The sequence below is a fragment of the Psychrobacter sp. TB20-MNA-CIBAN-0197 genome (assembly GCF_040309765.1).
Taxonomy (GTDB): Bacteria; Pseudomonadota; Gammaproteobacteria; order Pseudomonadales; family Moraxellaceae; genus Psychrobacter; species Psychrobacter submarinus.
In genome coordinates this window covers 1-56,761 of record NZ_JBEOPC010000020.1, presented here as the reverse complement: position 1 = coordinate 56,761, position 56,761 = coordinate 1, and the positions used below count along the sequence as shown (strand labels likewise).

Sequence of the window (56,761 nt, the reverse complement as noted above, 5' to 3'; positions counted from 1 at the left end):
GCGCTTAGAATGACTAAACTTATTATTTTTAACATCGAAACGCCTAAAAAATAGTCGCTGTCAGTGCCATGGTCGAAGGTTCAACACGCCCTATATTTAGCATAAAGATAATTAGAAACACTCATTAGGATAATTATAAATGCAAACCTTTAATCATCTAATAACCACTCGCCCGCATGATGTACGGCAAGTATTAATTAGTGATCTGCATTTATCGCTAGACGAGCCTGCCCTTGTGCAGGCTTTTTTGGCGCTGCTTGATGACTGCCTCGCTCTGCCGAATCTCAAACGCTTGTTTATTTTAGGCGACTGGTTTGAGGTTTGGCTTGGCGATGATGTTTATCTATCATTGGCAGATGACGACAGGCAAGCGCACTGGCTCACGCCATTAATTAATAAACTTAAGCAGCTACGTATAAAGGGCTGTGAGATATTAGTCATGCACGGAAATCGTGATTTTTTATTAGATCGCGGTTTTCTCAATTTATTTGGCGGTGAGCTGATTGATGAGCCCTATAGCCTAGACGTTGGTAAACAAAGCTATCGCTTAGAGCATGGCGACGCGCTGTGCAGCGATGATAAAAAGTATCAATGGTTTCGAAAGGTGATACGTCACCGGCTGAGCAAATGGTATCTACTCAATAAATCCCTATCGAGGCGCCTAGCCATCGCTGATAATATGCGCGCGAAGAGTAAGCTCAATAACCGCACCAAAGACGCCTATATCATGGATGTCAATGAGCAGACGGTCGCGCAAGCGGTCGCTGATAACGATGCGCTGCTACATGGTCATACCCATAGACCCAACGTTCATACAACGATCAATGGTAAAACGCGTTACGTGCTCGGTGATTGGCGGCATATCGATACCGAAACGCGCCTGCCAAAGGTGAGCGCAGTGATTGGAGCGGTTGTGTCAGAGACGCACTCAGCAGAGGCTGAATTTAGCTTAGTTAAGTTTGTCTACTCAGTATAAACCCAGCTGGTATAAGCGTATAAAGAGCGCTTTGTGCAGCAAAACCTAACTCTAATAACTGACATCTATAATAATGGATACTCATCACAAATATCGTCACAGTAAACATAGCCCTAGTAAATACTATGCCTCAACCTAATCTCGTCATTCTTATTCACGGTCTGCATCAAGCGGCCTTTATTATGCGGCCACTGGCCAAACGCTTGCAGGCACGAGGGTTTGATACTCATCAATTTGGCTATCGCAGCATGCGCGACGATATCAAAACCAACAGTGCCCGCTTAAACACTTGGCTTGAGAGTCATCATCGCCCTGATCAGCCAATTGATCTGGTTGGTCATAGCTTAGGCGGGCTGATAATCCGCGATTTTGTCGCTCATTATCCGCAGTGGCAGATTGGACGCTGTGTGACTTTAGGTACGCCCCATTTGGGCAGCGTCAGTGGTGATTATAGTTGGCGATTAGCGCCTTTTATTGTCGGTAAATCATACAAGCAAGCTTTAGACGGCACAGTTGCGTCTTTGCCTGACGATATTGAGCTTGGTGTAATCGCTGGTAATAAAGCACAGGGATTAGGTCAGCCGATTTTGAGCTACCACAATCGTAAACGGCGTAAGGCTGATAGCGACATAGAAGACAAAAGCTTAGCTCATGACGGCACCGTATATGTCACTGAGACTCAGCTCGCCGGCGCTACTGACCATATCATCTTGCCCGTCACTCATACTGGCATGCTAATGAGTACAGAAGTCGCGCGGCAAGTGATTTGGTTTTTGGATCATGGGCGGTTTAAGCATATAGCGATTAACCTTTAACGCCCATACCTTGTTTAAGCTCAGCTTTATGCTCCTCAATCACAGGTATCAAAGTCTGCATCACCCACTCATGACGCCAACCTTGTAAGCCCTCTGGCAGATCAGCTAAGTCTTTCTCATAAGCAATGACTTCATATAGCTGATGCAGCCACTTTTTGCGCATTAATACATTCGCTGGTATACCGATTTTCTCTGCTTGTATCTGGGTTGCATGTTGAACGGCTTTTGACAACGCTTTGTTCTTGGAGCGATAAGGCGCAGGCAGTCTCGGCGGACGCTCGGCAGGCGCTAACTGCTGAGCCTGCTTAATCTCCTTGAGCAGCTCTTCACCATAGAGTCTGAGCATACTACGGTGCATAGTGGTCTTGTGCGCAAGCTCGCGCATAGATTTGGGCTTTTCAGTGATAATCTCGCGTACCGCTTGTTTTTTTATCACAAAGGTGCGCGGCTGATTGGTCGCACGCGCTAGCTGTTCACGCCAACTGGCCACCGCTTGCAGTATTGCCATTTGCTGCGTATCGTAGCGATAGTCCGCCATGGTTAAGTACATATCCTCATCAGCAACCTGCTGCGAGTCATACAGCTCTTGAGCATAGAGCTGACAATCCGCCCAGACATACTCGTACAGGCCTTGCTTTTTTAGCTCGTACTCTAAGCTCAAATATAGCGCTGGCAAAAAACGCACATCATCTATCGCGTACTGTTCTTGCTCATCAGATAGCGGCCGACGCAGCCAGTCGGACTGACTTTGCTCCTTATCAATATGCATATCTAGCTGATCATCGAGCGCTTGCTGGTAGCCCATCTGCAACTGACCGGTTAAATACGATAGCGCAATTTGCGTATCAAAGATGTTGGTCAACGGCGGGCAATCAGATAGTAAGTAAAAAATGCCTAAATCCTCGCCACAAGCGTGCCAAATGGCGACATCAACTGCGCTTAGCGCTTGCCAGACGTCCTGTAACTGTAACTGCGGGGCATCTAATAAATAGATATGCTCGCCTACGTTTATCTGCACCAAAGCCAAGCGCGGATAATAAGTATCGCGCTTGATAAACTCCGTATCCAGTGCCACCCGACCACAGCTTTTCAAAGCCTCAATGACGGGTGTCAATTGGGACTGCTCTTTGATCCAAGTTACCGGTAGCTCATCAGCGCTATCAAGTAAAGCATCAATATCAGGCTTTGTAGGCAAGGCGTTTGATGCAGAAATGGCTGGATTATCAAGCGGCTCTATAGTGTTATTATCAGTAGCTATATCATCTTGCGAAGTGGTTAGCGTTGTCAAAGAGGAGTTAGACACGGGCAGATACCTGCTTAAATTGAAAAGTTAATGAGCCGATTATAACAATATCGGCGTATTAATTGGGCGAGTGTCATTTATTTCAAAAATAAAAAACTAGGCATAACGCCTAGTCTACTGAGTCGTCAACGAATAAAAAAACGCTGCCTTTATAAAAAAGAGCGGTTTTGTAGCGCTTGGCCTAAAGTCATACTATCGAGATACTCAAGCTCACCGCCCATCGGCACCCCTTGTGCTAAGCGAGTGACCTTTTTAACATGGCGACTGGCCGCTTCACTAATAAAGTGCGCCGTCGTCTGCCCCTCTACCGTCGTGCCAGTCGCCAGTATCAGCTCATCTACCGGCTCGTCTTTGACCCGCCAGACCAGCTGATCGATATTGAGATCATCGGCGCTAATGCCATCGATAGGCGACAAGTGACCACCCAATACAAAGTACAATCCGCGATAGCCCGCCGTTTGCTCTATAGCCATCACATCGGCGGCAGTCTCGACCACACACAGCTGGGTATTATCACGTCTTGGGTCTTGGCACAGCGGGCAGATACTCTCATCACTGAAGCTATGACAGCGCTGACACTCCACAATCTCACGCATCGCTTCATCTAGAGCTTGTGCTAGCGCCATGCCTTGCGGGCGCTTTTTGCTCAGCAGATGCAGTGCCATACGCTGAGCACTTTTTTGACCGACACCAGGCAATACACGCAGCTGCTTGACTAGCTGATCGAATTTGGCAGTAAGCAAATTATTATCCTTTTGCAATTATAAAAACGGACGCTATAACTTAATCTCTAGTTATAAAAATGGGGTCGTATCGTTACGATAACAACCCCATCTATTGACTACTACAGTCAGTATTTATACGCTTTTTATGTTATTTAGCAATGAGTTATCGCTTAGAACATACCTTGCATACCTGGTGGTAGACCCATACCTGAGGTCGCGCCAGCCATTGTCTCTTCGTACAGATCATCAGCCTGACGAACAGCATCATTGATAGCGGCGGCGATTAGATCTTCGATCATATCAGGCTCATCTTCTAAAAGACTAGGGTCGATAGATAAACGCTTAACCACATGGCGACCGGTCATCGTCACTTTGACAAGGCCACTGCCCGCTTCTGCCTGCACTTCTTTATTGGCCAGCTCTTTTTTGGCGGTCTCAACATTGGCTTCGACTTTCTTTTGCATGGATTGTGCTTGTTGCATCAAGGCTTGAATATTCATAATACTCTCTTTGTCTTTGTAATCCGGGTGAATTTAGATAAAAATAAAACGTTAAGCTAATTATAGCGTTATCTTTATAAACTGTCTAAGCCGCGAGCCAAATCTTTGATAATATCTTCAGCATCCTCCAGCCCTACAGACAGTCGAATTAGGCTATCATTAACACCTGCCTCAGCGCGAGCCTCAGCAGTTAAGCGAAAGTGCGTCGTCGTCGCAGGGTGGGTGATTGTCGTCTTAGCATCACCTAGATTGTTGGTGATAGATATCATTTGTGTCGCATCTATCACTTGCCAAGCAGCGGCTTTGCCATCTTGCGTACCATTAGCAGAATCGGTCGCTTTGACTTCAAAACCCATAATCGCGCCATAAGCGTCTGCCATATGATGCTGGCGTGTTGCAAGCTTGTGCGCTGGGTGGTCTTTTAGCCCAGAGAAATGCACAGTGCTAACGTTTGGATGATTCAGCAAAAACTCAGCGACCTGATTGGCATTATGACAGTGAGCTTGCATACGCAGTTTGAGCGTCTCAAGACCTTTGGTAAATACCCAAGCGTTAAAAGGACTCATACTGATACCACCTGAGCGCACTACTGTGAACGCCTCCTGCATCAGCTTGTCGCTGCCGACTAAAGCGCCGCCTAATACGCGGCCCTGTCCATCTAGATATTTAGTCGCTGAGTGAATCACCACATCCGCGCCTAAGTCTAGCGGGCGCTGAATAGCAGGAGAGGCAAAACAGTTATCGACGACGAGCAATATGTCGTTCGCTTTACACAGCTCGCTTAAAAAGCCAATATCGCAAATTTGCGCTAGCGGGTTGCTCGGGCTTTCGCAGTAGATGAGCTTTGTATTTGGCTGCACGGCCGCGGCCCAAGCATCGTTGTCAAAGCAGTCAACGTAACTGACCTCGACGCCGAATTTAGCCATATAATTATTGAACAGTCCAATAGACGAGCCAAACAGCTGATTGGCTGCCAGCAAGTGATCGCCTGCTTTTAGGTAAGCCAAACACATAGTCAAAATAGCGCCCATGCCAGAGGCGGTGGCGACTGCGCGCTCGCCATTCTCAAGCGCAGCTAGGCGGCGCTCAAAGGTACGCACGCTTGGATTGGTATGGCGCGAATAGACATTACCCGTCTTAGTACCATTAAAATGTGCGGCGGCATCACTCGCCGACTCATAGACATAGGAGCTGGTGGTAAAGATAGCCTCAGAATGCTCACCTTCATCGGTGCGATGCTGTCCGGCACGTACGGCGACGGTTTGCATACCATAATCGAGGCTTAAATCTAAGGCATCTGAGCGCCAGTTACTATCTAAACCACTGTCGTTGTTACTATCTAAACCACTGTCGTTGCTATTTTGTTGTGCTGGCGATTGGCTCATAAGTATTCCGTAGTGAGGGTTGAGGCTGCAAGGAGAATCGATACTACTATTGGTAAACGTTTTAAACTGCACAATATCATATCATGACTGCGCTTTTCAGACACCTACTACGCTTTTTTTCGTCACTAGGCTCTAACTTTTGGTTATTCACCAGCCGCTGCTACGGATTAAAAAATTTAACGTATTTTTTATAGGCAGATACCTTTGTACCTGCTAAGCTTGGCAAAAATATTTGTGCGGATTGTTCCAACAATATATTTGCTAAGCAAAATATGATTATCTGTAGCGTCATACTAATACAGTGTTGATGTTGATATTAATACTGATGTTGCTGTTGTTACTGTTACTGTTACTGTTACTACGTATTACTATTAGTTAAAGCCGCGGTGTAGACCGCTCAGCCAATCTTTTGAGTGTATTGAGGCCATCTTATGATGTCGATGTTGGATGTTTATTCTAGTAAATTGACGATGAGCCTTACTCTTGGGTTGTCATTGAGTTTGGTTGGCTGTCAAAGCTTACCGCAGCAGCCGCACTTAGCACAGAGCAAAGAGCTCTCTGAGCGGGTTAATGCTATGTATACTAATAAGACAAAGGCTCAAGATGAGCCAATCACTCCAGATTCACGTTTGGACTCAGGTATGGAAGATAGCAACGTCAATACCGAAACTGATGATACCGCCAATGCCAATAATGATACTGACTTAGTCGCGACCATTAGTGAGCAAAATAAAATCCATCCTGATTTATCAGGGTATCATCCAATTGTCACAGGCGCCAATGCGTTTGCCTCTCGTAGCATATTGACCGATATGGCGACGCGCAACATCGACGCGCAATATTATATCTGGCATGATGATCAGGCCGGTCAACTGCTGCTAAAAGACTTATGGGAAGCGGCTGAGCGCGGCGTTATCGTGCGCTTATTGATAGACGACTTTAATAGCAGCGCCGCGCTTGATCAGCAGTTATTACGTTTTTCAAGCCACCCTAATACAGCGGTCAGAATTGTTAACCCTTTGATGCACCGTAAGTTTCAAGCGCTCAACTTCGTCACTGGTCTGCCTCGTATCAACCGGCGCATGCATAATAAAAGCATGACTTTTGATAAGCAAATCACTATCATCGGTGGCCGCAATATTGGTAACGAATATTTAAGTAATGATCAAAACAGTCAATTTGCTGATTTAGATGTGCTGCTTATTGGTAAAGTAGTCGCAGATATTGATAATAGCTTTGGCAGTTACTGGTCCGCGCCTATCTCTTACGATATCGAGACGTTAGTAACTTTAGATGAAGATGGGCCGACGGACTTTATCGAGGGACTCGATCAGCTCGGTACCAATGAGAAAAGTGATAACCAAAGCAGCTTATCGGTATATAAGTCAGCAATTGCGGACTCTTCTATCGATACTGATTTATTAAATAAGCGCATTCCTTTTCGCTGGACGGATATGCAGTTTTTGAGTGACGATGTCGGTAAGCTGACCACGTCTGTCCCCGCCGATACCAATCTAGTGCAGCAGCTACGTACCTTGCTTGGGCGCCCTGATAAAGAGCTGACCATCATCTCTTCTTACTTTGTTCCCACCAAAGATGGTGTCGATACGTTAGTAGAGCTGGCCGACTCTGGCATTGATATTAAGATACTGACCAACTCTTTTGATGCCACCGATGTAACCGCTGTACATTCTGGCTATAGCCAGTGGCGACCTAAGCTACTCAAATCCGGTATCAAGATATATGAGCTAAAATCTACTGCTAGTGAAGAGGATCGCGAAAACAAGCTGTGGAAAGCGCGCAGTCAGTCCTCAACTAGCTTGCATGCTAAGACCTTTGCTATTGATGATCATCAAGTCTTCATTGGTTCCTATAACGTCGATCCACGCTCAGCGAATATTAACACAGAGATGGGCGTTATCATCAATGACGATGAGCTGGCGCGGCAGCTGCATGAAGCGCTCAGTGACGACTTATTAAGCCAAGCTTATGAAGTCAAATTAACCGATGATAATCACTTGCAGTGGCACACTATGGAAAATGGTGAGAAAAAGGTCTATGAAGCTGAGCCGCGAGTGGACTTATCCGATCATATTTGGCTAACTATTATGTCGTGGTTACCTATCGATTGGCTGCTATAAATAAGCTTTAATCTAAAATAATGTACAACACCCTTTTATCTACCCTCTGTTTTATTTTCGCTCAATTTTAACTTTTTATTTATCGTCAACGGCCATTGTGATGGCCGTTGTAATGCTTTGCTTGTATATGGGAAAATAATCGACCATGCCTTCTCGCCCTCAATATGCGCTCATGTCTGGTAAAGATAAAAACATGGTGATTTTTGTCTGCTTGACGAGTGCTATCACTTTTTTTGACTTTTTGATCTACTTGTATATGGCAGATTATATCTCTTCTGCTTTTTTCCCAGCCAATATCGATTCTGGCATGACTCGCCTACAAGGGCTTGGATTATTTGCTGTCGGTTATTTGGCTCGTCCGCTTGGCGGCATTTTGTTTGGTCGCTATGGCGATATGAAGGGACGTAAGCCCTTATTGCTTATAAGTATGCTTGCAACCGCGCTTTGTATGGTAGGTATAGCAATACTACCGACTTATGCTCAGTGGGGCGTAATAGCCCCGAGCTTATTTATTATTTTGCGCCTAATACAGGGAATGGCGTTTGGCGTTTATGTGCCTTTGGCTTGGATTTATATTGCTGAGCAAGTCCCGCGCCAGTATCTGTCAGTGGCCTGTAGCTATGTGACAGCAAGCTTTTTTGTGGGCGTGTTATTTTCTAACGCTTTTTTTGTCTGGCTAAACGGCTCGATGACGCCTGTTCAGATGTTGGATTATGGCTGGCGTGTACCCTTTGCTGTCGCTGCTCTGCTAAGCTTCTTACCTCTACTGGCATGGCGCTTCATTAACGAATCACCGTTTTTTATTGAGATGCAAACCCGAAAACCTTTACGAGGCGTTAGGCAGCCGCTCACTTTATTATTTAAGTACTGCAAGCATTCTATCTTTTTGGGCCTCTTACTCAGCCTTATGATTGCTAGCATCACGACGGTAGTGGCTTTACTACTGCCAAGCCTGATCGAGTTAAGCTTTAGTTTAGATAATGATCTGTTTGTTTTTTCGCATAGTTTGGGCATTGTCTTTATGATTTTTGGCTGTGTCTTTTATGGCATTGTGTCCAACCACGAAAACTTTGGTAAAATTTTGGTTTTCGGATCAATTTTATTAATCGGCCAGATATTTGCCTTTTATTATCACCTGCAAACTGGCGGCGATTACATCTTGATTATGTACGCTCTACTTGGGTTTTTTGCTGGCATTGTAGGCATGATACCGGCTATTTTCGTACAGTTATTTCCGACTAATGTACGCCTGACAGGTCTCGCTTTGTCTTATAATGTGATGTATGCGATCGTGGGCGGCCTGCTGCCTTTTGCACTCGGTTATGCCACCTTTTATATCAGCATCTCGCCTGCTCTGTATATCGCTTTTATCGGTGCGATGAGTATTATGGTTGGTTTATATTTTTATCATCTACCAGAATCGAAACAACTGAACCGAGTGATTTAATAGCGCTATATACTTTGGCTGTGAATGATAAAGATGATGTCAACGCTACCATCGATTCGATTTGAAATAAATATAGTACTATTACGCAGGCCTCAATGTTTGATTAAAATAACCGTATCAAAATGAGTGCTGCGCCGGATAATATTCCCGACAACCTACTATATACCTAGTTAAAATCATACACATCGCTGCAATGCTTTAAAAATGCTTTAAAAAAGAGTTCTATAGTTATGATAGATATGACCAATAAACGCTTATCCGTTGCACCAATGATTGACTGGACAACGACCGATTATCGTTATTTTGCGCGCCTGTTTAATCCGCACGTTTATCTGTATACCGAGATGATCAGCACAGGAGCGCTCATATACGGGAACCGCGCGCGGCACTTGCGTTTTGATGAGCGCGAACATCCTATTGTTCTGCAACTTGGCGGCGCTGATAATGCGGATATGACCCAATGCGCCGAATTTGCTCAGCAGCATGGTTATGATGAAGTCAATATCAATGTGGGCTGCCCCTCTGATCGCGTGCAGCATAACAAGATAGGCGCTTGCCTGATGGCAGAGCCCGCTACGGTCGCAGATTTAGTCAAGCATATGCAAGCAGCGGTCGATATCCCAGTGACAGTCAAGCATCGCATCGGTATCGACGACTTTGATAGTTATGAGTTTATGAAAGAGTTCGTTGAAACTGTAGCAGCGGCAGGCTGTACTCGCTTTATCGTTCATGCGCGTACCGCTTGGCTACAAGGTCTGAGCCCCAAACAAAACCGCGAGATACCGCCACTGCGCTATGAGGATGTCTACCGGCTTAAGCAAGAGTTTACTGAGCTTGATATTGAGATTAATGGCGGTATCGAAAGCGTCGATGATATCGCAGAGCACTTAAAGTACATCGATGGGGTGATGATCGGCCGCGCTTTTTATCAAAACCCTTATTTGCTCGCAGAAGCGAATAGCTTATGGGGCGAGCCTGCACCAAAACGCTCTGATATCTTGGCTGAGATGTACCCTTACTTGCGTCAGCAGATCGAGCTTGGCGAAGCACTACCGACGATGGCGCGGCATTATTTGGGTCTTTTTCAAGGCTTAAGTGGCGCGCGCAGATGGCGACAGGCTTTGAGTGGTAAACCTAGCTTGACGATTGAGGATATTGAACGAGCTGCCACGGAAGTGCTCGCGCTAAATCCTGGAATTTAAGTAACGCTAAGTGCGCATAAGACCTTATCAGCTGATAAAAACTAACCTTAGCATTCGTTAAGCTAGAACCTAAATCAGTCATAAAAGCGCATCAAGTTAAGCAGCTAGCGCTAGATACTGCCACATCGCCAAGCCGTTATTAAAGATATGCAGCGCTATCGGCAAAAAAAGAGAACCTGATTTGTAGCGCGCATAACAAAATATTAAGGCGAGCACGACGATAGTGCTGATCTCATATAGCCCATACTGCAAGTGCATCACCGCGAACACTAAGCTGGTAATCAAACTTGCCATCAGTGCGCCGTGCGCTTCTGACTGTGCTAGACCTTCAGCTTTTGATAGCTCTGTTTTATCGAACTTTATGGCAAACTGCTCCTTGAGCGCAGACCAAATAACACCTCGAAACACGAGCTCTTCATAGATAGGCGCGATCACCACCATCGCAATGATTAACAGCCATACCGAGCTGACCGAATCATACAAAGGATCAACGAACAACGAAGGGGATTTATCCAACCAGTATGTCAGCGCTTGACTACCAATCATAAACAGTAATAGTAGACCAAAACTGCCGATAGCGACTTTTAGTGAGAACGACTTGAGCGCTAGATAATCACTAACTTGCGCGCCTTTTAAGCGAATAATAAGCGCTATTAAAATGCTCAAAAATACACCGCTAAAGACAATCGAGCTACTAACGATGGTGCCATTGCCGCTAGCAAAATAAAACAGGTCAGCTGCTGTTTGGGATTTAGTAGAAGGTAGTAATAGCTTGCCGGCGATATAGATACCTAATAGCTGACTACCAAAAAAAGCAAACACCATTGCCACCAGCAGTGCTAACGCTTCCCATAAAGAAAATAGCGGCGTTTTTGCTGTTTGCGGTATAGCGTCTAGTGAGTTTGCAGATTTCGACATAGATAAGAACTCAAAAAATAATAAGCGACGCCATTTTATAAAACAGCTTAAGTATTAAGATATACTGCTATTGAGACAGCTGCTGCTCAATGATATCAAGCACCAATGCTGATACGGACTCTGGGTGCTCAAGCGGGAACATATGACCGCCAGCATGCGTCTGAAAGTCTATCCCTAAACGCGCTTTGACTTGTTGGGGGAATTTACGTTTCAAAAATATACTCTCCTCACCAATGATGAGCTGAGCAGGCGGCTTAGGTCCTTCATTAGGAGTCAGCCAATACATGGATGGATTGGTTCGAAACACTGCCACCTCATTCTTTTTGGAGATCGCTAACGTTACTTTGCCATCAGCGCGCTCGTGTAAGCCGTGCTCGATATACCCCTGAAAGCTACGCTCATCAAAATTCTTAAAGAAGGTTTTATGACGCATTTGCTCATAAGCGTCATCACGGCTGTCCCAAACATCGCGGCGATGTTTTGAGATACCGGAAGGTGACATTTTGTCCATCAAGCGGTGGTTCATCATCGGCACTTTATCTAGCGTCTTTGCCACATGCATCAAAAAACTACTCCGCCCATATATCAGTGGCGGATCCATCAGCACGGCTTGATTAAAGTGTTTAGGCGCCCGGTACAGCGCTTGCAACGTACACAGCGCGCCCAAAGAGTGGCCAACTGCCACGACTTGTGTGACGCCATGACGCTTGCACGACTCTGCCACACTATCGATGACCTGTTGGGTCAGACTGCGCCAATTATTGTCTACCGGATAGCCGCTTGTCTCTCCTAGCATAGGGATATATTCAATCGTGAAAAACTCAGCAAGTCCGTCAAAAAAAGGCGCATAAACGGCGCTTGGCATGCCATTAGCATGCGCGAAATGCAGCACTGGCTTTTGGGTTAGCTTTGATACGGGCAAGGAGGCAAATCTCTGCGCCTTGTGGTCATTCTCATTCATGTAAGCTCTCTATTATTTTGATTATTAAAATATATTTATAGGATGGTGGATTACAAAGACTAAAACCAAACTTAGTTATAGCAAAAGGCTGAGCTATTTACTAGCTCAGCCCGGATACTGATAGAGTCAAAACTAAGTTAATATACAAACCCTTAGCGCATCTCAGCATTGCCTTCTTGCTGCCCTAATACATCAAGGTTAATACTTGAGCCGAGCCCTGCGCCTAATTTCACTGCAAAGCGATCCATAAATAACTGAAACGGGTCTACAGGACTGTAATTGACTACGTTATCAAGCTCAAGCTGCTTCTCTAAGCTTGTGATACTACCCTTTTTGTCTGCTAGCCCCAAAGCAATAGACTGCTCGCCGGTCCAAAACAGCCCTGAAAATAGTTTATTGGCTTCAGGGTCTTTGAGGCGATCGCCGCGACCTTCTTTTACTGCATTGATAAAGTGCTTATGAGTATTGGCTAACACCGATTCGACGTGCTGCTCTTCATAATCTGTCAGCGGCCGCGATAAGCTTAAGATATCTTTGTATTCGCCAGCAGTAATAGTGCGATCTTCCACCCCTACTTTGTCCATTAGTCCTTCGATATTGTAGCTTGGCATAATGACGCCGATAGAGCCGACTAGACTTGAAGGATTCACATAGATCTCATCAGCTGCAGAAGCAATATAATAAGCGCCAGAAGCACCAATATCACCGATGACGGCATAGAGCTTCTTATCAGGATACTCAGCGCGCAAATCTATCATCGTCTGCCAGATCTCATCTGATTGTACCGGCGAGCCGCCAGGAGAGTTAATATCTAAAGCCACGGCCTTCGAGTTGGGGTTTTCAAATGCGCGGGTCAAAGCTTCGTTCACATCATAAGCATTGGCAATATCGGCATTACTAATAACGCCTTGCAGCTCTACTACCGCCAAATGCGGTGAGCTGGTATCCATGCCTTCTAGCCCAGTAGGCGCTTTGGTGCTACAACCGCGGCTAAAAGTGAAGAATAATAATAAAATATAACCAAAGGTAAGCAGCTTAAAGAAGATACTCCAACGCCTTGAGCGGCGCTGCTCTTCAACACTAGCTAATAAGGTTTTTTCGATAAGACGCCATTCTTGTCCGCTGGGCTGATTGGCCGGTACTTGCTGCAGCGGTGCCGGCTGATTTGCCGAATTTTCAGGACGTTTATTAGGGTCTGGTGGCCAGTTGGGCATATAACTTCCTAGGTGAGATTGATCAAGAGCAAAATACAACTATAGTCAGTTCAAAATAAAGTCGATACGCTCAATATCAACGTGCAACTGGTATTAATTTTCCTTGCGTGCTGTGTCGTTGCAGCCAGAGGCTGCGCAAAATTATCCTAGATGCACTGCATCAATTTTAAAGTGATTTAACTATATCGTCTATAAAAGCGCGTCGAATTATAACTAATTAAGGGTTTGCTAAGTATGGTGACATTGTCACTGAGGTTCAATAGTAGAATGTGACCTTATTGCAGCATTTTGCAGCGATACTGTTATAGTCTGCCTAATGGTTTCGCTATTCACTGCCTATTGACTAGGGCGTGTTGAACATTCGACCATGGCACTGACAGAGACTATTTTTTAGGCGATTTGCAGATAAAAATGGTAAGTTTAGTCGTTCTAAGCGTCTATTTTTATCAATAAAGCGGCAAAAAAGAGTCCTGTCCCTGCAGGCTGATGCTAAAATCGCCCTAGTCGTTGCGACTGTTTAAATAAAATCAGCTAGCCAATGCAATCAGCATTACCTGCAATTTTAACGACGACTAGAACTATTTTAGCTATCAGCAGTGCGCATTTGTGAATGTTCAACACGTCCTAACTATTCACTAGCTCTTGACTATAGTCATTCATGAGCCTCAGTTACTAGCCTCAGTTACTAGCCTCAATTACTAGCGCCACCTCCAAGGGCTGCTCATCATAAGTCAGTACTTGCTTAGTCTGCTGCGCTATTAATATCGGTGCCGTTACCGCAGAGCGACTATGACTAAGCCAAGTTGTTGCACTAAAATCTGCTTGGCTCATATTAAAGGCTAAAGGCTCAGCGGCGCATAATAGTGACCACAGTTGCCAACTGCGCTTATGGGTGGCGACATCGAGAATGAGTCGTGATAAAGCGGTGTCTTCAGTTTCAGTACTATTTAAAACCGTACTATTTAAAACAGCATCATTAAATTCAGTATTGTTCGAAACAGTATTTCTTGAAATAGCATTATTGGAAATCCTATTATTCCCAGCAGTCCCAGACAAATCAGACAAACCAGACAAATCAGATAAGGCTTTATCATTGGCAAGCATCTGCACGCTCGCTTTAATAGGCTGCTGAGGGTTGCTAGCATTATAATGCACAACGGTAATCGGCGATTGACTGACGATAGCTAGACTACAATCCCAAATGCTAGCGTCATCAATCTCATTCCAACCAGTGAGCGCTAGTAGTCTTAATTGACCGTTTGGCGCTTGCCACTGCTTACCTTGCTGACAGTCTTGCGCGCTGATAACCCGGTTATCGTCAGTTGTTGTTGCTACGCTTTGTCGCGCTTGCAGTCGCTCATGGCGACCTGCCTGCCAATACTGCGCTGTCGGTAGCTGCTGGCTTAATAGTGTTACGCTCAAAGGTAACAAAGATGATTCTTGCGAAGCTAACTGACGACTACTTGCTGCCGATGTAGAAGACATTTGAGTCGTCATAGGGGCCGCGCTGCTTTGGACCATGCTGCTTTGGACAACAATACCGTCTAGACTTTTAATCGCTAGCGTACGTAGTTGCTGCTCTAGCTGCTCCGCTAATCTTTCAGCGCTCAGCGTACTTGGCCTAGTGCGCTTGCCTTGCGCTCTATGATCGGCCAAAAACAGCCAACTTATCTTATCTTGATCTAATGATTTTTTATTAGCATCGTTTTGCTCGGCTTGGTTTTTATCAGCGGGATAAAGCAATACCGCCGCTGTTATGTAACGATCGCCTGTCGGTAGTATATAAAGCGTTGGCGTCTGCAAGAAAGACTGCTGATTACTATAGATTGTCATCGATAAAAGCGTCAGCGGTACTAAGGACACCCAGCGACTTATAAGCCCTCGCGGTAATAGCCAAGGCAAAAGCATGAGTGCTGCCATTAGTAACATAGCGAAGTTAACGGGGGTGTATAACCAAGCGCTACCTAGCACAGGCAGCGTCGTCAGCCACTCGATTAATTGATGTAAGTGATAGACAATGGCACTGACTACTGCCCAAATGCCATCAGCACTGCTTGGTAAGATTAAATAGCACAAACCTGCTAAAAGATTCAGCGGTACAATAATCCATCCGAATAAGCCAATGGCAAATAGGTTAATGACAAGACCCCATAACGATGCCTTGCCAAACAGTAATAAAGTAATGGGGAGTAGCGCTATAAATAACCAAAACTGTAATCTAAAGAGACGCTTAAATAATAGCCAACCTTTACTGTGCATATCAGTTAATCTATTGGAGCTATAGCCGATCTTAACTGACTGAGCTGCCATAACGGAGGACGAGGAGCTAGTCGCGGCCGAAGTCTGATTTGTCAGCTTATCCTCATAGCTCAGCAGTAGCGCAACAGCAATAAACGACAGCCAATAGCCGGCTTGCCATAACACATACGGATCTAGCCAAGCCATTAGGATAGCTAGAGCTAACAATACCTGCAGAGTACTGACCGGCACTAATGTCAGACGTACTAAGCCTATCGCTAATAACATCCAAGCGGTGCGCGCCGCTGGCACATCAAAGCCGGTAAATAAGGCATAAATAAAAGCGGAAGCTATCATCACCCACCAGCGTACTTGCCAGCGCGGCAGCAGGCGATAAAGTGCCGGATAAAAGCGCTCGACCAGCATCACTACCATAGCAGCTAATATAATCGCCAAAAACAGCACATGGGTCCCTGAGATCGCTAATAGATGCGAGATGCCAGCAAGCTGATACAGATCTTTGGTTTCGCGATTGATTAAGCTGCGATCGCCGGTCAGCAAACTCAACGTCACTGCATCTGCTTGTTGTTTCACAGCACTTTTAGTAGACCAGTCTTGATAAAAGTGCTGACGTAGCTGCAAACGCCAGTTATCAATAGTGTTACGCAGCCGCGACCAACTAGAGGCCGAATCACTAACAGTACTAGCGGCACTCGTCGACTGATTCGAATAGCTAGTAGCAGCTGAGCTGAGCGCGATAATCGTCGCAGTCCCATCGATGTGACGGGCACGTAGCCAGCGATAGCTATCAAAGCCAGTTGGGTTATTGAGCGCTTGCTCGGAGCTGACTAATGGCGCGAGCGTTAAGCTCATCAATATGCGCTCGCCCGGCTGTAAGCGATTTAACCTAGCGACACTAGCAGTATCATTGGCTTTATTGGGATATAAACTTAGCAGTACCCGCTGATTCGATGATGCGCCACCTGACTGCAGGATATCATCCGCCTTACTCTCAACGCTTTTTTTAGCCAACTGTTCAGCACTAAGATCGTCGGTTAACGGCACTATCTCGCTTAAAGTCGCGACCTGCCGATAGCCGCTATTCATCGTCGCGTCGTACACGCTATCACTGATGCCTTCAATGGTCACCCAGGCTTGCACGCGCTCGGACGCTGTTATCTTGGTACGCTCTAACTGCTGGTGAGCAGTAAGCGCTTGTAGCAAGCTACCAACGATTAAGGCTAGTGCCAAGATTGCTACAATTAGATAGCGCAGCGGTTGAAGCAAGCTAAATATACGAGCAGTTGATGAGGCTGATTTTGAAGATAGTTTTGGGGAACTGTTAACAGAAGTATCTGATGAAGGTAAGCTTAGACGCTGATTTAATAAGATGAGTAGAATCGTAATGATGATAAGTAGACTAGGTAAAAGCAGATAGTGACTAGTATCTAAGAAAGCGAAGCTCTGCGGCAAGGGTATAGTCGCAGCTTTGGTCAATACAGCTGCCATCACACTTATTATTAGCGCGCCAACTCCCCAATACATTGACATCCTCGCTCGCTAATGTGAATTTATGCTAGGATTAAGCATAGAGCCAATGCAATAGCGGTTCGCTATCTAAGCTTGGCGCTGACCATAGCATTTGTGCCTTTATTACGATTACCTTATACTATTTTATAACCAAATCGCTATAATAAAAAATTTGTAATAAAGTATCGCTGTAAAAACACTTATCAACAGCTTATTCATAAGCTTTCAGTCGCTATCCCCTCATCATAGCACTATTAATAATGATATACTTTTGACTTAAAACGTAATTGCCTACCGATTGGCTTATTTTTTAGCAGCGGGCTGTAATTAACGACTAAAGGCAGGCATGTGTCAAAAAAACGTCTGAAGAACCTACTTCCTACTCCTGAACAAATCTTACAAAGCCGCAGCTTAAAGTTCTTTGCGCCGCATTTAGGCGACCCTAGATTATGGCAGTTCAATCGCCACAGCTTAAATAAAGCGGTGTATATCGGCGTGCTTAGCGCTTTTTTTCCGCTACCGGGCCAGATGCTACTGGCCTTAATCGGTGCGCTTATTTTTCGCGCAAATGTGCCTATGGCGCTGGGTCTGACTTGGATTACTAACCCGCTGACGACGCTGCCCATCTTTTACACAGGCTATTATATTGGCGCAAAGATTATTGATGTGCCGATGATTAGCTTACGGCTGATTGGTAGGATGATTGCTGATTTTAGTCTATGGGTATTGTCGGACGGTGCCAATCCTTTTATCACTTATAAAGGTGCAGTATCGATTACTGCGTTTTGTCTTGGTCTGACTATCTTAGCTATTGTTAGTAGTATTATCTGCGGCTTAGCCTTCAAAGGCATTTGGCGTTATAAGACTGTCAGCAGTTGGCAGAAGCGTCAACGCCTGCGAACCGACAAGACGCCTAAACCTTGATGTACTAATGCTTTAAATCATGCTAATTGTTTTGATGCTCGTCCAATGCCTCGAGGATATTATCTTTAAAATTATTATCCATTACCTGCGTGGTGACGGCCTTGTCATTTTTGGTTAAGGTATATTGCTTAGCTGTCGGCGTTTGCTGTACTTCTAAATAATAATCCACCCCCGCTAAAGTAATCGCATCAAAAATGGCAGCCAATTGCTCTTTTTGTGCCTCTCTATCGACTTGCTCAAATGCTTGAACATCGATATAAGGCAGTAAAGGCTCATCTCCCTCTTCTGCACTACCAAAAGCAGCAATTGGGTCATCTCCCTTATCCATAATGTCACTCCTCAAAAGTAAATAATAGCAAAACGATACTATCGATTGATGTTAAAAACAACAGCGACTATTTATTGCTATCGTAGCTTTTCTGGCGGCTAAGTTGCTTCGATATGACCTAATAACTTAGTAAACGAGCAACTTAGCAACTTAATGACTTAGTAAATTAATAACTTAATAAACGAGCACCTTAATAGTCTTCCCAATGACCATTACGCAATAACAGCTGACGATCGGCAAGCGCGGCTAAGCTGCGATCATGAGTCACCATAAGCAGCGCGGTTTTCATTGTGCTTTGCAGCTCTGATAACAACCCAAACACGCTTTGCGCATTATCATAATCTAAGTTACCCGTCGGCTCATCGGCCAAAATCAGCGATGGCTTAGTTACCAGTGCACGAGCAATCGCTACCCGCTGACGCTCGCCGCCAGATAGCTCGCCAGGCCGATGCTCTAAACGATGACCTAAGCCTACGTTTTCTAAGATTTCAATCGCTTGCTGACGCGCCTCAGTAGTCGATATTTTTGGGCGCATCAGTAGCGGCATAGCGACATTTTCGATAGCGGTAAACTCAGCTAACAGATGATGGAACTGATAAATAAAGCCCAGATACTGATTACGCATCGCACCGCGCTCTGTCTCATTCATATCGTTAAGACGCTGACCATGTAGCCACACCTCACCGCTAGTGGGCGTATCCAAGCCGCCTAATAAGTGCAACAAAGTGCTTTTACCCGAACCACTAGTACCGACGATAGCCACACGCTCGCCGGCGCTGATATTGAGATCCAGACCCGTGAGTACTTGGGTGTGTACCGCTCCATCATCATAGATTTTGTTAATATTGCTTGCCTTCAAAATAACTGACATAGCGCTTCCTTTATTCTTTAATAGCTTACCGCTTCTATATCGACACTGATGTCTAGGCTAATATAGCGTCCGGTTTGTATCATTATTTGTATTTAAATCAAACTATAATCTAGACAATCGACAATCCTGTTACAGTTGCATACTGCCGCGATTACTCATAGCGCAATGTTTGGGCTGGCTGAATCTTAGCTGCTCGGCGCGCCGGATAAATAGTCGCTAAGAAGCTCAGGATAAACGAAGCACCAGTAATCAATACCACATCGACTATACGTAGCTGTGAAGGCAGATAATTGACAAAATAAGCATCGAATAAATGCAGACCAAAAGCTTGATTGATAAAGCCCAAGATATCGCTAACCGTCAGTGCAAATATCACCCCTAGTATGGTCCCAGCGACTGTACCAATAACGCCAATTACTACGCCTTGCACCATAAATACTTGCGTAATCAGCCGCGGCGACGCGCCAAAGGTTTTTAAGATAGCGATATCGGCTTTTTTGTCTGTTACTAGCATCACTAAGCTTGAAACGATGTTAAAAGCCGCTACTAAAATAATCAAAAACAGCAATAAGCCGACCATCGCTTTTTCCATTTGGATCGCGCCAAACAAGTTGCCATGGGTTTGGGTCCAGTCACTAGGATACAGCTGAGGCGGCGCTATGCTAGCCGCCTTTTGCGCGGCTGTGGGCGCTTGGAAGATATCATCAAGCTTCAAGCGAATACCTTGCGCGCCATCCGGTAGTCGTAATAGCTTTGCTGCATCATTCATCGGTATAAAGGCAGCTAAAGTATTGACGTCTGGGCTAATATTAAAGATACCCGTCAAAGTAAAGCGTTTAAACCTAGGTATAACGCCGGCTGGTGATGGCGAAGCCTCTGGTAGCACCAAAGTGACTTTATCACCGATACTCAGACCGAGCGATTGCACCATCTCCTCACCCAAAACGATATTGAAATCACCGCTTTGTAGGGTATCAATATCCCCCTCCATCATATGATTATTAATAATGGAGACGTTTTTCTCATACTCAGGCTCGATACCCGTGACCATAATACCCGCGACTTGACCGTTCGCTGTTAGCATACCTTGTAGCTGGATAAAGGGGGCCACTGCTGCCACTTCTGGATCTTCAGCCTTGATACGATCAGCTAATGGCTGCCAATCACTAATCACCTCAGATGAGGTAACGGTAGCTTGCGGCACCATACCGAGTATGCGGGTTTTTAGCTCTCGATCGAAGCCATTCATCACTGATAGTACCGTGATCAGGACAGCTACTCCCAAGGTCAAACCTATCATGGAGATCAAAGATATAAAGGAGATAAAGCGGTTACTGCGCTCAGCTCGGGTATAACGCAAGCCAATAAATAATGCTAAAGGACGAAACATAGTCAAACTCTTTATCTTATTTATATGCGCTTCTCTATCGTGACCGCAGCCTTACACAAATCTCTATCGTGACCGCAGTCTTACACAAATCTCTATCGTGACCGCAGTCTTACACAAATAAGGCGAATAGGACGAATAAAGCTTTGTAACCAAATAAACAGGCATATAAATAGGGTTCTAGACAGATCTGCTGGGTATTTACTCCATCAACACCCTGATAGAGTAATAAGACTGCCAAAAAAAGGGGATAGTTTGACACAATTTTATGAATATGTGCCAATGATTAGCATAAACTAATGGGGTTTTTTGGCAAAACCGCTTGGTTTATGATTATTTTTTGGCAGGGGCTTGCTATTGTTTGCCATCATACCTATATATTGTATGCTAAAGACAAATGTCATTAACCCATCATTGTGATATAACGGATAGCGTGACGACATTGCAGCCAGCATCGCTTAACTATAATATAAATATTATTGATATCAACATATCGTGCTCTATGCGCTTGGATGCATGACATAATACTTAGCGCTCACCATCCAACCTTATCACTGTTTTAAGTTTGAGTATTTTCATGACCATTAATTATCAGTATCAAAACGTACAAGCCCCTACCAAAATCACCTTATTCGACGAACAGACTGCTGGTCATGCTGATCATTGGCGTATATTGACTGATGATATGAGTCAGGATGTGCCCGAATGGTTACAGCAAATGATTGAGCATGCAGCTATCCCAAAAGGCCTTAATAGCAATGTGAGCGCCTCAGACAGCTGTCTCTTATTGTCTGAAGATCAGCCCTGCCATATCAATCAAGTTTTAGCTATGAAAGAGGGTCGACCAGAACGCTTCATTAACGCCTACCCGTGCGTCGATAGCCCCTATGGATTGAACTGCAAAATCGAGCGTATTATTGCCAATGACAACTCGCACGATGCCGTACTGCGTTTACGTAGCGGTGATGGCAGTATCATTTATGCGTTTGATCAACTCTATACTGCCAACCGTCACCAATACCAGCAAGGCACCTCATACTTTATAAACTTTAGTGCTTGGGCGCATGAGATCTCAATTAGCGAACAAAACGAGGTGATTAAAGTCGAAGACGAGGAAGCCATTCGCTACCATCGCGCTTTTAACGATATCGTCGCCGCTAACGACGGCAAAGTACCTGACGATCTGCAGCAGCAAATCGCAGAGTGGCAGCCTGAGACAAAAGAGCAGATGGCACCCGTAGAGATTAATCTAGGTCATATGTGCGCCTATTTATTCGGCGACACTTTAGGTCAAGAAGATGAAGCTTGGTGTCAAGGGCAAGTGCTAGGCAAGCAGCAAACTGTCTTTCATGGTAAGCCTATTATCTTGTTTGATGTTGTGATCCTGCGTGAACAAGACGCCGATCCTTTTGTGGTTCGTATTGGTGCTTGTGAGACCGATGAGACAAAAGCAATTGCAGTACACGACTATGTGCAAGCAAATATCTGGCTACAAGCAGCGATCTATAAAGAAAATCAGCACGAACAAGCAAAATCAGCCAGCTAAAAACGCCGTTAATAATGCTTCATAAAAAAACCCCAAACATGACGTTTGGGGTTTTTTTAACTTATACTTTCAAAGATTAATATTGTCAGGGGCTTCGACTTTAAAGAGCTATAGTTGCAACGTATTACTCATAACGCTTAACACCCTTTAGCGCGTAGCACACGCTAAAAACCACGCTAAAAACTAAGCCAACGTCGTCATTGACTTGATATCTTTAAACAGTGCTTTTTGCTCATCGCTTGGACGAGCGGTTTGTAGCGCCATCAATTGCGACATATCGCCTTCGACGCGAATTTTACCACTCATAAAGGCACCCATAATCTCATTCATATCGAAGTCCGTGATGATTGACTGCAAAGTATTACGGTCTAGCAGCAAAGTTGTCGTTGCCTCAGCATTCAAACCTTTATGCAATAAGCCATTAGCGAAATGACTTTCTATCACCTCATCGCCGTCTGTGACTTTTAGGTTAATTACCATGTTCTCTAGGGCAGGAGGAAGGTTGAGCTCACCGGCTTCATTGCCCATTTTTTCTACTTCTTCAAACCAGTTATCCGTTAAAAAAACCGCCATATTCTTATCCTTAGTGAATACTTATTATTGATACTTATTATATTTATCTTATCATCGGTGCTAATAGACATAGAGGTCATCTTACTGATTTGACCCCAAGCTACGCATCGAATCTATAAACATAGACATTGATATAAACAGCGTCTACACAAGTATATTGAGTGGTAGTTATTGTCATAAAACTATTTATACGCCTTTATTATAAGGGTGAGTTTGACTAGAAGTAAAACCCAATCTCATGGTTAATGACCAAATAGTTACAAAATTGATAGCTTAGCTTTTATTTAGCAGGTCTTACTTGTGGCATCAGTCAAAAACCAGATACCTTCAACACTTAACGCTATTTTACCCATGCAAATATAACAGCGCCAGTATGCGCTTAATAGACTTAAACAGTACTGAGGTCGCGCCGCTATTTTGTGCTTCAAGAGCCCATTAAGATAAGTTGTCCGATAAATTATTTACCAAAGAGTTTGTATTTTGGGGCAACAGCTTGATGATATTTGATTAAGATTGCGTTACAATACCCTTAAACAGAGTCGGGAGTTTTAACTAAACGTTACCTGAGCGTGTTTTTTGTCAGCAGTCGCTAGCATATATCTACTTTTCATTAGCTTATAAGAGGGATGAAGATCCACTTATATTTCAGTCTATACTCGGTCAATCGTTATCTAGTCGATATTTACGAGCCCAGTTACTGTAGCTTAATACTTAGATACTCACTACGATAACTACTAAGTTAATCATTGAACTAACCACTGATTTTAGTAGTTAATATTAGCGACTAAACTGAATAATCAGACTTAGTAACCCAAATTAGTCATTTAATTGAATAATTACGGTCTGAGTATGACAAGATTTATTAACTTTAACGATATATTAATCATCCTTACTTTGCTCAATAGTATTATTGGCCTTTATGGCTATTTTTCCGCTCAGTCAACGCTGAGATAGCAAGAGTTTGGCTCACTAGTTAATACCTCGTTACAGTGATAGATACGCCTGACAGTAGCATGCGCCGCAATCCCTATCCAAAAGATAGCATCGCCTCTTAACCTTGCTATCTTTTGGATACCGCAAAGCTTTAGTTAATTCTGTTGATAATTTAGGCTGTAAAGGAATCATCCAATGAGTTTACAAAACACAGCAGTCGCCCCTATAGACCGCGAGTATGAGATCACTATCGTAAGATTCTTTACGATTATGGCTGTCATCTGGGGCATCGTCGGCATGAGTCTCGGTGTTTTCATTGCCTCACAATTGGCGTGGCCAGCACTTAACTTTGACATTCCATGGCTGACATTTAGTCGTCTAAGACCACTGCATACTAACGCGGTTATCTTTGCGTTCGGTGGCTGTGCCCTGTTCGCAACCTCTTATTACATCGTACAGCGTACCTGTAAGACTCGATTGTTCGCCCCGTATTTAGCTTGGTTTACCTTTTGGGGTTGGCAAGCGGTTATCGTTGCTGCCGTTATTACCCTTCCTCTAGGTTTGACGTCAAGTAAAGAGTACGCTGAGCTTGAGTGGCCGATCGATATCTTGATTGCTTTAGTATGGGTATCCTATGCTATCGTATTCTTTGGCACGCTTATCAAACGCAAAACCTCACATATCTATGTCGCTAACTGGTTCTTTGCTGCCTTTATCATTACGATTGCCTTGTTGCATATCGTCAATAGCATGGCCATTCCTGTTAGTGCGTTTAAATCATACTCGCTGTTTGGCGGTGCGACCGATGCGATGGTGCAGTGGTGGTATGGACATAACGCGGTTGGTTTTTATCTGACGGCAGCATTCCTTGGGATGATGTATTACTTCGTTCCGGTACAGATTGGTCGTCCGATCTACTCTTATCGTCTGTCTATCGTGCATTTTTGGGCGTTGATTGCTTCATATATGTGGGCCGGTGGTCACCATTTGCATTACTCAGCGCTACCCGATTGGACACAGTCGCTAGCTATGGTGTTCTCTATCATCCTATTCGCACCTTCTTGGGGCGGTATGATTAACGGTGTTCTTACCTTGTCTGGCAGTTGGGATAAGCTACGTACTGACCCGATTATTCGCTTTATGATTGTCGCTTTATCGTTCTACGCGATGTCGACGTTTGAGGGGCCAATGATGTCTATTAAGACAGTCAACGCGCTCTCACATAACACGGACTGGACGGTAGGTCACGTTCACTCAGGGGCACTGGGCTGGGTTGGTTTGATTACTATTGGTTCGATATATGTCATGCTACCGCGTATCTATAATAAACCCAAAATGTATTCTGTCAGTCTGATCACCACGCACTTTTGGCTGGCAACTGCTGGAACAATTTTCTACATCGTATCTATGTGGATCTCAGGTATTGGCCAAGGCATGATGTGGCTTGCGACTAACCCTGATGGTACTTTGGTATACAGCTTTGTCGATACGGTTGAGTTCTCACACTTCCCTTATATCGGCCGTGCATTTGGTGGTCTATTATATGTATCGGGTATGTTTGTGATGGCCTATAACGTCTATCGTACTATTAAGATGCCTGAAGGAAAGCCTGTCGATATCGCTGACCCAACGGATCATGAACCTAGTGTTGACCAAACTTCGACAGCTAAAGTATAAGGAGCGATCATGGCTGGTACACCGCATGAAATTATTGAAAAAAATACAGGCTTGTTGGTCATCTTTATCGTTATCGCTATTAGCTTTGCAACGCTAGTCGAAATTGTGCCGCTAATATACGATAACAAGAATCCAGAGGATGGCGGGGTCAATACGCCGCTTCCTGCAATGGAGCCTTGGACAGCGCTTGAGTTTGAAGGCCGCGACATTTACATCCGTGAAGGCTGTCACGTTTGCCACACGCAAATGGTTCGCCCTCTACGGGCTGAAGTTGAGCGTTATGGCCCCTACTCTCGTGCGGCAGAATCGACGTGGGATCACCCTTTTCTTTGGGGTTCGAAACGTACTGGTCCTGATCTAGCACGGGTTGGTGGTCGCTATTCAGAAGACTGGCAAAAGCAGCATTTGATTGATCCTCGGTCGCTAGTACCTGAGTCTGTTATGCCAGGTTTCCCGTGGCTTGCCACTAACGAAGTGGACGGAGTCAAGGTACAAGCCAAAATGCGCTTATTCCGTGATCGCTTTGGGGTTCCTTACACTGAAGAAGATATCGAAGGCGCTCCTGATCTCGTACTTGGTGCTACAGAACTTGATGCTCTAGTCGCTTATTTACAGCAACTAGGTACAGCGATGGAAGGACAGCGCTAATGGGTATTGGTGAATTACAAACATTTGCAACTGTTGCTGCCTTCATCGCCTTTATAGGTGTTGCTTGGTGGGCTTATTCGCCAAAAAACAAAAAACGCTTCGAAGAAGATGCACAACTTGCGCTCGATGACGATATCCGTGATGATTCGTCTGACGAGCAGCGCAATAAGGATAAATGATGACATTCTTTTGGAGTTCTTGGATTACCATACTCAGTATCGCTTGTTGGGCCGGTATTCTTGGCGTCTTATTATTTGTGCTCAAATATAAGCCTGATGTCGAAGAAGACGGTACTACTGGACACAGTTACGATGGTATTCGAGAATATGATAAACCGCTACCAAAATGGTGGTTAGTGATATTTTTTGGTTCAATTATTTGGGGCGTGGCTTACTGGATATTCTTTCCAGCTATCCAACCAACAAACTGGAACGGTATAGCTACCGTTGAAGTTGATGGCGAAACGGTGCCATGGACCTCAGAAAACGAGCTGTATAGTGAGCTTGAAGCTAACGATAAGATCTTCACTGATAACTTTGAGCAAAGCATCTTAGCAAAAGCTGGTGCGAGTGATGCGACAGCCGTCTTGGACGAGCTTAACAGCTTACAGACGACACTGCGTCGTAGTGAAGAGCCACCTGCAGATCTGCAAACTCAGATTGATGATAGAATCGCTGCGCTTGCGCCTGCGGTTGAGAAGCTATCGCAAGATCCGAATGCGTTAAAAGTCGGTAGTCGCTTATTCTTACAAAACTGCGCGGTCTGTCATGGTTCTAATGCCAAAGGCGCGACAGGTTACCCTAACCTAACTGATAATGATTGGTTGTATGGCGGCGCGCCTGAAAACATCTTGACGACCCTACATAAAGGCCGCGTGGGTGGTATGACAGCATGGCGTGATCAACTTGGTGAAGAGGGTATTCGTTCGGTAGCTGAGTATGTACTATCACTCTCCCCTCGCAAAGGCGGTGCCAGCAACGGTGAGCTGGATCAAACTTTAGTCGCTCAGGGCGAAAGTATATTTAAAGAGCCGACCAACTGTGTGCTTTGTCACGGTCCAGAGGGTAAAGGTATGATCTCTACTGGCGCGCCAAACTTAACCGATGATATTTGGTTATATGGCGGTGATCGTGAGACCGTACGTGAGACGCTTCGTTATGGCCGTGCCGGTGTGATGCCTGAGTGGGAAACTAAGTTAGGAAACGAGCGTATTATGCTTCTAGCCGCGTATGTTTACTCGCTTTCGGATAGATCTACTCCTAACACGAGCAATAATTAAGCCAATCATAACGCAAGTTTAGAAATAATAGCATTTTACTAAAGGAGGACTGTTAATGCAGTTCTCCTTTTTTAGTTAGCAGTCCACTCGTTTTTATGACTCAAGCGCTTTGAATATCTTTAGGTTATAGTGCTACCGATATTGCTATTTGCGCTTATACCCCCATTTATATTAGGGGAAATGTTAAAATAGTCGTTTCTAAAGCTTAGTGTTTATTTTAGGTTATAACAACATGATTATGACAACATTTTCTATAGCGTCTAATCAGACTGCGAATTGATTCTTTTTTTAAAAAGAGGCAAGTTTATGTCAGCTCCACAACCCAATAAGATCCCTGTACAACAAATAGACCTCGATGCGACTAAACATCGAGTGCATCCTCGCTTTGTTACTGGTTTTTATCAAAATATCCGCGTCATTAGTATGTATTTCTTTTTGGCGTTGTTTTTGTTATTACCATGGCTACGTTATGACGGCAGGCAAGCTATTTGGTTTGATGTACCCTCGCAGCACTACTACATCTTTGGGATGACATTTTTGACGCAAGATTTTTATTTTATTGCTATATTTGCCATCATTGCTGCCTTTACGCTATTTATGGTGACGGTCTATGCCGGCCGAGTGTGGTGCGGTTATGCTTGCCCACAAACGATTTGGACACATCTATATCAGCATGTCGAAAAATGGGTGATCGGTGATCGTAACAAGCGTATCAAGTTCGATAAGTCGCCAATGGGCCCAAAAAAGATCATTAAGCGCTCGCTGATTTACTTTATCTGGTTTGTCTTTTCTTTGATTACCGCGACTACTTTTGTCAGTTATGTCTCAGGTACTGAGTTTATTTATCAAAGCTGGCAGACAATAGGGTTTATCCCCTTCCCTGATTGGCCAACATGGATATGGGTATCGGTATTTATTTTTACCTTTGCCACTTATGCCAATGCCGGTTATATGCGTGAGCAGATGTGTGTACATATTTGTCCTTATGGCCGCTTCCAAAGCGTCATGTTTGATAAAGACACGCTTATTGTCTCTTACGATTATGAGCGTGGTGAGCCACGCGGCGCGCGTAAAAAAGGCACCAATCCTGATGATTTAGGCGATTGTATCGAGTGTCAGATGTGTGTGCAGGTCTGCCCTACCGGTATCGACATCCGTGATGGTCTGCAAGTTGCTTGTATTCAGTGCGCCGCCTGTATTGATGCTTGTAATGAGATTATGGACAAAGTTGGCTATCCACGCGGGCTGATTCGTTATACAACCGAGCGTCAATTGGCCGAGAAAGAGCCGAGCCGTGTACTGCGTCCGCGCCTATTTGCTTATCTGGCATTGCTGACGATACTGTGCGGCGGTCTAATCTTTGCGCTAACCGATCGGGTGCCACTAGAGATCGATATACGCCGCGACCGCAACCAGCTGTCGTCCTTAAATCAGCAAGGTATGATTGAAAACAGCTACGTGGTCAAACTCATCAATAAAACGCAGGATGAGCATACTTACAAGATTACTTTAGAGCCTGAAGACGGTTTGAGTTTGCAGCTACGCTTCAATGATGTTCCTTTAGCGCCTGGTGAAAGCTTTGATATGCCCGTTAGCATTTATGGGGACCCAGAAATTGTCGAACCAGGACAAACGCCTGTGACGCTGCATGTTGAGAGCGAAGATGGTCAATATAAAGTCAGTAAAGACAATGTCTTTACCACACAAGGTCAGTTGTAGCCAATAAGGGTCAGCGCTTCCAGTAAGATGATTCACATAGCGCTGATCTTTTGCTTAAATTTACTGCATGTCTTATATTCGATAAGTGGCTATTATCTTATATAGGACATTTATCTATGTATTAAACGCTATTTTATTAATAGGTATTTTATGTCTACTTCCTCATCGAACTTTAAACATCAAGATAGCCAGCCATGGTACAAGAATTACATGGTGGTTATTTTTGTTATTGGTCTACCGGCGTTTGTGGTAGTGGCTTGTATTTTCTTTGTGTATTACTCCTATCAAATCCGTGATAGCGTAGTACGTGATGACTGGTACATGGATGGCAAGACGCTGTATCACGATGTCTCACGTGATAAGCTCACTTACGATTTAGATTTGCATGGTCAAATGCAGTTCTCTGACACAGGCGAGATCGTTTTTTATTTGAATTATCCCGAGCAGAGTCTACAATCAGGCACCTTATTGAACGGTGAGCCAGTCACTTATCCTGATACTCTGAACTTGTCCATCTCTCATGCCACGGACATCAAAAAAGATCGTGATGTGGTATTAGAGCATCAAGGCGCTAATAAATATACCGCGCAAGCGGACATTGACCCTTTAAAAGCCAAATACTATCTACAAGTCAGTAACGAAGGCAATAATGATTGGCGTATGCAAGATGTGGCAAAACTGCCGCGTGCGGAGGAGGTCAGCTTCGATCCGCTACCGGTGTTTGAAAAAACTTCCTAATAGAACTTATTAAAATCCTTAAAGCAAAAGCCAGCTAACTTGAACGGTTAGCTGGCTTTTTTATGAATGCTAGCTTGTTTATAAGGGCTAACTTGTTTATAAATACTATTAAGTTAACCACCGTTTATTCAAATTATAATACTGGATTAATGGTAGGAATCTTTGTGCTTTGCTGGCTTTTATTTGTCGCTATCGAATACTCTTTATCTGGGCTGCTAGCGCTAAAAGCTTGTTTTTTGGGCTCAGTCGGCAAGCCTATCTCATCAAGACTGCTTTGCTGCCCGACTTGAATGTTATCGCCTTCAAATAAGCGCTCGCTATCATCGCGCTCACTGGCCAACGTTTCAAAATCGAATAGCTCGCGATCGGCTAATTGTGACGGCGCAACGTTTTGCATGGCTTTAAAAATAGAAGCCAAGCGCTGCGGATGAGCATCATCCCATTCGCGTAGCATATCGTTGATAATAGCGCGTTGCAGGTTGGTTTGGCTGCCGCATAGATTGCAAGGAATAATCGGGAACTCCTTTAGCGCCGCATAGTCGATGATGTCTTTTTCTTGCACGTAAGCCAGTGGCCGGATCAAAACATTTTGCTTGTCATCACTAAGAAGCTTGGGCGGCATAGACTTTAGTGCGCCGCCATGAAAGAGATTCAAAAAGAAAGTCGCTAGCATATCATCGCGGTGATGACCTAGAGCGATTTTGGTCGCGCCGATTTGTTTGGCAAAGCCATAAAGCGAGCCGCGACGTAAGCGTGAGCACGCTGAACAGTAAGTCTTGCCTTCTGGTACTACGCTTTTGACAATACTATACGTGTCTTTTTCTAAGATATAATGCGCTATTCCTTGCTCATTTAGATAATTAGGCAACACCTCCTCTGGGTAGCCTGGCTGCTTTTGATCCAAATTGACTGCCACAACATCAAAATGAATCGGCGCCACACGTTTTAGCAGCAGTAAAATATCGAGCAAAGTATAGCTGTCCTTGCCGCCTGAGACACAGACCATGACTACATCGCCGTCCTCAATCATATTAAAATCTTGAATCGCTGCAGACACTTGCCGGCGTAGCTTTTTTTGTAGCTTACGAAAGTGCGCTGATTCAGTCGGTGCTTGTGAGTCAGCAGCCCTATCCTCATTACTATCCTCTTCAGCATCGGCCTCTATACTATAACGATTAAAGCCTGCTTCATTAGACATATCATCAGACACATCGTTGGTCTGAGAAGGGTTGTCTGGCGTAAACAAGGTTGCTGTGGTCATAAGTTACTCAATATCTTTATAAGGATGATTTTACTATAAAGCGATTTGCTATAAAGCACCGTCAATGATGCGAGATGGTCGCTGCTTTAAAAGCTGCGATTATAACAAATAATGCTAACAGATTGAAAAGATGACAGTAATACAGACTGTATTTTATCAGGATATTATTGGATATGGCTTTGTCGCCTTTGTGACACGTGATTGATCGCTTCATGGTTCTGTAATAACCGTATTTTTGCTAAAATGGCGTTTTTGTAAACCAATAATAGATACTACTATGACTAACGTTACTTTGCAGAATCCCTCAATGAATCAAGCGTCCAACAGCAACGATACTCTTCACAAAAACCAAAATGCCGTGGTGCTTTTATCAGGTGGTCTCGATTCGGTGACGTGTTTGTATTGGGCAAAGGCACGCTATGCCTCGGTGACAGCGGTCAGCTTTGACTATGGGCAACGTCATAATAGTGAGCTTGTCGCAGCAAAGCGCATTGCTGAGACAGCAGGCGTCAACCACAGAATTATCGACATTGATATCGCCCAGCTTGGTGGCTCATCACTCACCGATCACAGCATGATCGTACCAGACGGCGATACCGACAAATTCCCTAATAAAAAGCACGATGAAATCGATAACGATGCTATCCCTAATACTTATGTGCCTGCACGTAATACAATCTTTTTGTCTTATGCTCTAGCCGTCGCTGAAGTGACTGATGCCAATCATATCGTCATTGGGGTCAGCTCAGTCGATTACTCTGGCTATCCCGATTGCCGTCCAGAGTATATCGAAGCATTTGAGCACATGGCCAATCTGGCGACAAAAGCGGGCGTTACCGGTCATCGCTTGTCTATCCAAACCCCACTACAAAAGCTGTCCAAAGCTCAAACTATTGAGCTTGGTCTATCATTGGGCGTTGATTATGGACAAACGATTTCTTGCTACCGTGCAGATGTGAACGGACTTGCTTGCGGCGTTTGTGACAGCTGTGCGCTACGTCGCCAAGGCTTTGCTCAAGCTGGCGTCACTGACCCTACTCACTATCAAGCAGGCTAAGCAAGATAGGCTTGATGAATGTGGCCTGAACCGGTGGCGTCAATCAACATTAGCGAAACATTCGTTTGCATTAACACAGCACGTCGCCATTGTATTTTTATCACCATACTTGCTATGGTATGGACAATCATTTTTGCCAATTGAATAGATTACATATAATATAGGTTACATGAGATATCACCAATGATTCAGTCACTCACATATCAGTGATCCAGCTGTCTATTGATTATAAAATCACATTGAATACCAGAGTCAAAAATTGACACTACCTGCAAGAGGATATTTATGAAGTTATTGCCATTACTCCCCCTAGCCTTAGCTGCCGCGTTCGCAATGCCGCAAGCAAACGCTACTGACATTAAAAAAGATAATATCAATCAATGTATTAGTGGCGCGGTTAAATACAAAGTTGCCGATAGAAATACCGCCTCTAAGCTGTGTAACTGCACTATTAATGTGCGTAGTAACATGACCATCGGTCAAATGTGGGAAATTGAGAGCTACGCGCAAGACAAAAAAGACCCTTCTAGCTTACCTTACGTGAAAAAAATGCAGCGAGACTTACAGCAATGTACTGAAGGTTTAGACTTAAAGCAGCCACAAAAACCCTCTTAATACAGCCATTTTGACCCGTATCGGTATACAGTAATGATAGCAACGACAGCTTTGTCAAAGCTTTTATTATATTGACTCTATCCTATTAAATTCATATAAAACATAAGATAAGACTGGCGGTTGTCAGTCTTTTTTTGTGGATGAGTTGCCAACGAACGCACAAAGTGCAAAACTGAGCCTTGATGATTACCATTAATGTTTGCCAATCTCAACTGAAAAGGAACTTATTATGGCTAAGCCAACGACCGAAAACATCGCCTTACCTGATTTTCCAGTGACGCTCGTGCGCCTACTAGACGGAAACTTCATTGAAGAGGATATCAGCTTACAACAGCTAGTAGCGAACAGACAAAAAGGCCTAATCCTCTATTTCTACCCTAAAGACAATACGCCTGGCTGTACCACTCAAGCCACTGACTTCACCGCCCATCTGCACGATTTCGATGATTTGGGCTACGATATCATTGGCGTCTCTCGTGACAGCGCCGAATCGCACAAAAAATTTATTGAAAAATACGACTTACAAATCCCGCTAATTAGTGATAGCGATGAGAAGCTCTGCCAATATTTTGAGGTCATCAAAGAAAAAAACATGTATGGCAAAAAAACCATCGGTCTGGTGCGCTCCGCTTTTATATTTAATAGCGAAGGCACGCTCACTCATGCTCAGCGCAACCTGCGTGCCAAAGGCTATGCCGAGCGTGTCTTGTCTCTGTTAGCCCCTCAATAATAAATCTTTAAAATAACTTTTAGTCGAAGGCGTACACTAGCCTGCCTTCGGTAACTAATCGTTAATAACTAAATATTGGTAACTCAACATTTTTGCAACAGCTCGCTACGCTTATCCTGCTGCGCTTTGGTACAGATTATCTTACCCTAGCGGATGAACATAGAGTATCAGTCATCAAGTGACAGCTATAGGCATTTCTAAAGGCAGCTGAAAGAACAGAGTCAGTATTGATACTAGCCGTGAGAAAATTTGTTAAATTATAGTTATTGATAATAGGAAGAATTATGAACCAATCGTCTGAGAACCTCACTGATAAACCGTCTAAACAAAGCTCCGATAGCGTCACGCGCAGCGTTTCAGTCGCTGTTATTGGCGCAGGTACTGCAGGGCAAAACGCCTTTCGCCAAGCGAGTAAAATTAAGAAAGATATCGTGATTATTAATGAGGGGTTTTGGACCACGACTTGTGTCACGGTAGGGTGTATGCCAAGCAAGCTGCTCATTGCCGCCGCTGAGCGCGCGCATGATGCTAAATACTCAGAAGAGTTTGGTATTCACAGCGAAGTCACTATCAATGGCAGACAAGTCATGGCTCGAGTACAAGCAGAACGCAGCCATTTTAAGAGCTATATTGAAAAGCAAGTCGAAAGCTGGTCGGATAATAAAAAAATAAACGGGCGCGCTTATATTAATAAAGAAGGTCTGATTGAAGTCAATGATGAGCGTATTAAGGCGGACAAGATCATCATTGCTACCGGTAGCTCGCCTTTTATTCCTGATGACTGGGAAGAAAAACTAGGCGAAACGTTACTCACCTCTGATACCGTATTTGACCTGCCTGATTTACCTGAGTCTGTTGCGGTGATTGGTACGGGCGCTGTAGGCTTGGAGCTGGCGCAAGCTTTTTCGCGTTTAGGAGTCGCTGTGACGGCGTTCAACCGTGAAAACCGCGTCGCCGGTCTAAATGACGCTGACATTAATGCCAAAGCTATTGACTGCTTGAGTGAAGATTTGACCATGCACCTCAAAAGCACTATTAATGAGATAGGTCACAAGATCGACACCGATGGTAAGACAGCGGCTTTTATTGAATATACGGATAAAGATGGCAATGAAGGTCGCTGGCAAGGTGAGCGGGTGTTAGTGGCTACTGGACGACGCAATAATATCAAGCAGCTAGGTGTGGAGAACTTAGGCGTTGAGCTTGACGATAAAAACCGACCCAAAAATCTAGATAAGCACACCGGTCAGATAGGGGATTTAGACGTCTATATCGTTGGCGATGCCAATGCCAACATTCCACTCTTACATGTCGCTAGTGATGAAGGCTATAGCGCTGGTAGTATCGTTTGTAATCAAAATACCGATGCTTATATTCGTCCGGTAGCGATTCCTTTTTCCATCGTCTTTACTTCTCCGCAAATCGTCAATGTCGGTATGACCCAACAAGAGATTGAAGACGATCCAGATTTAGAATACGTGATTGGTAAAGTCAGCTTCGATAATCAAGGCCGTAGTCGTATTATGGGCGTCAACTGCGGCCTGCTGCACATTTATGGTTGTAAGGAGACTGATAAAGTATTAGGCGCAAGCATGGTTGGCCCAGACGCTGAATATATCGGTCATATTTTAGCCAATGCCATAACTAATGAGATCTGTGTAAAACAGCTGCTTGATACGCCTTTTTATCATCCTACTATCCTTGAGGGATTACGTACGGCGCTGCGAGATGTTCAACACAAGATGGCTATCCCTTATCAATCACTCGACACGCAAGAAGATGGTTTTTAGGGCGCTGTTAAGATACACTTTTAGGGTAGTGGCTTGGTTTAAGCCGTTTTTTAGAGCAGCGTGTTTGACCCTAGACTAGCCTTTATTAACACACTCATACGGACAATAAGATGGCCATCGCTAGCATTACTGATTTTTTTGAGGAAATCATTCGTGATTTGCATGCCAGTCTTTATTTGGCATTGGGTGGCTCATTAGAAGAAGATAATCTAGATTGGTCTGCTTATGCTATAGAGCTGGCTAGTACTGCTATTAAGATACTGATACTGTTGGCTATAATAGGGTTCTTTTATTGGTTAGCGATTTATCTGATAAAAAGGAACAGTGAGCGCTTGCACATGAATGAGCGCCGGGTCAAAATCGCTCGTTCAGTGCTGCGTTATATCTGGATAGTGGCGAGCCTTATCGCCGTTATGAGTCAAGTCAACTTTGAGCCTGAGACAGTAAAAGCTACTGCCAAAGCCTGTATTTGGGCAGGTATTTATTATATCTTATGGACATCGTCCGGACAGATTATCCATAAAGTGCTACAGCATTATGGTCTCAACGCCTCCATCGAGCAGTTACTCAAAAACGTACTATCAGTACTACTTTTGGTGCTCGGGCTTGCCAGCGTCATGGCGCAGTTCGGTTTTGACATTGTCTCTTTGGTTGCCGGTTTAGGTATTGCAGGTCTTGCTGTTGGTTTTGCGGCGCAGTCCACGCTTGCTAATTTTATCGCCGGTATTACTATTTTGCTGGAGCAGTCCTTTCAGGTAGGCGATTGGGTCAATATCAATGGTAACGAGGGCCGCGTGGTGGTTATCGCCCTACGTACCACTCATGTACTGACTCGCGACAACATCACCGTCATCATTCCCAACTCAAACGTCGCCTCCTCTGAGGTCACCAATATCACCTCAAAAAACTTTATCCGCTTTGATATTCGGATGCGTATCGCTTTTGAAGATGATATCGAAAAAGCGCGAGAAGAGATATTACAAGTGCTAAAGGATACCGATGCGGTACTAAATCGTCCTGAGGCTTCAGCTACTGTGGCAGAAATCGGCGAATATGGGGTGTTCTTTATTATTCGCTTTTGGGTTAAGCCGGCCTCTGTCGCCCGGATGCCCAAAATAAAAGAGGACCTGCAAGAAAAAATCAAAGTGGCTTTTGATGCTGCCAATATCTCAACTCCCTACCCGCACATGCGCCTCTTGATGCCAAAGGATGTCGATTATCCTATCGCGACTAAGCCATTTGAAACCACCACGCAACTGGTCTCCGATGAGATAACTCTGACTAAGAATAACGATTAAGGCGTACTGATAATTATAGAGCACTGAGCGCTTTGGTCATTGGACCATATCAGTGCTAAATATGTTAAAATTATCGGTCAAATGACATCACCGTTTTTGCTTTACGCTCTTTTTTTTCCTTTGATTCGCCCTTTAGCTACAGGTATCCGTATGACCGAACCAACCTTTTCTGCACAGCCTTCATCCTCGCTGATGCTCGATCTTATTATCACCTGTGCCGATGGGCTTGAGCTGCCGCTACAAACTGAGCTGTCAAGCTTCGGTATTGTAAGCGATATCAAGAGTACTGGGCGCTTGAGTGTTAGCGCAAGCTTGCGTGATCTGTATACGATTTGTCTTTGGTCGCGCGTAGCATCTCGAGTACTGATGCTGATTAAGCGTAAAAATATCAACAGCGACTATGATGTCGCCGAACAGCTCTATGGGCTAGCTAAGTCCATAGACTGGACGCAGCAGTTCGACCTAGAGCAGACCTTTGCTATACGTCTGTCAGTTGATAAGCGCGTGGCGGTCAGTCAACAATTTGCGATGCTACGTATCAAAGACGCCATTGCCGACACCTTTAACGAAGCTTATGAGAGCCGCCCTGACGTCGATAGTAAAAACCCAGACTTCGCTATTTTTGCTACCGTCAATGACAAGCAAGCTGAGCTGTATTTAGATCTATCCGGTACCAGCTTGCATCGCCGCGGCTACCGAGTGGCAATGACTGATGCGCCATTAAAAGAAAACTTAGCAGCTGCCCTACTCTACAGCTCGGACTGGCATCTAAAGAATAAAGAGAATAACGTCCCTCTATACAATGCCTTGATTGATCCAATGTGTGGCTCTGGTACTTTTATTATTGAAGCGCTTTTGATGCATTTAGATTATGCCGTTGGTATCGATAAAGCCGCTAATCAGTTTGGTTTTTATCAGTGGCAGCATCACGATGAGAGTCTATGGCAGACGATGATTGACGAGGCGCAAGATCGTCACCGTAATGCGCTCGCTATCGCACTTGAGCAGCCAGATACCTTGCCGTTGATACTTGGTTTTGATGCCGATAGCGGCGCTATCTTAGCAACTGAGAAAAACCTAATAGCGGCTGGATTACAAGACCTGCTACCGCTGATCGATCTGGAGACGCGTGCACTCGATAAATTAACTCACACCTTGCGGCCGATAGTCAAAGATGGCCGATTAAGCAATCCGCTAATTATCACTAACCCGCCTTATGGTGAACGCTTAGGTGACGAGGACTTTATTCGTCCGCTTTATCAGGCATTAGGGCTTATTTTGCAAGATAGCTTCGCCGGTAGTGGTATCGATCCGATGCTCGGTATCCTTGCTGCTCATATCGAGCAAGTCGATATCTTGCCGATCAAAGAGCCGAAGACCCTGCGCTGCCATAACGGAGCGATAACGGTATATTTCCGCTACGGTCAGCTCATCGCTGGGCAAACGGGCAATCTGGTGAGCAATTTTGAAAAGCGTGAAATTAAGGTTGAGGAAGGTCAAGACTTTATTAATCGTCTGCAAAAAAACTTAGGTAAGCTTAGAAAACAAGCCGCTAAGCAAAACGTGAGTAATATTCGAGCTTATGACGCTGATTTGCCAGATTTCAAAGTCGCTATAGATCTGTATGGCGATTATGTGCACGTACAAGAGTATGCACCGCCAAAGACCATTCCGCCTGAAACCGCCAAAAAACGCTTCAATCTGGCGCTAATGGGTATTCGAGAAGTTTTAGACATTAACCGCGAGCAAGTATTTATCAAAACTCGCGCCCGTCAGTCAGGTAATGAGCAATATAGCAAGCAAGGCAATAGTGAGAAAAAAGGTAAGTTTTATATCGCAAAAGAGGATGGTGCTTACTTTTATGTCAACTTTACCGACTATCTAGATACCGGATTATTTATCGATCACCGCAATATGCGCGCGCGTATCAAGGCGAACAGCAAAGATAAATCGGTGCTGAACCTATTTGCTTATACTTGTACAGCGAGTGTGCATGCAGCCTTAGCTGGTGCCAAAAAAGTCACTAGCGTTGATTTATCACAGAACTATCTTGATTGGGGTAAGCAGAACTTTGTGCTAAACGGTCTCGATATCAGTCGTCATAAGTATCAGTTTGTCGCTGCTGACATTTTTGAGTGGATAAAAGACAATACCGAGCAGTTCGATATTATCTTTATCGATCCGCCAACTTTTTCGAACTCCAAAAAGTTCCAGGGTACCTTTGATGTGCAGCGCGATCATGCGGCGCTTATCAACCGCGCCATGAACCGCCTAACTACTGGAGGGGTTCTATACTTCTCCAATAACTTTACTCGTTTTGAGCTTGATGAGCAGCTCACTGAGCGCTATGAGGTGACTGATATTACCCATCAGACGATAGGCTTTGATTATAATATCAAAAAACCTATTCATCAGAGCTTTGAGATTCGTCATCGTTAAATTTAAGTTAATAATAAAGCAACAATAACGGTGATAACGATGACCTGATCAGCTTTGATTGGGTCATTTTTTGTTGTTATGATAGAGCATTAATAAGTAGTCGATACCTCAGCGTACTACGTGCGGTTAGGCTATTTATTGCCATTTATATTTACTATAACAATGACTAAAAGGATATCTCCATGGCTTTATCACTTAATAAAGGCGGTAACTTATCGCTAACCAAAACTGACCCGAACCTCAATAAACTGTTAATCGGTTTGGGCTGGGATGAGCGCGCCACCTCAGGTGCTGAGTTTGATCTAGACGCTAGCGTGTTTTTGCTAAATAACGCCGGCAAGGTACGCGGCGATCATGACTTTATCTTTTATAATCAGCTCAAGTCTGACAACGGCGCGGTTGAGCACACCGGCGATAACCGTACTGGCGAAGGAGATGGCGATGATGAAGTCATCAAAGTCAATCTCACGCAAGTGCCAGCGGACGTTGATAAAATCGTCGTCACTGTCACTATTCACGATGCTGCTGCCCGTGGTCAAAACTTCGGTCAAGTTGCTAACGCGTTTATCCGCGTCGTCAATGAAGAGTCTGGCACCGAAGTGGTTCGTTTCGATTTAGCAGAGGACTATTCAGTTGAGACGGCTATGGTGTTCGGTGAAGTCTATCGCCACAATAACGAGTGGAAATTCCGTGCGGTAGGCCAAGGCTACTCTGGTGGTCTGCAAGCAATGTGCCATCAGTACGGCGTTGATATTTAATTCTAAGGCTTATTTTAAATCGCTGTTGCGCAAGCATAAAAGTGTCTTTTAAGATGCCAAATATGTACCGTTCAGTGCGCTATTTTTGCCGATATTTTGTGTGAGGTGACTTTATTTTTGCTGAACCACCACCATAATAAATCTAAGAATGAAAGCGCGTGGATGGCAAAAAAGCATAGCTTTTGCTAGTCAAACCGTCCAAAATGCTTTATGTTTCTCTCAGTTTTTCTCAAAAAAGCAGCTATCATTAGCTGCTTTTATACTGACTATTACTCCAACTAAACAAGACTAACCCAGCATTCGCTTAATGCAATAAGACAGGATATGTCATGAGACATTTTTATTTAGATTTTATCTTCACCGCTATTGCCTTGGCGGTAGCGGCTTGGTGGGGATATTCAAACGGTGGTTTAGGCGGAATGATAGCCACGCTATCGATTACGGCTATTTTGGCGGTTATGGAGATCTCCTTATCCTTTGACAACGCCGTCGTTAACGCCTCCGTCCTAAAAGGCTGGGACGACTTTTGGAAAATGATTTTCTTAACCATCGGTATTTTGATCGCCGTCTTCGGTATGCGCTTGGTCTTCCCTATCGTCATCGTCGCTGTCACTGCCGACTTAGGTATGATGCAGGTCGTCGATTTAGCCTTGAACAACCCTGAAGAGTACTCTGCAAGATTGATGGCGCACCATGCTGAGATTTCAGCGTTTGGTGGTATCTTCTTATTATTAGTCTTCTTAAACTTTGTCTTTGATGATAAAGACGTACATTGGTTTAATTGGCTTGAGAGCCGCTTAGCCAAACTTGCCAAAGTCGATGCGATGAGCGTCTTTATCGCGCTGATTGTGCTGATGATTGCGGTGTCCTTTGCAGCAGAGGCGCAAGCGGCAGCGGTGCTAATCGCAGGCGTTTGGGGTATCTTAGTATACTTAGGCGTGCAAGTTATCTCAGGCATGCTAGAGGGCGATCTTGAAGAAGAGCTCGATAGCGAGGGTAATAGCACCGGGCAAGCGACTAGCGCTATTATGAAAGGCGGGATCATCGGCTTCTTATACTTAGAAGTGCTTGATGCTTCCTTCAGCTTTGACGGTGTAATTGGCGCATTTGCGATTACTAACGATGTGATTGTGATTATGCTGGGTCTGGCTATCGGTGCGATGTTCGTACGTTCGATGACGATATTCTTAGTCGATAAAGGCACGCTCGATGAGTTTATTTATCTTGAGCATGGCGCGCATTATGCGATTGGTGCACTTGCTGTCATCATGTTGTTATCGGTCAAATTCCATGTGCCAGAGCTGATTACGGGTCTGATTGGTATTGCCTTTATTGGTTGGGCGCTGTTAGCTTCGCTTAAGTACCGCAAAACCGAGGCACTAGCGAACCCTAAGGGGTAAGCAGAGCTTGTAACTTAGCCGCTTGAGACAATAAAAAAGAGCTATAGCGATCATTCGTTATAGCTCTTTTTATGCGTGAGGATTATCTAATGGTTCCGCTCTTTGATACCTTTTGCCCGGCTTTTCTTCTTTGCTCAGTCTTACTTTTCTTTTCCGGACAACATCTTTTGTAGCTTTGCTAAAATCACACCGTATAGTGGTAAAAATATAAGCACGCCCATCACCATCTTAAAGACATAATCTACCGTGCCGATCTCGACCCAATTTGCCGCCATAAAGGGGTCTGGGCTTTTGTAAAAGGCAATAGCAAAAAAGCAAAAGCTATCGATTAGATTTCCAATTAGTGTGGAAGCCAAAGGCGCAATCCACCAAGTTTTAAGCTGGCGTAGTCTATTAAAGACCTGAATATCTAGTAGCTGCCCGACCACATACGCGGTGAAGCTGGCTAACACAATGCGAAATACAAACAGATTAAAATCAAGCAAGTGCTCATGCCCGACAAACTGACCGTTGGCAAATACCACAGAGAAATAGTACGAGATTGCTAGGGCTGGCAGCATCGCAAAAAAGATAATGCGCCTGGCCAACTGCTGACCAAAGATACGTACAGTCAAATCAGTAACTAAGAAGATAAACGGAAAAGTCACCGAGCCCCAAGTGGTGATAAAACCAAAGAAGCCAACCGGGATTTGTACCAGATAATTACTGATAGCGATGATAAAGATGTGGAGACCCACAAGCCAAAATAAAGCACGGCTATAATCAATGGACTGCGTAGGAATGGCTGAAATAGAATTGATGCTCATAGAAGAGTCCTTTTTTTAATTCAGGGTTGAGGGAACCTGAGCGCGCATATTATAAAGCAAAAGCGATAATAGCTAAAGCCGTTAGGGTAAAAAATGTTAAGTCGCGGCTTTAGATAAACTCCCTTCATGAAAAGCTAAACATGCTTAACATAGATAATCTTAAGACAGCTCTGTAAACAGATAACCACAAAATACGACTTGCGTAGTCAGTACCTGCTTAGTATAGTAAAACGTAACGCTAAGCAGCATCGCATCTAGGCTTAGCAAATAATGCATCATCTTATAATTCATTAATAAATCATTTATTTATAACGAAAAGGACAACTTTATGGCTATTAGCTTAACAAAAGGCGGTAACGTCAACTTATCAAAAGAAGCACCAGGCCTTACTAACATTACTGTTGGTCTTGGCTGGGATCCTCGCGCCACCGACGGTCAAGAGTTTGACTTAGACGCTATCGCGTTTTTGGTCAATGAAGGCGGTAAAGTGCGTAATGATAAAGACTTTATTTTCTTTAATAACCTAAAGTCAGACAATGGCGCCGTTGAGCACACTGGCGATAACCGCACTGGCGAAGGTGACGGTGATGATGAGCAAATCAAAATCAACTTAGCCAACATTCCAGCGGATGTCAGTAAAGTCGCCGTTTGTGCCATTATCTATGAAGGCCAAGCCCGTAATCAAAACTTCGGTCAAGTAGGCGAAGCTTATATCCGTATCGTCAATGACAATGGTAATAGCGAAATCGCTCGTTACGACCTATCAGAAGATGGTAGTACTGAGACGGCTATGATCTTTGGCGAGCTATACCGTCACAGTGGCGACTGGAAATTCCGCGCTGTCGGTCAAGGCTTTAGCGGCGGTTTAGGTCCATTAGCGTCTTCTTATGGTGTGAACGTCTAAGGTTAGATTCTCAAGCCTTTACGCAGCAAGTATTCTCTATTAAAGCTAGCAAGTGCGATGATTATCCGTGTTTGTTGGCTTTAATTTTATTCACTCATCAACCGTCCATCTTCTTCATATCATTGATAGCAAAAATAAATGATCAGTTAAACGACTAGCTTAAGGATTTATTCGTTATGGCCGCGACTTTTAGTTTAATAGGTACCATTGAGCCTTTTTTGCACTGCAACCTGCAAAAAGGCGATTCGATCTATTGTGAAGCCAATGCTATGGTCATGATGGAGTCCAATCTTGAATTAAAAGGCAAGCTTCAAGGCGGTATTATGCAGTCGCTCATGCGCCGCTTTGCCAATGATGAATCGCTGTTTCAGCAGCAGATTGAGGCCACAGGCGGTGAAGGCGATTGTCTGCTCGCCCCTACGCTCGACGGCGACATGCAGATACTCGATGTTGGCGCGCAGCAATATACCTTAAGCGATGGCGCTTTTGTGGCTGCGCAAAAAGACGTCGATATCAGAGCCAATATTCAGCGTAACCTTGGCGGTGCGGTATTTGGCGACACTGGCGGTTTTATGGTAATGCAAACTCAAGGTCAAGGCCAAGTCGTGGTCTCAGGCTTTGGTTCGCTATTTGAGATTGAAGTGGAGCCGGGTAAAGATGTCATCATTGATAATGGTCACGTGGTCTGCTGGGATTCTAATTTAGAGTATAAGCTCTCGGTCTCGACCAGTAAGAAGAAAGGCTTTATGGGTAATATCATCAACTCTGTCACCAGTGGCGAAGGTATGGTGCTGAACTTCTCAGGCTCAGGTAAAGTCATTATTTGCTCACGTAACCGTGACAGCTATCAAGGCTGGATTCAAAGCGTGTTAGGTAGCAATGCAGGTGGTCGCGGCGGCGGTGGCGGCTTTTTGGATAATATCCTATAAGTCGAAGCTGAAGACAAGACGCAGCCCTCAATTTCACTATAGTGCTTTATTTATAATATTATGAGTCGCTATTATCTTTTATAAACACACTTATAACGACTAAAAGGAATACAATATGGCAGTAAGTCTACAAAAGGGACAGAAAATATCCTTAAGTAAAGAAGCAGGCGGCACGCTGACCCAAGTCAAGCTGGGCCTCGGCTGGGATGTCGCGCAAGCACCGCAAGCGCAAAAAACTGGCTTGTTAGGTAAATTATTTGGCGGCGGTAGCGGCAGCGAAGACACTATCGATTTAGATGCTTCGTGCATTATGTTCGATAGCAACAAGCAAGCTGTCGATGCTATTTGGTTCGGTCAACTCCAATCCAAAGATGGTAGTATCTTGCACACCGGTGATAATCGTACTGGCGCGGGCGACGGCGATGATGAAGTCATCAATGTTGATTTATCCAAAATTCCAGCTACTGTGACCTCTTTAGTATTTACGGTCAATAGCTTTACCGGTCAGACTTTTGAGACTGTTGAAAATGCTTTTTGCCGTATCGTCAATGCTAGTAACAACTCAGAGGTAGCGCGTTATAACCTCTCAGCGCAAGGCGGACACACCGCGATGATTATGGCAAAAGTCTATCGCCATAATAATGAGTGGAAAATGCATGCTATCGGTGAGACCGCTTCTGGCCGCACCTTCCATGACTTAATGCCTGCTATCGCTCCGCATGCCTAAAAGTCAATTTGAATTTTTGCAAAAAAACAGCCTAGCTATACTAGATAGCTAGGCTGTTTGTTTTATAAGCTCCAAACATTCACTCTGCCCCACTACTATTTACTACCCCGCTTCCAGCTAAAACCCCAATTAAAGGCTTTATCCATCTCTTTGTGTCCATTGAAGTATTGGTTAATGCGCTCGACATTGATACTGCCCTGCTGATTGACGAGCCGTGCAATTGCGCACATCGGCGCACTCCCCGCGCCTTCGGTCAATCGCGTTTCAATTGGCGGCTGCCCGGGCACATGTATCGTCACTACACCATCGGTTTGTGCCCAATTAGGCACGCCCTCATAAATGAAAGCAAAGATAAACACCTCTTGGATTTGCGACCACTGCTGACCGTTGATATCAAGCCATTCGCCATCGCTGACTTGCCCCGTTCTATCGTCAGCGCGCAGCAATACAAAAGGTGAGCCATTTAAGTTACCAAAGCGATTGCCTAGCGCTTGTATTAGGGTCTTCTCGCCGTTTTTTAAATGCACCATCGCGCCAATATCGAGATCGATACCACCTGAACCGCGCTGCTTAAATAAATCTCCTAATAGGCCTTTTTTTGGCGCGGCTTTATCAGCATTCGGACGTTGATTCCAGTTCAGATTGACCGCTATCTTACCGAAGTCATCACGCTTAGTAAGGTTAATACTGGATTGATTTTTGGTCAAAGTAATCTTGCTTAGATTCACTGACGGGCTTGCTGGAATCGGCGGCGGATTGCTTTGAGCAGTGTTTTGATTACCATTACTTTGGGTACTGCGATTAGGTTTTTGGGTGTTAATGGCTTGTGATTGACTCTGATTTTGTTCAGGTGCTTCATCAGCAATCTCTACTCCGAAATGCTCAGATAAAGGTTTCAGACCGCCGTTGAACCCTTGCGCGATAAATCGAAACTTCCAATTGCCTTGACGACGATAGCACTCTGCTAAGATAATGGCTTTTTCATCACGGCCTGCGCTACTCAGCTGACAAGTTATTAGCACTTGGCTGCCTTGTAACACTTGAATATCGACGTCCCCTAATTGCGAGAGCGTCTGATTGCTAGAAAAAGCCAGCGCAATTTTTTCAATCTCATTGGCTTGTGCAGGTAGGTTAATATCAAAAAATCCATCGCTATCGTGCCCGCGAAAGCTGACGCTTCCATCATCGCTACGCGTCTGACCATAAAAAATCATGTCACCGTCACCGCGTACTTTCCCGCTACTAGTTAGGCGATAAGCGGCGCAATCGATTGCGTTATGACTCAAAATACGAATGCTAATATTGTCATTAGGCAGCGGCGCATTAGCACCCGCTACTAATTCTTGCGGCTGGGTTTGACTCATTATATTGTCCTTTTACTATTTGTCGTCTTTTTAGCTAGCTGCGAAAGCCATTTGTGGATGATTCACTTGAAGATGATTATATACTAGCACGGATATGAGGCTAGTTTTATAGCGACTTATCGCTTAGCTTTGGGCAAAATTATTTTAAAAATGAGCACACTACAAGCAGTTATCAGTCAGCGTATTTGTATATAATAACCACAAGTATTCTTAAAGTTTTGGCAATCATGGACAGTGTTATGGCTAATAAAATGAATGGCAGTGAACCAATAACAGCGGCTTGGCTTGCTGAAGGACAATCGAGCCAGCGCGATATGCTTGAGAGTCTGCAAGCGCTTAAGGCGCAATCTATAACACCTTTCACCATAATCGCTTCACATCGCCAGGACCGTCCTGAGATATTTGAGTTTGCTGATACTGTCTTTCGTGAGCCTTATAAAGCAGCAACCAGTAAAGAGATAAGCATCAACCCAGCCCCTGCTGAGCGTTGGCAGTTCGTACTAGAACAGGCTAAGAAAAACCATGTCAAAGTACTGCTGACTGGCCGCAATAGTCGCGATTATGAGGCGCATAGAGACTTATTTACCCAAGCTGGTATCCGGCTACTAACCGGAGCCACTAGCGTTACGGCGCTTGAGACTATCGATGATAAGTTTGCTTTTATGCAGCACTGCCTTGCACATAACATTCCTGTGGCAACCGCTTGGCGCTTTGATACGACCGCTGAGCTCGAAGCCCTGCTCGCTAAACATAGCCAACAAAGACTATGCGTAAAGCCTGTGACGGGCATATTCGCGCAAGGATTTTGGCGACTAGACGCAGGTTTCGATAGCGATTGTCAGTACGATAGCTTTGAGCATTTATACTTCACCGACAGCAAAAAGATTAGCACTGAGCAATTTGTCAACGCTTACGCCAATAGCCAAATGGTACACAAGCGCCCTATTCCTATGTTGCTTATGCCCTATCTATCAGGGCGCGAGTATTCTATCGATGTGGTCTGTGAATATGGCGAGGTACTGGCGGCAGTCACCCGCTACAAAGAGGGCAAAATTCAGCACATAGGCTACGACAAGGCTGTGATGGAAGTCGTCACTGCGCTCATAAAAGCCTTTAACTGTGATGGTATCGTCAGCGTACAAACCAAACAGAATGACGAGGGGCAGCACTGCGTGTTAGAGATTAACTCTCGCCCCTCTGGCGGTATTGGCTACACCGCCCATAGTGGTATCGATCTAACCCAAATCGGCTTTGGCTATTGGCTCGGCTTAACCGACAAGCCAAAACTTAGTGATAGTATTGAGCAAATCACTCCTTGTCAGATACGTTCTATCGTGACGAGCGTCAAGGTTGAAACAGATGTATAAGGACAGTAGCGTGCTTGCAAAAAGATAAACTATCTCAGCTATTATGACTCAGCTCAGGAAAGCGCCTAACCATATATACCATCACTATTAGAGCAAGGGCTGCTATCGCCGCACCGACAAAGCCCACGCTCGATAAGGAGATATAAGTCACCGCGTAACCGCCAAGTAGCGCGCCCATTCCGATGCCTAAATTGATAATCGCTGAGAACATCGCCATGACCATATCTTGCGCATTAACATCAATCTCGATGACTTTAGACTGAATGGTTAGCATCAACAAAATCATCGCTGTGCCCCAAACCACCGTCACGATACTCAGTAGCCAGATCGAGCTGACCGCCCACAACATCAGCATCATCGCCGCCAGTATCAATACGGTAGATATCAGCATAAGCCTTGTGGTTGAGCGCTCATTCCAGTGGCTAAAGATATAACTACCGATAAGGCCAGCACCGCCGAACAAGAGTAATATAAAGGTGACTTGGTTCTCACTAATAGTGCCGATCTTACTCATAAAAGGTTCGATGTATGAGTAAGCGGCGTAGTCAGCAGTGAACACCACAAAACAGAATAAATAAAGACAAATGAGCAGCGGGTTTCTAAGCAGCTCAGGCAGCTTACTAAAGGAGCCATCGAACATACTAGGCAGATCTGGCAGTAGCTTAGCTTGCAAAATAAAGACGATAAAAGCGATGATACCAATACCGGCAAAAGTGGTACGCCAGCCAAACCATTGACCTAGTATGCGTCCTATAGGCACTCCTAATACAAGCGCTAAAGATGTGCCAGTCGCTAATATACTTAGTGCTAAAGCTTTTTTGCCTTGCGGTGCGACTCGCAGGGCTATCGCAGCCGTAATCGCCCAAAATATCGCATGCGAGAGTGCGATACCCACGCGGCTGATGAGCAGTACGTTAAAGCTCCAAGCAAACACTGATAGCGCGTGACTGGCGATAAATACAGCAAATAGAGCAAGCAGCAAACGTTTACGCTCGAGGCGACTGGTCAGCAGCATGAGTGGCAGTGACATAGCGGCAACCACCCAAGCATAGAGCGTCAGCATCCAGCCTGTCTCTGCAGTCGTAATCGAAAAATCTTGAGCAATATCACTCAATAGTGCCACAGGCACGAACTCAGTCGTATTGACGACAAAGGCGCTCACCCCCATTAATATCACTTGAAAATATTTGCTTTGGCGAGAAGCGGAATTGGGCTCTGGAGGGGGTTCCATAGAATCTACTCTATAGGGGAGCCAAAATGGTAATATTGGCCCAATAAGTAAAGGAATAGCGCAAGGAAGATAGACCGTTAGGCTTATAGCATCACCGAACTATCATCTCTTTCGTTACTATTGTAAAAAACACCAACACTGTGACATTCTATTGGTAATTGATATATGTTGATAAAAAATGCTGAGCCAATATATTTTTGGTTTAGAGTTTAGAGTAAAAGTGAACGCTAAAAACAGCTACTTTTTTAGGGGAATTTAATCGTAATCTCGTCACTAAGCAAGCTTAATTTAGTAAACAAAGTTACGACGATTTGTAAGCAGTAGTGATAAGTCAAAAAGCACTTCAACAAGCCGTTAAATAAGAAATCAAACCCTTAGATAAATGGGACAAAATCTCGACTATAAAAACCGCTTTAAATAGTTAGGTTAAGGAATATGAATGTCAGCTAAACCACAAAGTACGACCATTATTACTCTGCCTCGCGGCGCACTAGATCTCACTTATCAGACTCATAACAAAAATGATAATACATATCAGCTCGAAGACTTGCTTGGCTTTGCGCAGCGGATCAATCCCAAACGGGCATTCTTATTTGTCTCCAAGGTCTTAGGTCGCCATATTCCTGTCGCGCCTAGCATCATGCGCGGCGCTTTTACCGATTTGGCAAACTTAGTACCGGATAATCTACCTGAGCCTATTTTGGTCGTTGGTATGGCAGAAACGGCGGTAGGACTATCGGCAGGCGTGCATCAAGCGCTACAAACGCGCTACCCAGATGCTTTACTACTAAACTCTACCCGTCACGCTCAGCATAACGAAGACAATGACGAAGCGTTATTCACTACCTTTAGCGAAGATCATAGTCATGCCAGCCAGCATTTGATTTATCAAAGTCGCGATAAAAACATACAATCGCAGCTCCTCGCCAGCAGAACCTTAATCATGGTCGATGATGAAGCCTCAACTGGTAATACCTGTGTCAATGTAGTGACCGCACTACGTCACGCTGGTCTAAGCCAGTTAAAACAAGTGCATCTGACGACTTTGGTGGATTGGTCACTCAATCAAGAGGCAACTGACGACGGTGACCACATCTCTACTCGCATGCCTAATATCGACTTTCAACGTCATCATTTATTATCAGGCGCTTGGCAGTGGACAGACGCGCCGAACCCTGAGCCTATCACTATGCCCGTGGTCGATACCACCGAGGCAGGCTCGCAGCCGTTGGGTAATACAGGCAATTGGGGACGATTTCCAACATTGGATAGTACGGATGGCTTTGACGGTTACTTAGAGCGTTTCCAGCAAGCTTTTGCATACTTTGATGATAAGCCGAATTTTGATAAAGGTAAGCTACCCAAGCGGATTTTAGTATTAGGCAGCAATGAGTTTGTCTGGTTACCGTTTTTATTAGCCGAGTGGCTGGAGGCTAAAACCAAAGAGGTCAGCCAAAACTCAACGGTTAAATTCAGCGCATTAACGCGCTCGCCCATTGCATTAGGCGGCGCTATTCACACGATGCTCAGCTTCCATGATAACTATGGCCTTGGTATGACGAACTTTGTCTATAATGTTGAGCCAAAAGACTGGGACTTGATTGTGCTATGTGTAGAGACCGCTAGCGATAGCGTGGATAGTATGTGGCAAGGTTTAGATAATGTATTGGTTGTAGGGGCAGATCTATGACTATCTCTTTCTTTCAAGCGAGTCCTGATATAATAAAGCCCTACGCGCTCATGGATTTAGACGATACGCTATTTCAGACGCAGCGCAAAATAGATGCTTGGAATTTGCCAACGTCCAAATCTGAAAACTTAGTGTGCGCGAGTGTCAATAAACAGGGCGAGCCGCTGAGCTTTATGAGTCAGCGACAAGCAAGCTTTGTTAATTGGTTATTAACGAGTACTGAGTTGATAGTGGTCACTGCCCGCGATCGCGAAGAGATCAAACGGGTGAGACTGCCCTTTGATAGTTGGCAGGTATTGACTCACGGGGCGATTGTTTTAACTCAAGATGGCAAGCTTGAGACGCAGTGGCAGCAGCGCATGTATAGCAAGCTTGCGCCCTTGCAGGAGAAGCTGGGGCAGCTAAGCCAGTTATTTACTCAGCACAGCAGCAGCGACAACAGCCATTTAAAGTTTACCGCGCATACGGATCATTTTAATAACGGCACTGAAAACAAAGAACTGACCATCTATCTTGCTATCAAACACGCGCAAAAAAATCATCAAGCTCTGATACAGCTCGCTGAGCAGTTGCCTAAATTGATACGAAACTTTGATCAAGACTTCTATGTGCATGTCAATGCAAATAACTTAGCCATTTTGCCGCATGCTGTGCACAAGCGTCATGCGGTAGAGTTCTTGCTAGAGCAGCACTTAGAGAGCAGCAGGCCAAGCTTTGGCTTTGGCGATAGCTTAGCCGATTTGCCGTTTTTGCAGCTACTAGACTGGTACGGGATGCCCAATCATGGTCAGCTACATGATCAATATAATCGTCAACATTTAAAATAACTATAGAGCCTGCAATGACGAAAGCTAGAACAAAAGACTTACAGAGATTTGGCTCAGGCAGCTATTTAGCTGATGATGTCACGGTGCTCCTAGATGTCGTTGACAAAGACGCGGTCGCTGATGTACCGGTCAGCAAAAAAGAAGCGCTGATCCAAAGTGGGCAGCGGCACTACTCCGATATGCTCACCTTAGAGCAAGCACCAACTGCTAAGCATGAGCAGCTATATCTGCAAGCGCTTGAGCAAGGTAAAGCGCGCATGGCTAGCGATATTGCTAATTTAGCTTACTCCTTACAGCAGACTTTTAAACAAACCGTTAGTAGCGAAAACCCATTAATATTAGTCAGTTTAGTCAGAGCCGGACTGCCTATTGGTGTGCTATTACAGCGCGCTTTAGCGAATACAAATAGCGCTTATGCCTTGCCATCTAAACACTATGGCATGAGTATCATTCGCGATCGTGGTCTTGATCCAGTCGCCTTGCAGCTCATATTGGACAGCCATCCTGATAGCCCTATCGTTTTCGTTGATGGTTGGACCGGCAAGGGCGCTATCTATCAAGAGCTAGCGCGTAGCCTGAATCCATTTAATGATGATAACCACGTCAACTTTGCTAACATTTTTCATCAAGGTGAGAGTGTTATACCGCTACTTACCCTTGCCGATCCCGCTGGCGTCGCTTGGTTAGCTGCGAGCGAGGAGGACTGGCTGATACCATCTGGACTATTAAACAGTACGGTATCTGGATTGATCTCGCGCTCGCTTTATACTGATCCAAAGTCAGGTCTACATCGCGCTATTTTTTATGATAACTTAGTCGCTATCGATCACAGCTTAGCCTTTATCGAGCATATTGAGTCAGCGCGGCACCTCTTAACGACAACACCTGAGCATTTAGCGACCTTTGCGCAGCCTAGATATAGCACCCAAAGCATTGTCGATAAAATAGCCAAAGAATACAATATCGGTAACCGCAACCGCATCAAACCGACGATAGCCGAGGCGACTCGCGCTATATTACGCCGCGATCCTGACCGTATCTTACTGGCGAGCGCCGATCATCCTGACACCACATTATTACGACACTTATGCCATGATAGAGACATTGAAATCAGCATATTAGGTGCTAAAATATTACCTTATCAAGCGATTACCCTTATCAAAAAGCGCATTAGCTAGGCTTAACGTGTCAGCACCTCAGCGCTTTGTATTTCCGCGATTTCTCTTACCCCTTATACTCTCTTTAACTAATTATGATACCGACTATGCCAGATAATTCTAATAATGAGTCAAACCTATATAATTACACGCAGTCTTATGAGCACCTCATCACTGAGCGCCACGCTTTGCTAAAGCCGCATACTCATCACCCTTATCAGTTAGGCGCAAGCTTATATATGCCAGCGACTCGGCAAGATATCTGGCAAGTCATCAAGCGGGATAAATTACCGACGATTAATAGTATTATTATTTGTGTTGAGGACGCCGTCAGCCATGATGATGTGGAGCTAGCACTACAAAGACTGCAAGAGCTGCTCAACACTTGGGCGGCGCATATTGATAGTATCAATGACCCTTCGACGCCTCAGAACAATAAGCAAGAGCAGCCGACGCGTCCTTTAGTGTTTGTGCGTCCGCGTAATCCGATGATGCTACAAAAGCTGGCACATTATAAGCATATTGAACTGCTCGATGGTTTTGTGATGCCAAAGGTAGATATGTGCAGCTTATCTAATTGGCGCATGGCTTGTCAGAACCTCAGCACCGACCAGCTGCTAATGCCGACTTTGGAGACAGCGGCGCTGTTTAATCCGCATCATAATCAAGAGCTGGCCATTGGCTTTAAAGAAGCGTTCAGTCAGCCTGTTTTTGCTTTGCGTATCGGCGGTAATGACCTATTTGCCGCGTTACGTCTGCGCCGTCCTAAGAACAGTATCGTCTATGACACTCCTATCGGTACTTTGGCTTATCAGCTGCTTGGCTGCTTTGTACCGCATGGCTTTTATTTGACCGCGCCGGTATTTGAGTACTTAGACCAGCCTACGCTATTTATGCAAGAGTTGACTCGCGATGTCAGCTTAGGCTTGGTGGGTAAAACCGTCATTCATCCCAATCAAATTGCCTTAGTACAGCAAGCGTATTGCGTACCGGCGAGCACCTTAGATGAGGCGCAAGCGATACTCCATAGCGAGGCCAAAGCCGTATTTAAATATAACAATACTATGCTGGAGCCAGCCACACACCGCGCTTGGGCGACAGAGATTATTAATCGTGCAAAAGTATTTGGCACCATCAATAATAACAATACAGAGTATAGCTCACGGCTGTAATTGGCTCTAACTGATAGCTTAAAACAATTCCAATTGACTATAAAAAAACCTAAAAGCCGCTATCTTTTTCGATAACGGCTTTTGTCTTTGAAGCGGCTGCCTACTGATTAATACCAGCCTTCAATCTTATCCAAAAACTCACCTAATACTCTATTGACTTGCTCAGGCTCTTCAACAGTTGAGGTATGACCCGCACCTTTAATCACTGCAAGCTTAGAGCCATCGATAGCAAAGTGCATGCGCTCCGACTTATCATAAGGGGTTGCCGCATCTTCGTCACCGACGATGATCAAAGTCGGCGTTTGGATACTGCCTAACTGCTCATAGACTCCTTTGCGATCGATTACGCCTGTTGTTGCCTTAACCGTGCCGCCTTTACGATTACTCTGCAGCATAGATAACCATGCTTTGCGATCGGCCTTACGCTCTTTGGCTTGTAAAAAGGTGCTGCCAAACATAATCGGCATCACCTTTTGACTGACCCGCTTCATACCAAGCCAGCGAATCGCTTTCATTAATTTACGGTATTGAGGGACGTTTTTGGGATCCTCAGCATCCGCTGAAGTCTCAAGCAAAGATAGCGACAATAAGCGCTCAGGATGGTGTATCGCGATACGCTGCGCCACAAACCCGCCCATAGATAAGCCAACAAAATGACACTTATCGATATCTAGCGCGTCAAGTAAGCCAATGGTGTCTTTGGTTAAATTATCCATATCATAGCCGTCTTTGGTAATCTGCGACTGCCCTTGTCCGCGAAAATCAAAGGTAATACAGCGATAGTCCTTTTTAAAATGCTCGACTTGTTTGTCGTACATTCTACCGCTCCAAAGCAGCCCATGAGCGAAGACAATTACGGGCTTTTGATGATCATTGGGCGCGCTGTCTTCATAATAAATGTCGGCATTATTTACTGTAATCGTTGGCATAACTCTTCCTTGTTTATGTGGTGACTGTTGAATCTATGCGTAACTCTATACGAATGTTCAAATGAGCATATCATTATGTCTAACTTCGTATAATTAGCATAATTTACAACGCCTAAGTTTAGTAGTGATATTTGTAAATAGTAGCTTGTATCGACTACTAAAGATGGCGCAGAGGTGCACTAAATCATATTTTAGAGCGCCCACTAACCTGCTATAGTAATTAGCTTGAGTATTAGCCGTAGCATTAGTAACTGGCATTGAGCTATTGGTTAGCTCATTGCCAGTCAGTTAGATTTACTTAACCCCTAACGATTACAAGGATGACCCTTATGTCACAAGCGCTTGTCGATTATCAAGTAAGCGACCACATCGCCACTATCACTATGAACGATCCCAAAACCCTGAACGCTTTTAGTACGCCGTTGAAAGGTGCGATTATGGAAGCGCTTGATAAGGCAGATCAAGATAATGAAGTACGCGTGATCGTCTTACAAGGCGGCGGCAATAACTTCTCTAGTGGTGGTCATATCGGCGAGATGCTAGAGAACGGTATGGAGTCAGAAGCGCTCGTGGCTAAGCTTGATTTTATGCTGCGCGAAGTTGCTGAGGTCAGCCTAAAGTTGCGTAATATCCATAAACCTATCATCGCCAAATTAGAAGGCGCGGTGGCGGGCGCAGGTATGAACTTAGCGCTGACCTGTGACTTTCGTATCGCAGCTGATAATGCCAAATTTGTGCAAGCCTTTGTCAATATCGGCCTAATCCCTGACGCAGGCGGTATTTATTTACTCAATCAATTGGTTGGTGCGGCGAAAACGACCGAGCTTGTGATGCTTGGTGATAAGCTTAAAGCCGATGACGTCGCAAGATTAGACTTAGTCAATAAAGTGGTCAGCGCCGAGGAACTTGACAATGAAGTGAACGTCCTAGCCACACGTTTAAGCCAACTACCCGGTAAGGCGCTGGCCTCTATGAAGCACATGATCAACATTCATGCGTTTTCAGGACTTAACGAAGCGCTGGGTATGGAGGTCGAGCAACAAAACATCATGGCTCAGACCGACGACTTTAAAGAAGGGATTACGGCATTTATGGAGAAACGCAAGCCGGTTTATCAGGGTAAGTAAAACGTCTAGTTTAGTTTGTTTCTTACACCTTAGTAGTTTTAATATAGGGCGTGTTGAACATTCGACCATGGCACTGACAGAGACTATTTTTTAGGCGATTTGCAGATAAAAATGGTAAGTTTAGTCGTTCTAAGCGTCTATTTTTATCAATAAAGCGGCAAAAAATAGTCCTGTCCCTGTTGTTGTAGTTAGGGCTGATGCTAAAATCGCCCTAGTCGTTGTGACTGTTTAAATAAAATCAGCTAGCCAATGCAATAAGCATTACCTGCAATTTTAACGACGACTAGAACACAGCTTTGATTAACTAGTAGCGATCAGCAGTGCGCATTTGTGAATGTTCAACACGCCCTAGTCAATCAATATTAAAAGTGGTACAAGGCAGACGAGTGCAAGTACTACAGTAGTAGGCTAAACGAGTCTAACGCCGTAACACTTTAATAGTGGTTCGACTATATAACCAAAAAGGCTACCATTAGGTAGCCTTTTACTCTTCTAAATTCCCATAAATAGAAGATGCTTCACAATGATTTTATACATTATGATTTATTGAAAAGTAGAAGCGCTTTTATATTGATGCGGTAGAGTAAAAACCTTGTCAAAGATTACAGTAAAAATGAAAGTGTATACCAAGAAAAACAGCAGTAACGCCGCCTCCATCGTAAAGGCTTTGAGCAAACCGACATCGTACCAAGTCATATAAATTGGCAAGCAAACCAATACCAAGCCGCCCTCAAAACCTAGTGCATGAATGCTGCGTATCAGTAACGTGCGCTTAGTCACTTGCCGGCGCTGCTCCCATTCCTCAAAGGCAGTATTAAATATAAAATTCCAAATGACGGCAGCCAATGACACCATCACCGCCACTGGCAAAGACTCTGCGGTATCACTACCACTGAGCATCATCAATATATAAGTGGATGAGATAATCGCGATGATTTCAAAGACAGTCACATATACAAGGCGACGTTTGAGAGGGGATAAAGTAATCAACCAAGACTCCAAAGCACCTAAATGATAAGTGCATAATTAAAGTCTCGGTCCGTCCCGAGATAGCAAAAGTAAAAAAGTGCAGAGCCACGGTTTCCGCCTGCCTTTATATTATACAGAAGATAGTGAGAGAAATCAGTTTGACCCCTGCCGTCAAATCCGTACACATAAACTTGGGAGATTTTAATTACGCAGCCTGACGATAATAATCAAACCAC

The 56,761-nt window shown here is 44.6% G+C and carries 48 protein-coding genes; 30 read left to right on the top strand and 18 right to left on the bottom strand.

Annotated elements, in window-relative coordinates:
• Positions 1-139 precede the first annotated feature (139 nt).
• The gene (locus AAEY83_RS08080; protein ID WP_025647346.1) at positions 140-976 is read left to right on the top strand and encodes a UDP-2,3-diacylglucosamine diphosphatase; all 837 of its coding nucleotides are present in this window, start codon (positions 140-142) and stop codon (positions 974-976) included.
• 125 nt (positions 977-1,101) lie between these two features.
• Complete coding sequence (locus tag AAEY83_RS08075) at positions 1,102-1,791, top strand: alpha/beta fold hydrolase (RefSeq protein WP_025647348.1); 690 nt, start codon at positions 1,102-1,104, stop codon at positions 1,789-1,791.
• Here the strand turns inward: AAEY83_RS08075 and AAEY83_RS08070 are convergent.
• The 4 genes from AAEY83_RS08070 to AAEY83_RS08055 form a co-directional block, all read right to left on the bottom strand.
• Complete coding sequence (locus AAEY83_RS08070) at positions 1,781-3,094, bottom strand: ribonuclease D (protein ID WP_025647350.1); 1,314 nt, start codon at positions 3,092-3,094, stop codon at positions 1,781-1,783. The two genes, AAEY83_RS08075 and AAEY83_RS08070, sit on opposite strands and share 11 nt — an antisense overlap.
• A 149-nt stretch (positions 3,095-3,243) precedes the next feature.
• Complete coding sequence (gene recR, locus AAEY83_RS08065) at positions 3,244-3,837, bottom strand: recombination mediator RecR (RefSeq protein ID WP_025647352.1); 594 nt, start codon at positions 3,835-3,837, stop codon at positions 3,244-3,246.
• Between the two features lie 152 nt (positions 3,838-3,989).
• Complete coding sequence (locus AAEY83_RS08060) at positions 3,990-4,319, bottom strand: YbaB/EbfC family nucleoid-associated protein (protein ID WP_025647354.1); 330 nt, start codon at positions 4,317-4,319, stop codon at positions 3,990-3,992.
• Positions 4,320-4,393: 74 nt separating this feature from the next.
• Positions 4,394-5,587 (bottom strand): O-succinylhomoserine sulfhydrylase, encoded by a 1,194-nt coding sequence (locus AAEY83_RS08055; RefSeq protein WP_227501919.1) that lies wholly within the window; start codon positions 5,585-5,587, stop codon positions 4,394-4,396.
• Positions 5,588-6,144: 557 nt separating this feature from the next.
• Here AAEY83_RS08055 and AAEY83_RS08050 point away from each other — a divergent pair.
• The 3 genes from AAEY83_RS08050 to dusA all read left to right on the top strand — a co-directional run bounded on the left by AAEY83_RS08050 (position 6,145) and on the right by dusA (position 10,494).
• Positions 6,145-7,845, top strand: coding sequence for a phospholipase D family protein (locus AAEY83_RS08050; RefSeq protein WP_025647358.1), 1,701 nt, complete (start codon positions 6,145-6,147; stop codon positions 7,843-7,845).
• 145 nt (positions 7,846-7,990) lie between these two features.
• Positions 7,991-9,292 (top strand): MFS transporter, encoded by a 1,302-nt coding sequence (locus tag AAEY83_RS08045; RefSeq protein WP_025647360.1) that lies wholly within the window; start codon positions 7,991-7,993, stop codon positions 9,290-9,292.
• 230 nt (positions 9,293-9,522) lie between these two features.
• A complete protein-coding gene (gene dusA, locus AAEY83_RS08040) occupies positions 9,523-10,494 on the top strand; it encodes a tRNA dihydrouridine(20/20a) synthase DusA (protein WP_025647362.1) in 972 nt (323 codons plus the stop codon).
• A gap of 96 nt (positions 10,495-10,590) precedes the next feature.
• Here the strand turns inward: dusA and AAEY83_RS08035 are convergent, their stop codons facing one another.
• From AAEY83_RS08035 to AAEY83_RS08020, 4 genes are all read right to left on the bottom strand, one after another.
• Positions 10,591-11,412, bottom strand: a complete 822-nt coding sequence (locus AAEY83_RS08035) for a CPBP family intramembrane glutamic endopeptidase (protein ID WP_025647364.1) — start codon at positions 11,410-11,412, stop codon at positions 10,591-10,593.
• A 67-nt stretch (positions 11,413-11,479) separates the two neighbouring features.
• On the bottom strand, positions 11,480-12,373 hold the full coding sequence (locus tag AAEY83_RS08030) for an alpha/beta fold hydrolase (protein WP_025647366.1): 894 nt from the start codon (positions 12,371-12,373) through the stop codon (positions 11,480-11,482).
• Between the two features lie 152 nt (positions 12,374-12,525).
• Positions 12,526-13,587 carry a signal peptide peptidase SppA gene (gene sppA, locus AAEY83_RS08025; RefSeq protein WP_025647368.1) on the bottom strand — a complete coding sequence of 354 codons (1,062 nt, stop codon included), beginning with the start codon at positions 13,585-13,587 and terminating at the stop codon, positions 12,526-12,528.
• Between the two features lie 678 nt (positions 13,588-14,265).
• On the bottom strand, positions 14,266-17,370 hold the full coding sequence (locus AAEY83_RS08020) for a ComEC/Rec2 family competence protein (RefSeq protein WP_025647370.1): 3,105 nt from the start codon (positions 17,368-17,370) through the stop codon (positions 14,266-14,268).
• Between the two features lie 333 nt (positions 17,371-17,703).
• Here AAEY83_RS08020 and AAEY83_RS08015 point away from each other — a divergent pair, with 333 nt between their 5' ends.
• A complete protein-coding gene (locus tag AAEY83_RS08015) occupies positions 17,704-18,279 on the top strand; it encodes a DUF2062 domain-containing protein (protein ID WP_025647371.1) in 576 nt (191 codons plus the stop codon).
• Between the two features lie 22 nt (positions 18,280-18,301).
• Here AAEY83_RS08015 and AAEY83_RS08010 read toward each other — a convergent pair whose 3' ends face one another.
• From AAEY83_RS08010 to AAEY83_RS08000, 3 genes are all read right to left on the bottom strand, one after another.
• Positions 18,302-18,607 (bottom strand): hypothetical protein, encoded by a 306-nt coding sequence (locus AAEY83_RS08010; RefSeq protein ID WP_025647373.1) that lies wholly within the window; start codon positions 18,605-18,607, stop codon positions 18,302-18,304.
• A gap of 190 nt (positions 18,608-18,797) precedes the next feature.
• Positions 18,798-19,478 carry a lipoprotein-releasing ABC transporter ATP-binding protein LolD gene (gene lolD, locus AAEY83_RS08005; protein WP_025647375.1) on the bottom strand — a complete coding sequence of 227 codons (681 nt, stop codon included), beginning with the start codon at positions 19,476-19,478 and terminating at the stop codon, positions 18,798-18,800.
• 151 nt (positions 19,479-19,629) lie between these two features.
• Entirely contained in the window at positions 19,630-20,868 is a 1,239-nt protein-coding gene (locus tag AAEY83_RS08000; protein ID WP_025647377.1) for a lipoprotein-releasing ABC transporter permease subunit, read from the bottom strand.
• A 574-nt stretch (positions 20,869-21,442) separates the two neighbouring features.
• On the opposite strand from AAEY83_RS08000, the gene AAEY83_RS07995 reads away from it, so the two are divergent.
• Positions 21,443-22,411: a hypothetical protein gene (locus AAEY83_RS07995; RefSeq protein ID WP_025647378.1), complete on the top strand. Its 969-nt coding sequence runs from the start codon at positions 21,443-21,445 to the stop codon at positions 22,409-22,411.
• Positions 22,412-22,594: 183 nt separating this feature from the next.
• On the opposite strand, the gene AAEY83_RS07990 is transcribed toward AAEY83_RS07995, so the two are convergent.
• Positions 22,595-22,984 (bottom strand): alkyl sulfatase C-terminal domain-containing protein, encoded by a 390-nt coding sequence (locus AAEY83_RS07990; protein WP_025647379.1) that lies wholly within the window; start codon positions 22,982-22,984, stop codon positions 22,595-22,597.
• 1,128 nt (positions 22,985-24,112) lie between these two features.
• On the opposite strand from AAEY83_RS07990, the gene ccoN reads away from it, so the two are divergent.
• The 6 genes from ccoN (at position 24,113) to AAEY83_RS07960 (ending at position 29,978) form a co-directional block, all read left to right on the top strand.
• Positions 24,113-25,594 carry a cytochrome-c oxidase, cbb3-type subunit I gene (gene ccoN / locus AAEY83_RS07985; RefSeq protein WP_025647380.1) on the top strand — a complete coding sequence of 494 codons (1,482 nt, stop codon included), beginning with the start codon at positions 24,113-24,115 and terminating at the stop codon, positions 25,592-25,594.
• A gap of 9 nt (positions 25,595-25,603) precedes the next feature.
• Positions 25,604-26,242: a cytochrome-c oxidase, cbb3-type subunit II gene (gene ccoO / locus AAEY83_RS07980; protein WP_025647381.1), complete on the top strand. Its 639-nt coding sequence runs from the start codon at positions 25,604-25,606 to the stop codon at positions 26,240-26,242.
• Positions 26,242-26,421: a CcoQ/FixQ family Cbb3-type cytochrome c oxidase assembly chaperone gene (locus tag AAEY83_RS07975; RefSeq protein WP_025647383.1), complete on the top strand. Its 180-nt coding sequence runs from the start codon at positions 26,242-26,244 to the stop codon at positions 26,419-26,421. The genes ccoO and AAEY83_RS07975 overlap by 1 nt, the downstream gene beginning before the upstream one ends.
• Positions 26,421-27,521 carry a cytochrome-c oxidase, cbb3-type subunit III gene (gene ccoP / locus AAEY83_RS07970; RefSeq protein ID WP_025647385.1) on the top strand — a complete coding sequence of 367 codons (1,101 nt, stop codon included), beginning with the start codon at positions 26,421-26,423 and terminating at the stop codon, positions 27,519-27,521. Before AAEY83_RS07975 ends, ccoP begins: the two co-directional genes overlap by 1 nt.
• A 306-nt stretch (positions 27,522-27,827) precedes the next feature.
• On the top strand, positions 27,828-29,240 hold the full coding sequence (gene ccoG, locus AAEY83_RS07965; protein WP_037059950.1) for a cytochrome c oxidase accessory protein CcoG: 1,413 nt from the start codon (positions 27,828-27,830) through the stop codon (positions 29,238-29,240).
• Positions 29,241-29,390: 150 nt separating this feature from the next.
• On the top strand, positions 29,391-29,978 hold the full coding sequence (locus AAEY83_RS07960; RefSeq protein WP_025647388.1) for a FixH family protein: 588 nt from the start codon (positions 29,391-29,393) through the stop codon (positions 29,976-29,978).
• A gap of 133 nt (positions 29,979-30,111) precedes the next feature.
• Here AAEY83_RS07960 and ttcA read toward each other — a convergent pair whose 3' ends face one another.
• The gene (gene ttcA / locus AAEY83_RS07955) at positions 30,112-31,239 is read right to left on the bottom strand and encodes a tRNA 2-thiocytidine(32) synthetase TtcA (RefSeq protein ID WP_025647390.1); all 1,128 of its coding nucleotides are present in this window, start codon (positions 31,237-31,239) and stop codon (positions 30,112-30,114) included.
• A 277-nt stretch (positions 31,240-31,516) separates the two neighbouring features.
• Between ttcA and queC the strand changes: the two genes are divergently transcribed.
• From queC to AAEY83_RS07915, 8 genes are all read left to right on the top strand, one after another.
• A complete protein-coding gene (gene queC, locus AAEY83_RS07950; protein WP_025647393.1) occupies positions 31,517-32,296 on the top strand; it encodes a 7-cyano-7-deazaguanine synthase QueC in 780 nt (259 codons plus the stop codon).
• Positions 32,297-32,581: 285 nt separating this feature from the next.
• Complete coding sequence (locus tag AAEY83_RS07945) at positions 32,582-32,911, top strand: hypothetical protein (RefSeq protein WP_025647395.1); 330 nt, start codon at positions 32,582-32,584, stop codon at positions 32,909-32,911.
• A 229-nt stretch (positions 32,912-33,140) separates the two neighbouring features.
• Positions 33,141-33,641, top strand: coding sequence for a peroxiredoxin (locus AAEY83_RS07940; RefSeq protein WP_025647397.1), 501 nt, complete (start codon positions 33,141-33,143; stop codon positions 33,639-33,641).
• Positions 33,642-33,925: 284 nt separating this feature from the next.
• The gene (locus tag AAEY83_RS07935; protein ID WP_025647398.1) at positions 33,926-35,431 is read left to right on the top strand and encodes a dihydrolipoyl dehydrogenase; all 1,506 of its coding nucleotides are present in this window, start codon (positions 33,926-33,928) and stop codon (positions 35,429-35,431) included.
• A gap of 110 nt (positions 35,432-35,541) precedes the next feature.
• The gene (locus AAEY83_RS07930) at positions 35,542-36,729 is read left to right on the top strand and encodes a mechanosensitive ion channel family protein (protein ID WP_025647401.1); all 1,188 of its coding nucleotides are present in this window, start codon (positions 35,542-35,544) and stop codon (positions 36,727-36,729) included.
• 150 nt (positions 36,730-36,879) lie between these two features.
• A complete protein-coding gene (rlmKL, locus tag AAEY83_RS07925; protein WP_025647403.1) occupies positions 36,880-39,168 on the top strand; it encodes a bifunctional 23S rRNA (guanine(2069)-N(7))-methyltransferase RlmK/23S rRNA (guanine(2445)-N(2))-methyltransferase RlmL in 2,289 nt (762 codons plus the stop codon).
• Positions 39,169-39,350: 182 nt separating this feature from the next.
• On the top strand, positions 39,351-39,926 hold the full coding sequence (locus AAEY83_RS07920; RefSeq protein ID WP_025647405.1) for a TerD family protein: 576 nt from the start codon (positions 39,351-39,353) through the stop codon (positions 39,924-39,926).
• A gap of 329 nt (positions 39,927-40,255) precedes the next feature.
• Positions 40,256-41,326 (top strand): DUF475 domain-containing protein, encoded by a 1,071-nt coding sequence (locus AAEY83_RS07915; protein WP_025647408.1) that lies wholly within the window; start codon positions 40,256-40,258, stop codon positions 41,324-41,326.
• Positions 41,327-41,466: 140 nt separating this feature from the next.
• Here AAEY83_RS07915 and AAEY83_RS07910 read toward each other — a convergent pair whose 3' ends face one another.
• Positions 41,467-42,132 carry a 7-cyano-7-deazaguanine/7-aminomethyl-7-deazaguanine transporter gene (locus AAEY83_RS07910; protein ID WP_025647410.1) on the bottom strand — a complete coding sequence of 222 codons (666 nt, stop codon included), beginning with the start codon at positions 42,130-42,132 and terminating at the stop codon, positions 41,467-41,469.
• A gap of 328 nt (positions 42,133-42,460) precedes the next feature.
• Between AAEY83_RS07910 and AAEY83_RS07905 the strand changes: the two genes are divergently transcribed.
• The 3 genes from AAEY83_RS07905 to AAEY83_RS07895 all read left to right on the top strand — a co-directional run bounded on the left by AAEY83_RS07905 (position 42,461) and on the right by AAEY83_RS07895 (position 44,692).
• Positions 42,461-43,036, top strand: coding sequence for a TerD family protein (locus AAEY83_RS07905; RefSeq protein WP_025647412.1), 576 nt, complete (start codon positions 42,461-42,463; stop codon positions 43,034-43,036).
• 176 nt (positions 43,037-43,212) lie between these two features.
• Complete coding sequence (locus AAEY83_RS07900; RefSeq protein WP_025647414.1) at positions 43,213-43,965, top strand: TIGR00266 family protein; 753 nt, start codon at positions 43,213-43,215, stop codon at positions 43,963-43,965.
• A gap of 115 nt (positions 43,966-44,080) precedes the next feature.
• Complete coding sequence (locus AAEY83_RS07895; protein ID WP_025647416.1) at positions 44,081-44,692, top strand: TerD family protein; 612 nt, start codon at positions 44,081-44,083, stop codon at positions 44,690-44,692.
• Positions 44,693-44,787: 95 nt separating this feature from the next.
• On the opposite strand, the gene AAEY83_RS07890 is transcribed toward AAEY83_RS07895, so the two are convergent.
• A complete protein-coding gene (locus tag AAEY83_RS07890) occupies positions 44,788-46,056 on the bottom strand; it encodes a TerD family protein (RefSeq protein WP_025647418.1) in 1,269 nt (422 codons plus the stop codon).
• A gap of 239 nt (positions 46,057-46,295) precedes the next feature.
• Here AAEY83_RS07890 and AAEY83_RS07885 point away from each other — a divergent pair, with 239 nt between their 5' ends.
• Positions 46,296-47,423, top strand: coding sequence for an ATP-grasp domain-containing protein (locus AAEY83_RS07885; protein ID WP_025647420.1), 1,128 nt, complete (start codon positions 46,296-46,298; stop codon positions 47,421-47,423).
• A 34-nt stretch (positions 47,424-47,457) separates the two neighbouring features.
• Here the strand turns inward: AAEY83_RS07885 and AAEY83_RS07880 are convergent, their stop codons facing one another.
• Positions 47,458-48,654, bottom strand: a complete 1,197-nt coding sequence (locus AAEY83_RS07880) for a sugar transporter (RefSeq protein WP_025647422.1) — start codon at positions 48,652-48,654, stop codon at positions 47,458-47,460.
• A 439-nt stretch (positions 48,655-49,093) separates the two neighbouring features.
• Here AAEY83_RS07880 and AAEY83_RS07875 point away from each other — a divergent pair, with 439 nt between their 5' ends.
• The 4 genes from AAEY83_RS07875 (at position 49,094) to AAEY83_RS07860 (ending at position 53,500) form a co-directional block, all read left to right on the top strand.
• Positions 49,094-50,344, top strand: a complete 1,251-nt coding sequence (locus AAEY83_RS07875; protein ID WP_025647424.1) for a phosphoribosyltransferase domain-containing protein — start codon at positions 49,094-49,096, stop codon at positions 50,342-50,344.
• Positions 50,341-51,171 carry an HAD hydrolase family protein gene (locus AAEY83_RS07870; protein WP_025647426.1) on the top strand — a complete coding sequence of 277 codons (831 nt, stop codon included), beginning with the start codon at positions 50,341-50,343 and terminating at the stop codon, positions 51,169-51,171. The genes AAEY83_RS07875 and AAEY83_RS07870 overlap by 4 nt, the downstream gene beginning before the upstream one ends.
• Before the next feature lie 14 nt (positions 51,172-51,185).
• A complete protein-coding gene (locus tag AAEY83_RS07865) occupies positions 51,186-52,349 on the top strand; it encodes a cysteine protease StiP domain-containing protein (protein WP_025647428.1) in 1,164 nt (387 codons plus the stop codon).
• 86 nt (positions 52,350-52,435) lie between these two features.
• The gene (locus AAEY83_RS07860; protein WP_025647435.1) at positions 52,436-53,500 is read left to right on the top strand and encodes an HpcH/HpaI aldolase/citrate lyase family protein; all 1,065 of its coding nucleotides are present in this window, start codon (positions 52,436-52,438) and stop codon (positions 53,498-53,500) included.
• 107 nt (positions 53,501-53,607) lie between these two features.
• On the opposite strand, the gene AAEY83_RS07855 is transcribed toward AAEY83_RS07860, so the two are convergent.
• Positions 53,608-54,429, bottom strand: a complete 822-nt coding sequence (locus tag AAEY83_RS07855; RefSeq protein WP_025647436.1) for an alpha/beta fold hydrolase — start codon at positions 54,427-54,429, stop codon at positions 53,608-53,610.
• Between the two features lie 329 nt (positions 54,430-54,758).
• Between AAEY83_RS07855 and AAEY83_RS07850 the strand changes: the two genes are divergently transcribed.
• Positions 54,759-55,556, top strand: a complete 798-nt coding sequence (locus tag AAEY83_RS07850) for an enoyl-CoA hydratase/isomerase family protein (RefSeq protein ID WP_025647438.1) — start codon at positions 54,759-54,761, stop codon at positions 55,554-55,556.
• A 543-nt stretch (positions 55,557-56,099) separates the two neighbouring features.
• On the opposite strand, the gene AAEY83_RS07845 is transcribed toward AAEY83_RS07850, so the two are convergent.
• The gene (locus AAEY83_RS07845) at positions 56,100-56,546 is read right to left on the bottom strand and encodes a PACE efflux transporter (protein ID WP_025647445.1); all 447 of its coding nucleotides are present in this window, start codon (positions 56,544-56,546) and stop codon (positions 56,100-56,102) included.
• Positions 56,547-56,761 lie beyond the last annotated feature (215 nt).

Bases quoted from the DNA above. Each gene is read 5' to 3' on its own strand.
- AAEY83_RS08080 (WP_025647346.1), top strand. From the start codon at position 140: ATGCAAACCTTTAATCATCTAATAACCACTCGCCCGCATGATGTACGG.
- AAEY83_RS08075 (WP_025647348.1), top strand. From the start codon at position 1,102: ATGCCTCAACCTAATCTCGTCATTCTTATTCACGGTCTGCATCAAGCG.
- AAEY83_RS08060 (WP_025647354.1), bottom strand. From the start codon at position 4,319: ATGAATATTCAAGCCTTGATGCAACAAGCACAATCCATGCAAAAGAAA.
- AAEY83_RS08055 (WP_227501919.1), bottom strand. From the start codon at position 5,587: ATGCAAACCGTCGCCGTACGTGCCGGACAGCATCGCACCGATGAAGGT.
- AAEY83_RS08050 (WP_025647358.1), top strand. From the start codon at position 6,145: ATGTTGGATGTTTATTCTAGTAAATTGACGATGAGCCTTACTCTTGGG.
- AAEY83_RS08045 (WP_025647360.1), top strand. From the start codon at position 7,991: ATGCCTTCTCGCCCTCAATATGCGCTCATGTCTGGTAAAGATAAAAAC.
- dusA (WP_025647362.1), top strand. From the start codon at position 9,523: ATGATAGATATGACCAATAAACGCTTATCCGTTGCACCAATGATTGAC.
- AAEY83_RS08035 (WP_025647364.1), bottom strand. From the start codon at position 11,412: ATGTCGAAATCTGCAAACTCACTAGACGCTATACCGCAAACAGCAAAA.
- AAEY83_RS08030 (WP_025647366.1), bottom strand. From the start codon at position 12,373: ATGAATGAGAATGACCACAAGGCGCAGAGATTTGCCTCCTTGCCCGTA.
- sppA (WP_025647368.1), bottom strand. From the start codon at position 13,587: ATGCCCAACTGGCCACCAGACCCTAATAAACGTCCTGAAAATTCGGCA.
- AAEY83_RS08020 (WP_025647370.1), bottom strand. From the start codon at position 17,370: ATGTATTGGGGAGTTGGCGCGCTAATAATAAGTGTGATGGCAGCTGTA.
- AAEY83_RS08010 (WP_025647373.1), bottom strand. From the start codon at position 18,607: ATGGATAAGGGAGATGACCCAATTGCTGCTTTTGGTAGTGCAGAAGAG.
- lolD (WP_025647375.1), bottom strand. From the start codon at position 19,478: ATGTCAGTTATTTTGAAGGCAAGCAATATTAACAAAATCTATGATGAT.
- AAEY83_RS08000 (WP_025647377.1), bottom strand. From the start codon at position 20,868: ATGTTTCGTCCTTTAGCATTATTTATTGGCTTGCGTTATACCCGAGCT.
- AAEY83_RS07995 (WP_025647378.1), top strand. From the start codon at position 21,443: ATGACCATTAATTATCAGTATCAAAACGTACAAGCCCCTACCAAAATC.
- AAEY83_RS07990 (WP_025647379.1), bottom strand. From the start codon at position 22,984: ATGGCGGTTTTTTTAACGGATAACTGGTTTGAAGAAGTAGAAAAAATG.
- ccoN (WP_025647380.1), top strand. From the start codon at position 24,113: ATGAGTTTACAAAACACAGCAGTCGCCCCTATAGACCGCGAGTATGAG.
- ccoO (WP_025647381.1), top strand. From the start codon at position 25,604: ATGGCTGGTACACCGCATGAAATTATTGAAAAAAATACAGGCTTGTTG.
- AAEY83_RS07975 (WP_025647383.1), top strand. From the start codon at position 26,242: ATGGGTATTGGTGAATTACAAACATTTGCAACTGTTGCTGCCTTCATC.
- ccoP (WP_025647385.1), top strand. From the start codon at position 26,421: ATGACATTCTTTTGGAGTTCTTGGATTACCATACTCAGTATCGCTTGT.
- ccoG (WP_037059950.1), top strand. From the start codon at position 27,828: ATGTCAGCTCCACAACCCAATAAGATCCCTGTACAACAAATAGACCTC.
- AAEY83_RS07960 (WP_025647388.1), top strand. From the start codon at position 29,391: ATGTCTACTTCCTCATCGAACTTTAAACATCAAGATAGCCAGCCATGG.
- ttcA (WP_025647390.1), bottom strand. From the start codon at position 31,239: ATGACCACAGCAACCTTGTTTACGCCAGACAACCCTTCTCAGACCAAC.
- queC (WP_025647393.1), top strand. From the start codon at position 31,517: ATGACTAACGTTACTTTGCAGAATCCCTCAATGAATCAAGCGTCCAAC.
- AAEY83_RS07945 (WP_025647395.1), top strand. From the start codon at position 32,582: ATGAAGTTATTGCCATTACTCCCCCTAGCCTTAGCTGCCGCGTTCGCA.
- AAEY83_RS07940 (WP_025647397.1), top strand. From the start codon at position 33,141: ATGGCTAAGCCAACGACCGAAAACATCGCCTTACCTGATTTTCCAGTG.
- AAEY83_RS07935 (WP_025647398.1), top strand. From the start codon at position 33,926: ATGAACCAATCGTCTGAGAACCTCACTGATAAACCGTCTAAACAAAGC.
- AAEY83_RS07930 (WP_025647401.1), top strand. From the start codon at position 35,542: ATGGCCATCGCTAGCATTACTGATTTTTTTGAGGAAATCATTCGTGAT.
- rlmKL (WP_025647403.1), top strand. From the start codon at position 36,880: ATGACCGAACCAACCTTTTCTGCACAGCCTTCATCCTCGCTGATGCTC.
- AAEY83_RS07920 (WP_025647405.1), top strand. From the start codon at position 39,351: ATGGCTTTATCACTTAATAAAGGCGGTAACTTATCGCTAACCAAAACT.
- AAEY83_RS07915 (WP_025647408.1), top strand. From the start codon at position 40,256: ATGAGACATTTTTATTTAGATTTTATCTTCACCGCTATTGCCTTGGCG.
- AAEY83_RS07910 (WP_025647410.1), bottom strand. From the start codon at position 42,132: ATGAGCATCAATTCTATTTCAGCCATTCCTACGCAGTCCATTGATTAT.
- AAEY83_RS07905 (WP_025647412.1), top strand. From the start codon at position 42,461: ATGGCTATTAGCTTAACAAAAGGCGGTAACGTCAACTTATCAAAAGAA.
- AAEY83_RS07900 (WP_025647414.1), top strand. From the start codon at position 43,213: ATGGCCGCGACTTTTAGTTTAATAGGTACCATTGAGCCTTTTTTGCAC.
- AAEY83_RS07895 (WP_025647416.1), top strand. From the start codon at position 44,081: ATGGCAGTAAGTCTACAAAAGGGACAGAAAATATCCTTAAGTAAAGAA.
- AAEY83_RS07890 (WP_025647418.1), bottom strand. From the start codon at position 46,056: ATGAGTCAAACCCAGCCGCAAGAATTAGTAGCGGGTGCTAATGCGCCG.
- AAEY83_RS07885 (WP_025647420.1), top strand. From the start codon at position 46,296: ATGGCTAATAAAATGAATGGCAGTGAACCAATAACAGCGGCTTGGCTT.
- AAEY83_RS07880 (WP_025647422.1), bottom strand. From the start codon at position 48,654: ATGGAACCCCCTCCAGAGCCCAATTCCGCTTCTCGCCAAAGCAAATAT.
- AAEY83_RS07875 (WP_025647424.1), top strand. From the start codon at position 49,094: ATGTCAGCTAAACCACAAAGTACGACCATTATTACTCTGCCTCGCGGC.
- AAEY83_RS07870 (WP_025647426.1), top strand. From the start codon at position 50,341: ATGACTATCTCTTTCTTTCAAGCGAGTCCTGATATAATAAAGCCCTAC.
- AAEY83_RS07865 (WP_025647428.1), top strand. From the start codon at position 51,186: ATGACGAAAGCTAGAACAAAAGACTTACAGAGATTTGGCTCAGGCAGC.
- AAEY83_RS07860 (WP_025647435.1), top strand. From the start codon at position 52,436: ATGCCAGATAATTCTAATAATGAGTCAAACCTATATAATTACACGCAG.
- AAEY83_RS07855 (WP_025647436.1), bottom strand. From the start codon at position 54,429: ATGCCAACGATTACAGTAAATAATGCCGACATTTATTATGAAGACAGC.
- AAEY83_RS07850 (WP_025647438.1), top strand. From the start codon at position 54,759: ATGTCACAAGCGCTTGTCGATTATCAAGTAAGCGACCACATCGCCACT.